Here is a 47912-nt window from a genome sequence, read left to right as displayed (position 1 = left end):
CCGGCATCGTATGTCCCGTGCAGATAACATCCATCGCCCCTTCGATCGTCAACGGAATACGCATCGCCCGACCAAAGTCATTCGTCGTTCCAACAGGTAATACACCAAGCTTTGGACGTTTGCTATAAGCTGCCATTCCACTGATCACTTCATTCAACGTACCATCGCCGCCTGCAGCAACGACAAGATCAAAGTCTGCTTCGCATGCTCGTGCTGCTTCATACGTTGCATCACCGACCGCTTTCGTCGAGTAGACAGATGTCTCATAACCCGCTGCTTCGAGTCGGTCGAGGATATACGGTAAGTTTCGTTTAACCATCTCTTTCCCGGAAGTCGGGTTATAAATCACGCGCGCTCTAGGTCTCATAAGATTTTCTCCTTTTTGACTCAACCGTTCATTTGATACATAACTGTTTTATTTTACATGAACTCTCGAGACATTACAAAGCCAAAAAAGACAGCGTCCGTTTCTTCACCTCAGCGAGGGAGAGACAGACGCCATCTTAAGTGCAACTTATTTCAGTTTTTCGAGCTCTTCGTAGAAGAGTTGATCAAGGAGAGCAGGGTTTGCCATTCCTTTTGTTTTCTTCATGATCTGACCGATGACGAAGCCTTTCTTCCGATCACGTCCACCGAGTAACTCCTCGACGACGGCTGGGTTCGCTTCGAACATCTCGACGATGAGACCACGCAACAATCCTTCATCCGAAATTTGTGCAAGACCGTTTGCTTCAACGTATGCACGCGGCTCGACACCTTCTTCGATGACTGCCGTGAAGACTGGTTTGGCGATTTTCGAAGAAATCGTGCCGCTTGCGATCAAGTCGATCATCTCTGCCAAACGCGCTGGTGTCATCTTGACTGTTTCGAACGTTTCCGTCGATTTATTCAAGTGACCTTGGATCTCACCGACTGTCCAGTTGGCTGCTGCTTTTGGCTCTGCACCAGCTGCAAGTGTCGCTTCGAAGTACTCTGCCATTTCACGCGTGACCGTCAATTGTTTCGCATCATACGCTGAAAGACCGAGTTCTTCTTGGTAACGAACACGGCGTGCGTCTGGAAGTTCCGGGATGCCGGCACGAATCGCTTCTTTCCAATCGTGATCCAATACGAGCTTGACGAGGTCAGGCTCTGGGAAGTAACGATAGTCCGACGCCCCTTCCTTGACACGCATGAGGACGGTTTGTTTTTTCGTCTCATCGAAACGGAGTGTTTCTTGACGCATCACACCACCAGCAAGCAGTAACTTGCGGTGACGATCTTCTTCAAACTCAAGACCCTTTAAGACATTTCCGAACGAGTTCAAGTTCTTGAGCTCTGTTTTCGTACCGAACTTCTCTTGTCCGTATGGACGCACCGAGATGTTACAGTCGCAACGGAGTGACCCCTCTTCCATCTTGACGTCTGAGACGCCTGCATATTGCAAGACTTCCTTGAGACGTTCGAGGTAGGCGACTGCGTCTTTCGGTGAACGCATATCCGCTTCACTGACGATCTCAATTAGCGGTGCGCCTGTCCGGTTGAAGTCGACGACCGAATGGTTGGCACCCGTGTGGTTCATCTTACCGGCATCTTCTTCCAGATGGACACGTTCGATTCGGAAGCGTTTCGTTTCGCCATCGACTTCCGCATCAATGTAGCCATCAAAGCCGATTGGTTGATCAAACTGCGAGATTTGATACGCTTTTGGCGTATCCGGATAGAAATAGTTCTTCCGGTCGAATTTTGTTTGATCAGCTACTTGGCAGTTGAGCGCCATCGCTGCACGAACGGCGAGTTCGACGGCTTTTTCGTTGATTTTCGGCAAGACGCCCGGGTGTCCAAGACAAATCGGACACGTTTTCGTATTCGTCTCTGCGCCATATTCCCGCGCACAACCACAGAACATCTTCGTGTTCGTGCTCAGTTCGGCGTGGACCTCGATCCCGATGATCGTTTCAAAGTTCATGATACATTCGCTCCTTATAACTTCGGAAGCGCGAATCCACCTGTCGCAAGCTCAAACGCATGCGCAGCGCGATAGATCGTCGCCTCATCGAAATGTTTTCCAATGATTTGTAAGCCGACCGGAAGACCGTCGACGAATCCAGCTGGAACCGAGATCGCTGGGACACCTGCTAAGTTAATCGGAATCGTCAAGATGTCATTCGCATACATCGTGACCGGGTCATCGAGCTGTGCACCGAGTTCGAATGCTGGTGTCGGTGCTGTTGGTCCGATGATGACGTCATAGTTCGCAAGGACATCGTCGAAATCCTTTTTGATCAACGTCCGAGCTTGTTGTGCTTTTTTATAGTAGGCATCGTAGTAACCAGAGCTGAGCGCATACGTTCCGAGCATGATCCGGCGTTTGACTTCGTCTCCGAATCCTTGTGAACGGGAATACTTGAAGACATCTTCAAGTGCGTCCGCTTCCGCGCGGACACCGTAACGAATACCGTCAAAGCGCGCAAGGTTTGATGATGCTTCTGATGAAGCGAGTAAGTAGTACGTCGCAAGCGCATATTTCGAGTTCGGGAGTGAGACTTCGTCAACCGTCGCACCGAGTGCTTCGAGTTTTTGGATCGCTTCACGGATGTTGGCTTTGACGCCTTCACTGACACCCTCGCCGAAGTATTCTTTCGGAACAGCGATCTTCAGACCTTTGATATCACCAGTCAACGCTTGTGTATAATCCGTTGCTGCAACGTTCGCAGACGTCGAATCCATCCCACAGTGTCCTGCGATCGCGCTCAAAAGATACGCGTTATCTTCGACTGTTCGGGTCAACGGACCAATTTGGTCAAGCGATGACGCGAACGCAACGAGACCAAAACGTGAGACGAGACCGTAAGTCGGTTTCAACCCAACGACACCACAATAGGCAGCCGGCTGACGAATCGAACCACCTGTATCCGAACCGAGGCTGAACAAGACTTCGCCTGCTGCGACAGCAGCTGCTGAACCACCCGAAGAACCGCCTGGAACGTGTTTCGTATTCCATGGATTGCGAACCGGTTTGTACGCTGAGTTCTCGTTTGAAGAACCCATCGCGAACTCATCCATGTTCAATTTCCCGATCGTGATTGCCCCTGCTTCATGCAGACGCTCGACGACCGTCGCATCATGTGCTGGTACGAAGTTCTCAAGGAATTTCGAACCACATGTCGTCGTCATTCCTTTCGTGACGATGTTATCCTTGACGCCGATTGGAAGACCAAACAGTGGGTTCGCTTCGTGTTTCGCGACATCATCCATTCGTTTCGCTTGCTCGAACGCTTCTTCATTCAATGAGAGAAACGCACCGATTTTTCCGTCGACGCGGTCGATTTGATCAAAGGATTCCTTGACGAGTTCAGAAGCTTTGACTTCGCCATCCTGAATGAGTGTGTGTAATGTTTTGACACCATGTTCAAAAAGTGACATCGGGTCATTTCCTCCTTATTCGAACACCGCTGGGACGCGGACTTGTCCGTCTTCCCAATCGGGTGCGAGTCGTTCTACTTCCGTACGCGGAAGTGATGGACGTACTTCGTCCTTACGTAGGACGTTCTTTAAATCGAGGACATGAGTCGTCGGTTCGACGCCTGTCGTATCGAGTTCATTTAATTGTTCAGCGAACCCAAGAATCTTCTCGAGTTGTCCTGTGAATTGTGCTACTTCTTCATCTGTCACGGCAAGGCGTGCCAAATGCGCCACGTGGCGGACTTGCTCCTCATTAATCTTTGCCATGTCATTCCACCTCCGGAACTTTTGCGATATATTTTACACTATTTCTAATCATAGCACTTTTCGTCCAGACAAAAAAGACGATGGTGCATCGGGGGGAGGTCCGCACCATCGTCCTTATAGGGGTAGCAAAGCTTCCGGGCGGAAAGCTTCTAGTTATGAAATACCCGGTTTAAATCAGACGAAACAAAAATACTGAATATTCATACTAAGACATCAACAAGCAGATAGACATTGAAGACGATGACGATCGAGACAATGATCCAGGACAACGCGTTCATGAACCGACTGTTCCGATGTTCTCCCATGTACCGCTCACTTGCTGTCGCCCGAATCAAGGGAATCAACGCAAACGGAATCCCGAACGATAAAGCAACCTGACTGAGGACAAGTGCCCGTGTCGGATCAAAACCGGAGAAAAGTAACAAAATCGCCGGTAACATCGTCACGGTCCGGCGAACGAACAGTGGCAGCTGGAGATGGAGGAAGCCGCGCATGATCGCGTCCCCCGACATCGTCCCGACGCTTGATGAAGCGAGACCTGATACGAGTAAGGCAATCGCAAACAGATACGGCGCGATGCCACCGAGCGTAACATGTAGTCCTTCATAAATTTCTTCAAGCGAACCGGCTTGATACTTCGTGTCGTAAAAGACGCTGGCCGCGATGACGAGCATCGCTCCGTTGACTGCTCCGGCAATCAACATCGCACCCCAAATATCGAAGCGTTGGATCCGTAGCAACGGCATCTTGTTCGCAACATGCCCCATCCGTCGTTTCGTTAAATCGGAATGGAGATAGATCGCATGCGGCATGACGGTCGCTCCAAGCATCCCGGCAGCAAGGACGATGCTCGACGTACCTTCGAATCCCGGTAACAACCCTGCCGATAAATCTCGGAACACCGGATGGACTTCAAATACTTCAATCGCAAAAGCCGCTGCGATGATTAAAACAAGAACGGCGATGACGGCTTCGAAATGACGGAGTCCCTTTTGCTCGAATCCGAGGATGACGAATGATAGGACTGCCGTCAACAATGCCGCCATCCGTAAATCGATCGCAAACAGTAAATGAAATCCGAGTGCGGCTCCGACGAACTCGGCGAGATCGGTCGCCATCGCGACGAGCTCCGCTTGTACCCAGTAGAAGAAGCGATAGACCGGCGACAACTCCTCCCGGATCACCTCCGCTAAACTGAGATTGCTGACGATTCCAAGTTTGGCTGATAGGAACTGAATGACGACCGCCATCAAGTTCGAGGCAACGATGACCCAGAGCAATAAGTAGCCATACTGGGCACCTGCCGTCATGTTCGTCGCGAAGTTTCCCGGATCAAGATACGCGACGGCAGCGACGAACGCCGGTCCGATATATGTCCGTTTTCTTGGTAAATCTTGTGTAAGTGGCTGTGTCGCCATCTCGTTCACCTCACTTTTTGTTTTCATTATACGCTTATTTTGCGCAAGTGCAACAAATATGTTTATGGTAAATAATAACGTATCAAGTAAATAAAAAAGGGGTGTCTCCTTTACTCAGGAAACACCCCTCTCCGTTATTTAGACGATTTTCCGCTCAGGCTCTGCACCTTTTAGCTGCGCTTGTACTTGATCGAACTCATCATAGATCGCTTGACTCGGTTCCTTCGTCACAAGACTACCGATGACGAGCGCAATCGTTGAAGCGATGAAAGCTGGAATCATCTCGTACATTTCCGAAATGTACGATGGTAATCCGGCGACGTTCTGATTGATGAGAATCCAAGCGATGACGACGACGGATCCCGTAATCATCGAAGCAAGTGCTCCGGTCTTGTTCATCCGCCGCCATAGTAGGCTGAACAGCACGACTGGACCGAACGCTGAACCAAAGCCAGCCCACGCATATCCGACGAGCGTCAGAATCGACTTCTCTGCACCAAACGATAAGAGAATCGCTAGAAGCGCCACGACGAGAACCATCAAGCGTCCCATGATCATCAATTCACGATCTGAAGCATCGCGTTTAAAGAAACGGTGATAGAAATCATTCGTTGCCGCACTTGAAGAAACGAGCAGCTGCGTCGAAATCGTCGACATGATCGCAGCAAGTAAGGCTGCAAGCAACAACCCTGTAATGAACCCTGGGAAAAGGTCACGTGATAATTGAATGAAGACATTCTCTGGATTTTTTAATCCTGCACTTTGTTGCGTGTAATAGGCATATCCGATCAAGCCCGTCACCATTGCACCAACGATCGAGAACGTCATCCAAATCATCCCGACACGACGCGCCGACTTCATCTCATGTAAGTTACGAATCGCCATGAAACGAACGATAATATGCGGCTGTCCAAAATATCCGAGTCCCCACGCGAGAAGCGAGATGATACCGATCGTCGTCGTCCCTTTGAACAGTTCCAGTTTCGAGCCGCCTGTCGACCGGATCGTCTCGAGTGTATCGTTGATCCCACCACTTAAAGTCAGCGCGACAGCTGGTACGATCAGCAATGCGATGACCATGATCATCCCTTGCACGACGTCCGTCCAACTGACGGCAAGGAAACCACCGAGGAAGACATACGCAATGACGACGCCTGCGAGAATCCAAAGACCTGTTGTATATTCAAGACCAAAGACAGCTTCGAATAAACGACCACCTGCGACAAAACCACTTGATGCGTACATTATAAAGAATATTAAAATAACTCCAGCTGAAACGGTACGCAAAACACCACTTTTATCGTGGAATCGTTTTTCAAAGTAATCGGGAATCGTGATTGCATCCCCTGCATGTGCCGTATACGCACGCAGACGAGGCGCGACGAGTAACCAGTTGGCATAAGCGCCAAGTAATAATCCGACGACAATCCATCCACTGGACAGACCAGTTGCATACATCGCACCCGGTAAACCCATCAACAGCCACCCACTCATGTCACTTGCTCCTGCAGAGAGCGCCGTGACGACGGGACCGATCGTACGTCCTCCAAGCATATAGTCATTCATGTTCTTCGTCCGATAATACGCAATGACGCCAAGTGCGACCATCAGGCCGAGATATAGCAAAATCGCGAACCACATTCCGTTCATCCTTGCTCCCCCTTTTTCCGTGATATAAGAAAAACGGGTGTGCAGGTCGCACACCCGTTTCGTCTATTAAACACCATTTCAGAACATTTCTGAAGTAGTTTTTGCTTGAAGATGTAAAGTCAAGTAATCCGGTCCGCCCGCTTTCGAATCCGTACCTGACATGTTGAACCCACCAAATGGTTGGTAGCCAACGATTGCGCCTGTGCAACCCCGGTTGAAGTAGAGGTTACCGACGTGGAAGTTCGCACGTGCGTACTCTTGATTCGTCCGGTCTTGCGTGATGACAGCACCTGTCAATCCGTATTCCGTGTTGTTTGCGATATCGATTGCTTCTTTGAAATCTTTCGCTTTCGTGAAGGCGACGACTGGTCCGAAGATTTCTTCTTGCATCAAACGATCCGTTGGTTGAACGTCCGCGACGACTGTCGGTGAGACGAAGAATCCTGTTGAATCGTCAGCCGTACCACCTGCGACGATGCGTCCTTCTTCTTTTGCAACGTCGAAGTACGACGTGATTTTCTTGAAGGCTGCTGCATCGATGACTGGTCCGACATTGTTTGAGACATCCGTCGGGTTACCGATGCTGAGTTTGTTTGTGTTCGCGACGACTTTTTCGAGCAACTCGTCATAGACAGAGTCGAGTGCGACGACACGTGAACAAGCTGAACATTTTTGACCTGAGAATCCGAATGCCGCTTTCGTGATCATGTCCGCTGCATAATCGAGGTCAGCCGACTCATCGATGACCATCGTATCTTTTCCGCCCATTTCTGCGATGACGCGTTTGAGCCAGATTTGACCTTCGTTCAGTTTTGATGCCCGCTCGTTGATGCGAAGACCGACATCACGTGATCCTGTGAAGCTGATGAAACGTGTTTTCGGGTGATCGACGAGATAGTCGCCGACTTCTGCACCTGAACCAGGTACGAAGTTCAAGACGCCTGCCGGAAGACCAGCTTGCTCCATGACTTCGACGAATTTCGCCGCGACGACCGGTGTCGTCGATGCGGGTTTCAAGAGGATCGGGTTCCCTGCTACGATCGCTGCGACTGCCGTTCCAGCCATGATCGCGAGCGGGAAGTTCCATGGTGAGATGATGACACCGACACCGAGTGGAATATAATCGTAACGGTTGTATTCGCCTGGACGACTCTCGACTTTTTTGCCGTCTTTTAAGACGAGCATCTGACGTGCGTAGTATTCGAGGAAATCGATTGCTTCTGCTGTATCCGCATCGGCTTCGTTCCATGGTTTCCCAGCTTCTTTGACGAGGTAGGCAGAGAACTCATGCTTCCGCTTACGGATGATGTTCGCTGCTTTGAATAGGACGTCCGCACGTACAGACGGATTGACGAATTTCCATGTTTCGAAGGCTGTGACTGCTGCTTGCATCGCTTCTTCTGCATGTTCCTGTGTCGCTTTTGAGACACGTCCGACGATCTCTTCTTTGTTGGCCGGATTGACGGAGACGATTTTATCTTCCGTCGTCACATGTTTTCCACCGATGACGAGCGGATAATCTTTGCCGAGTTCTTGCGTGACGAGTGCAAGTGCCTCTTCGAACGCTTTCTTGTTTGCTTCTTGTGAGAAGTCCGTGAATGGTTCGTGTTTGTACGGAATCATCTCTATTCCCCCTTTAATCTCTACTTTAAATCGCTTACATTCTCCATTGTACAGAAGCATGAGTCCGCTTACAATTATTCTAGTCAAAAAAATAAAGGAGCGACCGATTCGGTCTCTCCTCGTTCCTCTATCATTCCTTCGCTTGTGAAAAAACAATCTCTTCGTTTTCGATCGAGACTTTGACGTCTTGTCCTTGGAATAACCAGTAATCTTGGTCAGATACGACGAAATGAATACCGTCGACGACTTCCTCGACCGCTGCCCGTTCGACTTCTTCCATATGAACGCCGACGGAGAAACCTTGCGTTAAATCCGTTGATCCACCATATTTTGCGAAAAAGCGAATCGTATCGCCCGATTGTGCTTCCATCTCATTTTTAAAGTATTGCAATGCCTCGTCTGTAATATGAATTTTCATACCTATCACTCCCCTTTCGTTTAGTGTACCGATATCCTACTCAAAAAAGCGAATTTCCTGTATGGTAGAGACAAGATTAGCTATGAAATCATCACGGAACACCCATCTAGGAGGAATTCGAATGAAACGATCGCTCGTAGTGTTGCTTGCGACCAGTCTCGTACTCGTCGGTTGCGGAAACGATTCCCCGTCTTCTACAAATACCCAATCCCCGAAGACGACGGAAACGAAACAACAGAAGGCTGAACAAGCCGTTCTCGATATCTATCAAACCTATGAAAAAACGCTCGGTCAATCGGGACGAGCAGATGCGAAAGACCTCGCATCGATTGAATATACAGGTGACGCAAAACAACTTGAACCCCTCGCCGTTGGTGCGAAGAACTTGAACGTCATTCCCGGTAAAATCGTCAAGTCGTTCCAAAAGGGTGACGTCGCTTATATCATCCATGAATTCAAGGATGCGAAGGGATCCATTCTCCCGAACCGCGGATCGAAGCTGTTATTGAAGAAAGACGATGAATGGAAGATCGTTCTGACACCGACGACGTTCGACCCGGCCGTCTTCTCGACGCTTGGTGACCTATTCACTGGGTTTAACGCCGATGAGTATGGTGTCAATGCGAAAGCAGCAGACGAAATCGGGAAAACGGATGAAAAAGAACAGGATGCCGTCTTCTCTCGCGTCAATGCACAAACGGATTATATGGCGCTTGAGATGAACAGTAACATTCTGATGATTTACGGTGAGGCGCTGAAGAATGAAGGAAACCCAGAGACGCTCGTTGATTACTATCAAGACTATGCGGATTGGTATGAGGACGAACAGCCTCTCCTCATGAAGACGGCGAAAGCCGGTACGGATTATGAGAAGTACTTGATCGCACTCGATCCGTTAAAAGAAAGCCTTCAAAAGAAGCTTGAAAAATATGCGGATCAATTAAACATGGAATTAGGATAAGGAGGAATTTTTCATGCAAGCACCAACATTCACCCTTCCAAATGCACAAGGAGAACCAATCTCCCTTGAGGATTATCGTGGAAAAAAAGTCGTACTTTATTTCTATCCAAAGGATTCAACGCCGGGTTGTACGACCGAGGCATGTGATTTCCGAGATGCGACGCAAGCTTTTGAAGAGAACAACACCGTCATTCTCGGCGTCTCCGCCGATAGCCAGAAGCGTCATCAGAACTTTATCGCGAAATACGAATTACCGTTTCAATTATTATCAGATGTCGATCACGAAGTCTGTGAACAATATGGCGTCTGGCAATTAAAGAAGAACTACGGTAAGGAATATTATGGAATCGTACGCTCGACTTTCTTAATTGATGAATCCGGTGAAATCGTCAAGGAATGGCGTAGTGTGAAAGTAAAAGATCATGTCGCAGAAGCACTTCAATACGTACAAGAACGGAAATAATTCGAAGAACCAGTTGAATCATCCAACTGGTTCTTTTTGTATGTGCAGATTATTAATATTTCTAATTTTATCCTTACATAAAAATAATTTCATGTAAGAAAACGTTGGTATCACACACAAATTTAATGATTTTGAAATAATCTGAAAATATCCTATTGATTTTTCTGAATATTGTATTTATTATTGATAACAAGTTGATCCGGTGCTTTCCATAGCTTAAGAATAAAAGGCGATGACCCCTCTTATTTTTAGTCGGACACCGGATCGCTATCCTATCGGTTCTTATCGTTTCACCATATATATCTATTTCTTTTGGGAGGGATTTACTTTATGAAGAAGAAAAAGGCACTCGCACTCGTCGGAGCACTGACAATCGCTGGATCAAGTCTTGCGGCATGTTCGACGACAGATGAAGGTAAAAAAGAAGGCGGCTCGACGTCAGGCGACAAAACTTCAGACAAACAAGTCTTGAACTTAACGAGCGGTTCAGACATTCCGGCTCTTAGCCCGACAGTCGCAACGGACTCTGTATCCTTCACGGTATTGAACAACGTTCAAGAAGGTCTGTTCCGTCTTGACGAGAATCAAGAAGCGACACCAGGTGTTGCTGAGAGTGTGGATGTTTCGGAAGATGGACTTACATACACGTTCAAACTTCGTGATTCAAAATGGTCGGATGGCAGCGATGTCACAGCAAAAGACTTCGAATATGCGTGGAAACGCGTCCTCGATCCGAAGAGCGGTTCGCAATATGCGTATATCATGTATATCATCGACGGTGCGGAAGCGTACAACACGGGTAAAGGGAAAGCAGATGACGTTGCAGTTAAAGCGGTCGACGACAAAACACTCGAAGTCAAGTTGACGCAACCGGCTGAATACTTCAAATCATTGACTGGTTTTGGTTCATTCATGCCGCTCAAGCAAGAATTCGTCGAAAAACAAGGGAAAAACTTTGCGACGAAGCCGGATACATTCCTCTACAACGGACCATTCACTCTCTCGGATTGGAAGACGGAAGTCGGCTGGAGCTTTAAGAAGAACGACCAATACTGGGATAAAGACAACGTCAAGCTCGATGACATCAACTTCAAGATCGTTAAGGAAGTCTCAACGAGCGTCAACCTTTACGAAAAAGGTGATGTCGACCAAGTCGGTCTGACGAGTGAGTTCGTTGATCAGTACAAAGATAGCAAAGAGTTCGATACGCGTCTTGATGCATCAATGTACTACATCCAAATGAACTTCAAGAATGAACTCTTGAAAAACAAGGATATCCGTAAAGCGATCGATTCGGGATACGATAAAGCGCAGATGGCGAAAGTCCTCTTGAACAACGGTTCGATCCCTGCATACTACTACGTACCAAAAGACTTCGCAAAAGGTCCAGACGGTAAAGACTTCCGTGACGGAAACGAAGGCTTCGGTTCATACGACGCTTCTTCAGCCAAAGCATCGTTCGAAAAAGGTCTCAAAGAAGTCGGTAAGAAATCGGTGAAACTCGAGCTTCTTTCGTACGATGATGACAACTCGAAGAAAATCTCTGAGTACCTCAAAGGCGAGTGGGAGAAAAACCTTCCAGGTCTTGAAGTCACGATCAAACAACAACCGTTCAAAAACAAATTGGATCTTGAATCAAAAGGTGAGTTCGAACTATCCTTCGCAGGATGGGGACCTGACTACCAGGATCCGATGACGTTCCTCGATATGTGGGTAACGGGTGGGCCATACAACCGTGGTAAATACACAAGCGATAAGTATGATTCGCTCATCAAATCGGCTCAAAAAGAAGTCGATGCAGCGAAACGTTGGCAGTCACTGAAAGATGCTGAGAAAACACTCCTTGAAGATGATCAAGCCATCTCAGTCATGTACCAACGTGGAGCATCCTTCCTACGTAAACCGTATGTCAAAGGAATCGTCAACCACAAAGTTGGTGCCGATACTTCGTACAAATGGGCTTCCATTGAAGGAAAATAAGTTATACCCGAAGACCAGATTCGCTGACGAGCGTGTCTGGTCTTTTTTTCCATATGAGCCGTTTGTCCTATTTTTCTGAATAGAATTAAAATTTCGTGTCATTCTGTTTTCATTTCCATGACTTCCATTTATACTAAGCAAAGAATCCGATTCACTTTATTTACAATATTTTGCGGGAATTATTTATAGTTAATGGAAATGTACCGATATATCTAATACAGAGGACTTTTGCCTCAATATTACATCGAACTAGGAAGGAGGACTCACTCATGAAGCAACGTGTACTTACGAGTCAACAGAGTTATACAGAAGAGCAGCTTGAGATGATTGAAGCCATCCGTGCGGTCGGTGAACTCATCCAGGATCGTCCACGCCGCACTGTCTATCGCCGTTATGCTCTCGTGAATGACTGGCCTCAGCCAGAAAACATCATTCGTCAATTCGGTTCATGGCCAGAAGCCTTATCGGCTGCTGGATACGAGTGGAATGTCGATCAACAGCCGGAGGAACTCGAGCGGGCACCTAAATACACGAAAGACGAGATCTTAAAGTCATTCGAACGGTATGCACAAGACGTCGGCTCGACGATCACGCTTAAAAAGTATCAAATGTGGCGTAAATCCGTCCATCATGCCCCGAGTCACTATCACATCGTCAAGATGTTCGGTTCATGGCATGACGCCTGTACCGCAGCAGGACTCGAAGCAAGTGTCACCTATTCAAAAGCTGAACTTGCTGCTTCCCTGCGTCAAGCAATCGAAGAAGTTGGCTTCTCCCTCTCCTTTGAAGCATATCGAGAATGGGCAAAGCGAAACAACAAACCATCGACGAAAGCCTTACTTCATCGCTATGGGTCTTGGTCAGCCGCGATCCATGCGATCGAAAACGAGATTCGCCTTAGTAAACAACAAGCCCAATGAACTTATACCTTCTTCAATCCTTCTCGTTCATTTGAACTGGAAGGATTTTTTACATCAAAAAAGAAGGTGACGCATCCGCCACCTTCTATTCGCTTCTTTAAATGACCTTCTCTTTCCACTCCTGATACGATGCGACACGATCGCGTCCTTGGAACTTGGCACCGACGTACATCGCCCGGTCCGCATTTCGAATCAGACTCGCAAGATCCCCAAGTTCCTTTAACGTATCGATTCCGATACTTGCTGTGATTTGAAGGGTGTGACCTTCAACTAAAATAGGATGCGCATGTAACGTCTCACGAATCCGTTCTGCAACGATTTGTGCGGAATCAAGATCCGTATTTGGTAGCAAGATGACGAATTCCTCTCCCCCGTAACGCGCAACGAGATCCGTGATTCGTGTTGCTTGCATCAATAACTTCGCGACTTCAAATAAAACGACATCTCCGACTTCATGACCATACGTATCATTGATTTGTTTAAAGTGATCCAAATCAATCATCAATGCAGAGAACGGATACAGATCGCGTTGTTTAATACGACGATCGCCCCACTCTTGTAGCGCACGATAGTTTGGCAATTTTGTCATCGCATCTGTTCGACTATCCGTCAGTAACCGTTCTCGCTCGTGCGCTCGTTCAACGGCCCACGATAGAACACGTAAAGCACGGTATAACTCGTATCCGAAATCCTTCGTGAACTCTCCACTCGCATGGGACGCAAGGAATAAGGAGCAGTTAATCGTCTCCGTCGCCTCCGGTTGGATGAAGAGGACAGACTGTGTTTCTTCTGGCAGACAATCGTACAGACGAATATCCCATTCCTGTTGCATGCCGTAAAGAAGGACTTCTTCTTTTTCGATGATATCTTCAATGATTCGTCCTTCGACATGATCCGCTTTTAACTTTCGTCCATCCTTCAACGAATAGTAGACAGTCTGCTTGCCTTCTTCAAAATCAAACTTAATCCAAGCGATATCCGGTTTGACGAATTGGTTGAGCTGTCGCAGATATCGCTCGATGATGAACTGTGCATCGCCGTCCTTCCAAGCTGCTTCTTTCAATCGCTCGATTTGCTCCCAATGTTCGATACGATCAGACGCTTCGACCGAACTCCCGAGTGCTCGTTTGATGATGAACAATGCAAATGCTGCCATGACGAGTCCACTATTCCCATTCCCTTGGACGACGAGTGTACTGAAGATCCCATATAACAGTTCTGCCGTGATGACAACTGCTTCAAAGCGTAAGAGCTGGAACATGACGTCACTCGGAATGTTTTCTCCGAGAAGAAATCGAGATAACTGGTATTGTAACAAGAGTACGATCCAAAGGATCGCGACCATCGCTAGTAACGGAACGATGTTTTCTGTCAACAGGAATGCGTCTCCGTGTGTTCCACCTAGGGCATTATAGGCAAGACCTGCTGGCACGATCAGAAACAACTCGAGCGCGACATTGAACGGATAGTTGTGCAACATCCGACGACGTCCGATCGGCGTATGGATCGTCCGCAACTGATAGATGAGCATCGTCAGTTGACCGACGAAAATCGCTGATAACAAACCATATGATAAGAACGTGAAGAGAACAAATCCAAAATGAAAGGTAAAACTCATATGACGACGGCGGACAGGATCGATGACGAAAATCGTCGACAAGGCGGTAATCAATAAGAACGTAAACAAATCGATGCTGAGATTATAATCCTTTGACTTCGCAAAAAGATCGATGCCAATGACGATTACGAAAAAAACGACCCAGCTTCGGAGGAGATATTGTTGAAAACGACGCACAAAACATTCCCCTTCCTCTTAAGTATATATTTGTATATTAATGGAAATCGATATGTCCATTATTCTACTTTTCAAGCAAAATGTCGAACTTCGATAGTATGCTTTGATACAATTGATGTGAGGTGATATTTTTCATGACAAACACATTCACGCAACATGCATTTGATACATTTCAGATTGATGGATTAGAACCCCGGATGAAGGCGATTCGTGAACGGATTCAGCCTGTCTTCCGCGACATCGGTCAAGAAGTCGCACCTGACTTGACAGTCGCAACAGCAGAAGATGTCCATGTCCACATCGCGCAACATGCTCGGCGGAAGGTCAATCCTCCGAAAGATACATGGATGGCATTCTCACCCGATAAACGTGGATATAAAAAACATCCGCACTTCCAAGTCGGTCTATTTGATGATCACTTGTTCATTTGGCTCGCTTATATTTATGAGTTACCGAACAAACAATAATATGCATCAAAACTGTTACAGCATACGGAACTGCTGACGACTCTTCCGGATGATTTCGTCGTTTCTTATGACCATATGAAAAAAGACGCGGTTCCTGTTCACGCGACGGATCTTCAAAAAGGTTTACAACGTTTCCACGACGTCAAAAAAGCAGAGTTCCTTGTCGGTCGCCATATTCCGGCAGAACAAGTTCATCAACTGTCACGCGAAGAATTACTCGAAATAATTCGAAATACCTATTCACATCTCGTACCACTCTATAAAACGATTAAATAAAAAGGATGGCCGAATCGGTCATCCTTTTTCGTTAGTTATATTTTACTAGAATTGACATGACTTGTGTACGGTCGGAATTTAAATTTAGATAAATGTTGACCTGTTTCGAGGAAACAGTCATGACGTTGAATGTTTTATCGAGTTTCGCTGTCGGATATGCTTTTTTAGCTTCTTTGACCGTCACCGTCCGTTTGATTTGCTTTGGATCATAGACGATGGCGCTAACTTTAGCTTTTGTGTCCTTCACACCATACGTTGAACAGTAATGTAGGGAGCGATCTGCTGAAGCAAGACCATTTCCACTTTGACACCAATTGGAGTTCCTTTCCCCTTTGTACGCTTTATGTACTTGTGCAAGTGTCGTTTTTTCAAGTACGACTTTTCCATCGAGTGAGCGCGCTTGTTTCGCTTGTGTTTGAATTTCTTGAAGCCATTTGACGTCTGATTGTTTTGATGCCTCGACCGGTTGCTGTTTATATGAAGTTCCTGACACGATGCTGACAGTGAGAGCGGCAGTTAAGATGATTCCTAAAACTTGTTTCATGATGATGTCCTCCCCGGTGCCTGTAAAAAGGCGTTGATAATAAACTCATTCCCCTATTTCAAAAAATTATTCAGTTTTTACAGTTTTTTTTTGGGAACTTATATTTATTTTTATGAAGAGAAATAAAAAAAGAACCTAGTGCCCCTAGCACTAGGTCTTTCCTCATTTCTTATGCATCTTAAACTCTAAGAACAACTCATTGTAATGCGCGAGCATCTTCTTCCCGAGGTTCTCATAGACTTCAAGCGTATCAGTGACTTGTTTATCAGGATAGAATCGTTTATCCGTCCGAACCGACTTGTCGAGTAACTTTAAGCCTTCTTTGTTCGGTGTCGAATAACCGACGTAGTCCGCATTTTTCGCTGAAATATCTGGGCGTAACATGAAGTTGATGAACTGATGTGCTCCCTTGACGTTTTTAGCTGTCTTTGGAATGACGATATTATCGAACCAGACGTTTGAGCCTTCTTTTGGAATGACGTAGTCAAGTTTGTCGTTCTCACTCATGATCTCGTTCGCATCTCCAGACCAGACGACACCAAGTCCTGCTTCTTCGTTCGCAAGCAATAACTTGATTTCGTCCCCGACGATCGCTTTGACATTTGGCGTCAAACGCATCAGATTCGCCTTTGCTTCCTGTAGCTTCGACTCATCCGTCTCATTCAAGGAATAACCGAGACTGTTCAAACTCATACCTATCACTTCACGCGCACCATCGGCAAGTAGAATCTGGTTCTTCAGCTTCGGATCCCATAGATCCTTCCAGCTCGTCGGTTTTTTTCCGATCAAGTCTTTGTTGTAGACGATACCGACCGTTCCCCAAAAATACGGAATCGAATACTTATTTTTTGGATCAAAGGATAGATCCAAGAAACGTGAATCAATATTTTTGAGATTCGGGATTTTTTGATGATCAATCGGCAGGACGAGCTTCTCATCGATCATCTTTGCGATCGCATAGTCGGATGGGACGGCGATATCATACGTCGTTCCTCCCTGTTCGATTTTCGTCAACATCGCTTCATTCGAGTCGAATGTCTGATAGACGACCTTGATGCCGCTCTCTTTTTCGAACTGTTTGATCAGTGCCGGATCGATATAATCGCCCCAGTTATAAATGTTCAGGACATTCTTACCTGAATACCCTTGTGTCTCGTTTAACTGATTCAAGGTGAATAGGATGACACCCGAGATCAAGAAAATCGCGACGAATAATTGAATCAATTTTTTCAACGGTCATTTCACCTCCGGTCGCGAAAGCTTCGTAGCAGCTCGTTGGTTCAAGAAGTAGTAGCCGATGACGAGCAGGAATGTAAACAAGAAGATGACGGTCGACAACGCATTGATCTTCATCGAAATCCCTTGGCGGGCAAGTGAGTAGATTTCGACAGATAACGTCGTAAAGCCGTTTCCTGTCACGAAGAATGTCACCGCAAAATCGTCAAGTGAATACGTCAATGCCGTAAAGAATCCAGCAAAGATACCGGGTGTGATGTACGGCAAGACGACCTTCGTTAAGACATCCCAGCGACTCGCGCCTAAGTCACGCGCCGCATCGACGAGCGTTGGACTCATCTCCTGTAATTTCGGCAAGACGAGAATGACGACGATCGGTACCGAAAATGCGATATGAGAGAGTAAGACTGACGTAAAGCCAAGCTGGATTCCAAGCATCGTAAAGAAGATCAGAAACGATGCTCCGATGATGACATCAGGGCTGACGATCAAGATACTGTTGAGTGTCAACAACGACGTCTCGACACGTTTCTTGCGGACCGCCTGGATCCCGATCGCTCCGAATACTCCGAGAATCGTCGAGATTGCAGCTGACAACAACGCGATGACGAGTGTGTTCAAGACGATGATCAACAAGCGTGAATCTTGGAAGACTTCCTTGTACCAATCCCACGTGAACGAATCGAAGTTCGTCGTGTTATCAGCGCTGTTGAACGAATAGAATGCGAGATAGAAAATCGGAGCATACAAAATGATGAAGACACCGATCAAATAAAGATTTGCTAGTTTCAGACGTTTCATCAAGTCGTCGCTCCTTTCTTCCGTTTCGTACTTGTCAAGGCAAGGATGATTGCCATCGCGATGATGAGGAAGACGGCAATCGTAGCGCCCATGCCCCAGTTCTGTGTCACGAGGAATTGCTGTTCAATCGCCGTACCGAGCGTAATGACGCGGTTCCCGGCAATCAAACGCGTGATCATGAACAGTGACAATGCCGGAATGAAGACAAGCTGACAGCCTGATTTCACACCGTCAAGTGTCAACGGAAAGACGACACGACGGAATGTCGTGAAATTCGAAGCTCCGAGATCACGTGCCGCGAAGACGAGAGATGGGCTCAGTTTTTCTATCGCGTTAAAGATCGGTAGGATCATGAACGGAATGAAAATGTAAACCGAGACGAAGACAAAACTGAAATCGGTAAACAGGATTTGCTTCCGTCCGATTCCGATCGCTTCAAGCGTTTGATTTGCGAGACCATACGTACTGAACAATCCGATGAAGGCGTAGGTCTTCAACAATAAGTTGATCCACGTCGGCAAGATGACGAGCAACAGCCAAAGTTGTTTATGTTTCGTCTTCGTCAGCAAATAAGCCGTCGGATAACCGATCAAGAGTGAAAACAAGGTGATCAAAAAGGCATACCAGAACGAACTAAGCGTCATCGTTAGATACGTCGATGTGAAGAAGTTCCGGTAGTTCTCAAATGAGAAATTGCCATCAAGATCAAGGAATGAATAATAGACGACGAGCACAATTGGTGCGATGACGAATAAGGCGATCCAGAATAGATACGGGATGAGATACCAGTTACGTGATTTCTGCATCATAACACCCCGTCGTAGGATTCCAGACGCTTATCAAATTCTTCTTCCGTCTCGTTCAATCGCATGACGTGGATCGCTTCCGGATCAAACGTCAGACCGATTTGTTCACCAACCGTCGCTTTTTTCGTACTGTGGACGAGCCATTCGTTTCCGACTTCATCCATACAGGCGATTTCATAGTGCACCCCACGGAACAACTGTGAGTCGACCGTAACCTTTAGTTTTCCTTGTGTCACGTTCGTGATTTCAAGATCCTCGGGACGAATGACGATTTCGACCGGTTCGTTCAGCTCAAGACCGCGGTCAACACATTCGAATTCTTTTTCTGCGAACCAAACTCGATAATCTTCGATCATACGTCCAGGAATGATATTCGACTCGCCGATGAAGTCCGCGACGAAGCGGTTGATCGGTTCATCATAAATATCTGTCGGCGTTCCCGATTGTTGAATGACGCCGTGATTGAGAACGAAGATTTCATCTGACATCGCGAGTGCCTCTTCTTGGTCGTGTGTGACGAAGATGAACGTGATTCCAAGGCGACGTTGTAAGTCGCGGAGCTCATATTGCATCTCTGTCCGCAATTTCAAGTCGAGTGCCGAGAGCGGCTCATCAAGCAAGATGACTTCCGGTTCATTGACGATTGCCCGGGCAATCGCGACACGCTGCCGTTGTCCACCCGACATCTCGGTGATTTCCCGTTTCTCATAACCGGACAAGTTGACGAACTTCAATGCATCGGTCACACGTTGTGCGATTTCCGCTTCCTTCACCTTCTTGATCCGAAGACCAAAAGCAATGTTTTCGAAGACATTTAAGTGTGGGAACAGTGCGTAATCTTGGAAAACGGTATTAACTTGACGTTTGTTCGCCGGCACATCATTGATCCGTTTCCCGTCGAAGATAATGTCTCCCTCTGTCGCTTCCGAAAAACCGGCGATAAGTCGTAAGATCGTCGTTTTTCCGCACCCCGACGGTCCGAGTAACGTATAAAACTTTCCGCGTTCGATTTCAAAGCTGACTTGATCAAGAACGGTCTGATCGTCATAACGTTTCGTTACGTCCTTGAATTGAATGATCGTAGTATCTGCCAATCTAGTTCCTCCTTTATAGGTATGAGTCGGTTGCGGTCACGAGGACCTTTGTCTCTTGCATTGACTCATTGCGTAATTGATGAATTTCTGAAGCCTTATAGTAAAGTGTCTCCCCTTGCTTCGCTAAAAAAGACTGACGTCCGAGCATCAATGTGACGTTCCCCGCGAGCACATAGACAAATGTTTCCGCCCCCGACGGTTCATACGTCTTGAAGGCTCCCCCTGGCGCAAGTGTCAGCAGGACCGGTTCCATCTCTTTTTCATTCGATTCCGGAATGAGCCATGTGACATGATACCCTTGTTCTTCGTCCGCATATGTTGTGACATCTTCTTCTCCATAGACGACTTTTTGATTGAGTGCGTCCTCATCAAAGAAATCCTTCGGTGAGATGCCAAGGACTTCAAGGAGATGAAACAGTGTCTCGATCGATGGGGAACTGATTTCCCGTTCGAGTTGCGAGATGTACCCTTTACTCAGGTCTGTTCTTTCCCCGAGTTCCTCTTGCGTCAATCCCTTTTGAAGACGGAGGTTCTTGATTTTTTGTCCGATTGAGTACAATCGACGTCCTCCTCTCATCGGCTTAGTTTAGTATAAGATGACTAAAAGTTTACTAATCACGTACCGATTATAGCGTATTTCATTATTTAATCAACTAAAACGTTCGATATTTTTTAATGTTCATTTGACAGCGAGAGCGCTTACACCTACAATTATTATCAGGTACTAATTTTAGGAGGAACTTGTAATGCGGATTGCTTGGATCACTGATAGTACGACGATTTTACCGGATACGATCGCAAAGCGCGACGATCTCTCGGTTGTCCCTTTACTCGTCATGAAGGATGGCGAAAGTTTCATCGATGGGGTCGATGTAAATGCGGAAACCGTCTATAGCTGGATTGATGCAAAACATAAAGTGACGACGAGTCAACCTTCCATCGGTAGTTTTACCGAACACTACGAACGACTAAAAGAAGATTACGACATCGGTTTTGCTGTCCACCTGTCGAGTGAACTGAGTGGAACGTACAACGCTTCCGTCCAAGGCGCAGAAATTGCCGGCTTCCGCTTGATCGCGATTGATTCTCGTTGTGGGATTTATCCGGCTGGTCAGCTCTTAGCAGAGGCAATGGAGCTCGTCGAAGCGGGACACTCGATTGAATCCGTCGAACAGATCATTCTGGAGCGTCGCTTCGACCACCATATCGAATTCACTGTCGCGAACCTCGATCAATTGCAAGCCGGTGGACGGATCTCCTCGACGAAGGCATTCGTCGGTAACTTGTTGCAACTGCGTCCGTTGTTCCACTTCGAAGAAGGAAAGATCGTTCCATACCAAACCGTTCGGACGTTCAAAAAAGCCCATTCGAAGATTTTTGATCACCTTGTTTTGATTCTCGAGCGCGGTCAAGTGACGGACATCTCGTTGTTCCACGCGACAGCGTATGAACTGGCGCTCGATTGGAAAAATCGACTCGAAGCACAGTTCGACGTCCGGGTCCGAATCGATGATTTAACGCCGGTTCTCGGTTCACATACCGGAAACCCCGCCATCGGCATGTCCTTTTTGAACCCGACGCGTCGACCATGATGACTAATGAAAATGATTTTTGGGTAAACCTTCTTTAGAGAATAAAGGAGGTTTTTTGTTTGAAAAATAAATGGATTTGGCTTAACTGGGTCGGCTTCATCTTTACGATTGCTGTGAACGCCCTCGATGGTGGAAAGACAGGACGGATTTCTGACTCCATCTTTACGTTATTCAAACCGGCTGGTTATGCGTTCTCGATTTGGGGATTGATCTATACGATTTTACTCATTTGGTTGATTCTCCAAACGATCCCAAAATTCAAGGAACATGAACTGGCGAAAAAAATCGGACCATGGTTCCTGATCAGCTGTTTATTCAATGCTGGCTGGATTGTCTCATTCACCTTCGAATTGTTCGTCGTATCTGTCGTCGTCATCGTTGGTCTCTTGCTGTCATTAATCGTCATCTACTCGAAAATCGACCGCGAGACGAAAGGCTTACGCTTCAAGCTACCTTTCTCGCTTTATCTCGGCTGGGTATCGGTCGCAACGATCGCCGACATCTTCCTAACGATCAACGCAGAGGGCGTGACATCGTGGCTTGGAATCGGAGATGCCGGTTGGACGATGATTATGCTTGTCGTCGGTGTCATCGTCGCCCTTCTCTTCATGTTCGCAAACCGCGATCCGATTTATCCGCTCGTCTTCGTCTGGGCGTACATCGCAATCAATTTCGAGTCGGATAACGGTCTCGTCGATACGGCGGTTCTCGGTAGCGTCGTCTTATTGTTAGCCGGGTATATCTTCCTTCTTGTACGGATGCGCCGTCGAGTCAGCGTGAGCAAGTGACGTTCCTTTCTCATTCGAACGGCGTATACTAGAGAAAAGGAGTGAATGACCATGAACATCACATTTACACCATCTGCTCAGGAACGAATCAATCAATTACGCGGTGAAGTATCCGGTCAACTACACCTCTACTACGATACAGAAGGTTGCGGTTGCGGAAACTCTGGTATCTTCAGTATTCGTCTCGTCGATGAAGCGACCCCGGAAGACATGACGATCGACTCGAATGTCGGACCCGTTCTTGTCAAACGATGGTCGAGTCATTTCCTCGATCAAAACATGACGCTCGATTACAACGCGGAGAAAAAAGCGTTGATCCTTAAAAGCGATGGACAATACTTCAATACGAACGTGCTCGTTACGGATCAGACAGGCTGTGTCCTCACGGTTCGTTCATAAGCACAGACGAAAAAGGCAACTTCCGCAATGGAAGTTGCCTTTGTTTGTGTTCGAACAGACAGGTGCTACGTTAAAAGCTTGGATGGTCTGAGTATGATTGAATGTACTAGATGTCTGTCTGCGTCGTGCACAAGCTGGTGAGAAAATCCAGCGCTTTGCGTCCCCCCAGACGTCGCATGCATCATCCTCGCATGCTTATCTAGTATACGAACGAAAGTCGTGTTTGGATTGCTTTATCCGACATTTAGAACGGTCTCTTCAATCATCCGCTGATTCAGATCCTTCACATGCATCGGCTTACTGTAATAATAACCTTGTCCATAATCACAACCGAGACGTTTCAGGAAAAGATGCTGTTCGAGTGTCTCGACGCCTTCCGCGACGACTTCGATCCCGAGACTCTTCGCAAGCTGGATGATCATTTCCGTGATTGCCGTTCCGCGTTCGTCATGCGGGACTTCATCGATGAACGATTTATCGATCTTCAGGATATCAATCGGGAGATGCTTCAGGTGTGTCAATGATGATAGACCCGTTCCGAAATCATCAAGTGCGATCGTCAGACTGAGTTGTTTCAGTTCACCGAGCATCATCATTGCCCGGTCGAGGTTCTCCATGACGGATGTTTCCGTGATTTCAAGCTGTAGCTGTAGTTCGCTCCCATTCTTCAATGAATGGTGGACGATTTCCTTAATCATTAAGTTGTGTGACTCGGACCGGAAATGCATCGCTGATAAGTTCACCGAGACTTGGCGAATGAAATAATCTTCCTTCTTCCAAATCTCCATCTGGGCGACGGTTTCTTTGAGTACCCACTCAGTTAAACGGTGAATCAAACTGTATTTTTCTGCAAGCGGGATGAACTCCGCCGGTGAGATGAATCCAAACTTCGGATGATTCCAGCGGATCAAGACTTCCGCTTGATCAACTTTTCCCGTCGCAAGGGCGATCTTCGGTTGATAGACGAGGGTGAACTCCTTGAAATCCGTCATCGCCCGGCGTAAGGATCCGACAATCAATTGCTCTCTACGATCCGAGTGTAGTGAGTCATCATACACGATGAAGCGATCACGCCCCTCATTTTTGCCAGCCCGAAGCGCACTCTCCATCTGACCGATCCGCATCTCAAGTGATTCCTTCGCATTCGGGAGGATGACGCCCATCGTTGCTGTCAAATGAACCGGTTGATCTTCGAGATCAATCGGAAGACGTACATCGTCTAAAATTTGTTCGAAGACATCCGTCATGTCTTCTTGTGAGACACGTTTGATGAGGAAGAACTGCGTCCCGTTATAACGAATACACGCTTCATCTTCCTTCAACGTCTGTAACATCCGTTCTGCGAATTGGCGGATGACCGCATCTCCCTTATCGAATCCGAATGTGTCATTGACCCATTTGTATCCATCAAGATCAAGTAACGCCATCGCCATCTCCTGCTTAGCACGACCATACTGGGCATCGACTCTTGTCATGTGATGATCGAGCCATCGTCGGTTGTGTAATCCCGTCAGATGATCGGTATACGCCATCATCTGCAGTGCACGACGTTCGAGGTGAATGTAGAGACCTGCAATCAACACGAGAATCAAGAAGACCGGTATCGCGACTTCGTTCAAGATGTTCGACGTGATTGGAGCATCACCGATAAGTCCGGCATCTGAGGCTGGAATACAGAACGATGTGCCGAGCATTCCGACATAATGCATCGAAGAGATGGCAAACCCCATCACGACTGCGATGGGAATCAAGATTCGTTTCTTAGCGACATGTCTCAAGCGATGAAGCAGTAGCAAGGCGATATAGGCGACAGTGACTGCAATCAGGACGGATAAAAAAAATAAACTCTTCTCATACCGAACGGCTCCACCGAACTCCATCGCCATCATGCCAAGGTAATGCATCGTAGCGATTCCGCACCCCATCAGGGATCCTGCTAAAATGACCTTCTTTCGCGTAATCGTCGACGAGTACAACAAATGAAAGGCAATGAAAGCAGCCAAAATAGCGGGAATGACGGATAAGAACATTAAAAACCAATCATAGCGAACCGTGACGGACAGAGAGAATGCTCCCATCCCGACGAAATGCATTCCCCAGATCGATAACCCCATCGTCAACGACGAGAGGAACAAGGCACGCTTCTTTAAGGAAGTCGCTTTCGCTAGACGACGATTTAACTCCAGTGAACCATATGAGCCGAGGATGGCAACGAGCACCGATAACACGACCAATGTCACTTCGTAGTGTTTCGTTAAGATGATCCATTCATTCATTGTATGAGGTCTCTCCTTATGAAATGTCATTCTCCTAACTATCGTCTGCTCTGACTCTTTTTTTCAGTGAAATTTAGAAATTCGTTTGATTTCTTATCATTCCATCACTTTTTTACCTAATCCACTCGACATCTTACACAAAAACGGATCCGCTCGAGACGGATCCGTTAAACATCATTTTTAGAGTGCTACCGATGCGACGATTTCACCCGTCGGTTTTTCTAAATCCGGTTCGGGTTCGACCGTGATGGCGACGGCATCAACTTTTCCGTCTCCTTTAAGCGGGAAGACAGCTGCTGCCTCTCCATCTTTTTCGATGACACCGTTCGCAGTAGGTGTCTCTCCTTCGAGCGTCCACAATTGATAGAGCTGACCTTTTTGAAGCGGTGGTAAATCTTTCAGTTGAACGAGCATATACGATTTATCGTTTTGCGTGAAAATCATGCTCGATCCTTTAATGGACTCGGTACTTTCAAAGTTCCCCATCCCTTTGATCTCATCCATGGCTAACGTCTCTGGTGTATCTGTGCTCTCTTCCTGTGACAGGAAGTAGGCATTCGCACCAAGCGAGAGAATCAAGGCAGCGGCGATACTCATCAACCAACCGAGTGGCACACTCTTCTTCTTCGTTTGTTGCTGACGTGCTTTTTTAATGTCTACCGGAGTAGTCATCGGTGCTTCCTTCGGAGACGCTGCCTCTGCTGAACCAAGGACTTCTCCAAGAATTCGTGCTTTCATACCTGCAGGAACGGGTCGCTCCGGAAGCGATTCAGCGATGGGAAGCATGAGTTCTTCCATTTCTAAAAGCGCTTCACGACATTCTTCGCACGTCGAAAGATGCGCTTCGAACGCGTCGCGATCAGCTGCGGATAATGTTCCATTAAAATAATCGATTAAGTCATGACAACGTTCTTCCATCTCGTTCCCTCCCATCCATTCGTTTTCGTAATGCTTGAATCGCGCTCCTGATTCGCGTCTTGACCGTTCCAAGAGGTAAATCGAGCTGCTCTGAAATCTGTTGTTGCGTCATCCCCTGGAAGTAAACGAGTTCAATCAGCTCTTGCTGTTCTAGCTTCAATTCACTGACCGCGCCGCGTACTTCAGCAGCCGTTTCACGCTGCATGACCGTCCGCTCGACCGGCTCGTCGTATCCACCATCCCGCTCTTCGACTTCGATCGTCGGTTGTCGTTTTTCACGACGGAGACAATCGAGTGCCGCGTTACGTGTAATCGTTAAAATCCACGATGAAAACTTTCCTTTTTGTGTATCAAAATCAACACGACCGTTCCAAATCTTCATCCATACTTCCTGTATGACTTCTTCGGACAACCGGTCATTATTCGTAAAGCGATGGGCGAATGAAAACAATAACCTCTCGTACTTATCGTATAATGTCTCGAGAGCTTGCTCGTCACCGCTACGCATCAGATGATAAAGCGATTCATCGGATTGAGTGTGCATCCTTCTCCTCCTTCTGACGTCAGCCCTATCATATAGTATACGCAAGCTGACACCAAATCGTTTTCGATTTCACCCATTTTCTAAGTAAAAAACTTCACCACATCCATATTCCCTCATTCTATGAAAAGTATAGCTTAAAATTCTGCTGAATTGACAGCGATACCGTAATGGGCATAGCATAAAGATACTACATGACGTCAGGTCAACGGGAATCGGAGGAATAAAGATGGATTATGATCGGAAGATGAAAAACCGTGTTAGTCGGATTGAAGGACAGCTACGAGGTATTTTACGGATGATGGAAGAAGGGCAAGATTGCCGCGATGTCATCACCCAGCTCTCCGCTGCCCGTTCTGCGATTGACCGAACGATCGGCGTCGTCGTTAGCTCGAATTTGATCGATTGTGTCAAGGAAGCAGAACAAAATGGCGATGGACAAACAGAAGAACTCGTGAAGGAAGCGGTCAACCTATTGGTGAAAAGCCGCTGACGTCACGTTCATACCGATAGTCTGCTTTGGAAGCAGGCTATTTTTTAACGTTTCTTTTCCCAAAGTCGTTGCGAGTGTACACCTTGACTTAGGTTTGATTGCGTATCAAAACAGGTATACTAAATTGTTATTACTTGGACAGCATGTAGAGCCGTCCGCTTAGGAGGAAGAGTACTCATGACCGTTTCCCTATTCATTGATATCACCTGCAAGACAGGTGAATCCCCTGTTTACGACGCAAAAACAAAACGCTTTTATTTCGTCGATATTCCGAATCAACTGCTCTTTTCATATGATCTTGTTACAGAAGCACTTAAACCATATACGTTGCCAAGCGCTATTACATCGATTGCCTTGACGGACGCTCCGGACTTATTGCGTGTCACATCAGCACATGGCTTTGGCACGTTCGATCTCAAGGAAGGACATCTGTCTCTCGAACATCAATTGTCATTACCGGATTCTGATCGGATGAACGATGGCAAGCTCGATCCGACCGGACAATATGTCGCTGGTAGCATTAATGAAGAAGACGGTAAAACAGCTGGGCTGTTCCGTCTGCGTCATGACGGTTCCATCGATGTTTTACACGAAGACTTGACGAACTCCAATGGACTCGTCTGGTCAGAAGATGGCAAGACGCTCTATCATATCGATACACCAACGAAAAAAGTCTATGCCTTCGACTACGCTCCCGATGCCCCACTTTCGAATAAACGCGTCGCCGTTGATCTCGAAGAGGAAGAAGGATTCCCGGATGGTATGACGAAGGATGCTGAAGGTCATGCTTGGATCGCACATTACGCCGGATCATGTATTACACGTTGGAATCTCACGACGGGCGAAAAACTGGATCACGTCGACTTCCCTGTCTCGAATCCGACATGTCCGATTTTTTACGAAGATCGCTTACTCGTCACGACAGCTGCCAACGGAGATGATGCACCACATGCCGGTGCTGTCTTCGCGGTGACATTTGAATAATTAGCAAGGGAGGGATCATCTAGTAATAGATGGTGCCTCTTTTTACACATAATCCGTCTAGACGCCTATTCAAAAACAGACGATACTAAAGAAGAAGTCTATTTACTTTTTGAAGGAGTGAAGCCGATGCGTGTCACGATCATCGAACGTTTACACCAATTGCAGACGACCCCATTCTTTTTCCCGGTCAATTGCTACCTGTTTGAAGAAGCAGACAGTTTGACATTGATTGACGCCGGACTCGGAATCAACGCAAAGGCGCTTTATCACTATATTCGAAAGCAAGAAAAACCGCTCGGCGCAATTATCCTGACACACGCACATGCCGATCATGTCGGCTCGCTCGATTTCCTTGCGAATGCCTTTCCTCTCGCTCAAGTCTGCATCAGTTACCGTGATGCCGCATTGCTCAGTGGAGACGAGACGCTACGCGAAGGCGAAACGACCCCTTTAAAAGGCGGTATTCCGAAAAACATCAAAACACGTCCAGATCGATTGCTCGAAAGTGGTCAACAAGTCGGTAGCCTCAGCGTCATCGCTTCGCCAGGTCATACACCTGGTTCGATTTCTCTTTGGCATGAAGGTAGTCGGATGCTAATCGCCGGAGATGCCTTTCAGACACAAGGGGGACTCGCTGTCTCCGGTGACGTCCGTTGGCAATTTCCGTTCCCAGCACTTGCGACATGGGATCCGGACGTTGCTCTTCGCTCCGCTGATCAATTAACGGAACTGTCTCCGGATATTCTTGCCGTCGGACATGGTCCCCTCATCCTTGGACCAAGTTACGAGATGCGCCAAGCCGTCGATCGATTCACGCACGTCTTACAGACGAAAAAATCGTCACCTTTCAAATAACACATGAAATAACATCCGTACGCGTTCCTGACACGTCGCGGATGTTTTTTCGTCCAGTAGTTCAATTCTGTTCTGTAACAGCATATCGATATACACGTGCTTCATAAGGACGTAGTTCATCCGAGACATCTGGATAGTTCGACACAAGCAACTTATCTTGCGATAAAACGAAGGCAGTTTGCATCGGTTCGTCATGCACGTTGAGAACGATCCGCCACACTTCTCCCTCTAGTTCCCGCTCATAGATGTAGAGATACGGATCATGAAGAGCTAAGTCGCGATACGTACCATAGACCATGATTGGATGATCCTTTCGCATCTGAATCAATGCTCGGTAAAAGGCAAGGACGGATGATGGATCGGCTTCTGCTTGCGCGACATTGATGTCCGTGTAATTCGGATTGACCGCTAACCACGGTTTCCCACTCGTAAAGCCTGCCGCGTGCGTACCGTCCCACTGCATCGGCGTGCGGGAGTTATCGCGTGCGAGTAACTGCATTGACGAGAGTACGACCTCCGGATCCTCGCCGCCAGCGACGCGCTCCGCGTATCGATTTTGAAAGGCGACGTCTTGATAGAGCGACGGATCCGAGAAGCGAATCCCCGTCATCCCAATCTCTTCTCCTTGATACACGTATGGAATGCCAGGTAATGTATGCAACATCAAACCGAGTAGTTTCGCACTCTCGACTCGGTATCGTTCACTGCCGAAGCGGGTCACTTGTCGCGTATGATCGTGGTTGTTGAGAAACTGTGAATTGACACCTAATGGGTATAAGACGTCATACCATCGTTTCTGAATTTCCTTGAATCGTAAAAGGTCCATTGCCTCCATGTCGTCCGCGATTTCGAAGTGAAACAGCGTTCGAAGTTCTTCACGTTCTTCACTGACATATAACAGACCGTCTTCTGGACCGACGAACGGAATCTCACCGACCGTGAACAAATCTTTCCCGGCAAGGACGTTCGCATGCATTTCCTGAAGGAAGTCGTGCACACCTGGTTGATTCCCGAGATACGATAGATTAAACGGATTGACGACATCCTCAAGCGAACGTTTTTTGATCAAGTTGATGACGTCCATCCGGAAACCGTCAATCCCTTGAGCGATCCACCAGTTCATCATGTCGTAGATCGCTTGCCGGACAGCCGGTTGTTCCCAGTTTAAGTCCGGTTGTTCTTTCGCAAAGGAATGGAAATAATATTGTTCGCGCTCTTCACTCCACGTCCACGGGCTCGGCGCAAAGTAAGACCGCCAATTGTTCGGGGGCGTCTCTTTCGTTCCATCTTTCCAGATGTACCAATCATCCTTGTCGTGGATTCGGTCCCGCGACTGACGGAACCAGTCATGCTGGTCACTCGTATGATTGACGACCAAATCAAGAATTATCTTTAAGCCGCGTGCGTGAGCCGCTGTGATCAACTCTTGTAGATCGCCCATCGTTCCCGCCTTGTCCATGATCGTGTAATAATCGGCAATATCATAGCCATTATCGATGTCTGGAGAACGGTAACATGGATTTAACCAGACGATATCGACACCAAGCGATGCGATGTAATCTAGCTTGTCGATGACACCTCGCAAATCACCGATGCCGTCCCCATTCGAATCCTTAAAACTGCGCCAATAGACTTGATAGACGACTGCTTCTTTCCAGCTAGCTCGCTTCATCTCCTCACTCCTCTCCCTACTCTCTATTCCCGCTCCACATATCTGTACCTGTTTATTGGACGATTTTTTTGAATTTCAAAAAAGTTCTTTTCTTTTGACTGAATATTCGTTATCCTTGACGACAATACTACGAAGGAGGCACACATCCATGAAACATTTCGCTCCATCCATCGCCATCGATCGGCTTCCTGCTCCCGTTTTCGCTGAACTTGCGAACCGGATCGGTGCTGTGAAAGCTGCCGGGCATGATGTCATTACCCTTGGTCAAGGAACACCCGATCAAACGACGCCCGTACATATTCTCGACGCCTTGAAACAGGCGATCGATGAGCCAACAAACCTTCAATATCCACCATTTCGTGGACATGATTTTCTAAAGCAAGCCGTCGCGAGCTTTTATGCGAACGAATTCGGCGTCACGATCGATCCGGCAACCGAGGTCGCAATTCTTCTCGGTAGTAAAGCCGGAATCGTCGCCTTACCACAAACGATCGTCAATCCTGGAGAAGGTGTCATCGTCCCGGATCCGGGGTACCCGGATTACCTGTCTGGAGCAGCACTTGCTGGCGCTTACCCGATTACGCTTCCATTGCTTGAGAAAAATAACTTCCTGCCGGATTACGATTTACTTGATACGACAGATGTCGAGCGCGCCCGGATGTTGTTCCTCAATTACCCGAGTAATCCGACAGGTGCGACAGCGACAGCAGAAGCCTTCGAACAGACCGTTGCCTTCGCGGATGCCCATGATATTTGTGTCGTCCATGATTTAGCCTACGGCGGCATCAGCTTTGATGGTCCCACACGAAGCTTCTTGCAGACGGAAGGGGCGAAGGAGGTCGGAATCGAGTTGTTCTCACTCTCGAAACGCTTCAACATGTCTGGCTTCCGAATCGCTTTCGCGATCGGAAATCCGTCCGTCATCTCAAGCATCGAGACGTATCAGGAACATCTCTACGTCAGTGCCTTCACACCGATCCAACATGCAGCGACCGTCGCTCTGACGAGTGACCAGACATGTGTCCGCGAGTTAAGTAGTCTGTACGAAACACGACGCGATGCGTTGTTCGCGAAACTCGATGCGATTGGCTGGAGTGGACCACGTCCGGGCGGTTCCTTCTTCGTCTGGCTTCCTGTTCCTGAAGGTTACACGTCCCAAAGCTTCACCGATCACCTGCTTGACGAAGCACACGTCGCTGTAACCCCTGGATCCTTCTTCGGCGAATACGGTGAAGGCTACGTCCGGATCAGCTTGATTGCTGACGTCGAACGTCTAGAAGAAGCCGTCGATCGAATCGGAACGCTCAACCTGTTCCGGACACCTGTTGCAGAATAATTCTGAAAAAACATTTGACAGATGGGAATCATTTCCGTTAAAGTAAATCCCAACAGCATAACTACTTATCGAGAGCGACCGAGGGATTAGGCCCAACGACGTCCGGCAACCACCTATCAGGAACGGTGCCACATCCTACAGAATGGATTCATTCTGAGAGATAAGTTACGAAATCTTACACTTTCGTCGCTTTTTCTGGTTGCTCTGCTACTAGGAAAAAGCGACTTTTTTTGTATGAGGAGATGAGCAGATGATTGAATTCAAACAGATTACGAAACGGTTCGTCCGAGACCGGACCCCGATTTTTGCATTACGAGATGTCGATTTGACGATTCAAAAAGGAGAAATTTTTGGGATCATCGGTGAATCCGGTGCCGGTAAGAGTACGTTGCTTCGTCTGATCAACGGTCTCGAGCATCCGACACAAGGAACGGTAAAGGTCGACGGTGTCTCGCTCGGCGGGATGTCAAAAGCAGATTTGCGTCAACTTCGCTTGCGGACAGGAATGATCTTTCAGCATTTCCAATTGATCCAGTCGCGTAATGTCGCAGATAACATTGCTTTTGCACTGAAGGCTGCCGGCGTCAAACGAGCAGATTTTCCGGAACGGATCCGTGAACTCGTCTCGCTCGTCGGACTCGAAGGATTCGAGACGAACTTCCCGAGTCAGTTGAGCGGCGGACAGAAACAGCGCGTCGGGATTGCCCGGGCACTCGCGAATGATCCAACCGTCTTGTTATGTGACGAAGCGACCTCTGCCCTTGATCCGGTCACGACGCTGCAGATTTTAGATTTGTTGAAAGATTTGAATGAACGACTCGGATTGACGATCGTCCTCATCACGCATGAGATCGATGTCGTCAAACAGATTTGCCATCGTGTCGCGGTCATGTCGCAAGGGGAAGTCGTCGAAGTTGCCTCTACATACGATTTGTTCAGTCAAGCCAAACATCCGGTGACACAACATTACGTCGACACGGCACTCCAGATCGAGCTACCGGAACGCATCTTGCAAGCGACACCGGGAAAGATCATCCGCCTACAGTTCACGGGCGAGAAGACCGGTGAAAGTACGTTGTCGGAAGCCATCCGTCGATACGATATCTCGGTCAGCATCCTGCACGGAAAAGTCGATTACATCCAAGACGTCGCTTTTGGTGTCCTAATCGTCAGCTTGACGGGATCCTCCGATCAAATCGCACCTGCCCTCGACTGGCTCGCGACGGAACTTCATACACTCGAGGTGATTCAGGATGTGGCTTGATCGTATTCAAACGATGTTACCCGAGTTGTTGAAGGCGCTCGGTGAGACGGCGTGGATGGTCGGAATTTCACTTGCCTTCGCATTGGTCGTCGGGATTCCGCTCGGGATTCTCTTGTTCGTCACCGACCGCGGATTATTTTTTCAAAACCTTGCCGTCCGCCGTGTTCTTGACTTCGTCGTCAACATCGTCCGGTCTTTGCCGTTCATCATCTTGCTTGTTGCCCTCATTCCATTAACGAAATTTTTGCTTGATAATACGATTGGTCCGACAGCAGCATCCGTCAGCCTCAGTGTCGCAGCGATTCCGTTTCTCGCACGACTCGTCGAAACATCACTGCGTGAGATTCCACCTGGTTTGATCGAAGCAGCGGAAGCGTGCGGTGCGAAACCATTACGGATCATCGTCAGTATCCTTTTACCAGAAGCACTCCCTGGCATCATTCAGGGCATCACGCTAACGACGATCAGTTTGATCGGCTTCTCGGCAATGGCTGGGATCGTCGGCGGCGGAGGTGTCGGTGACCTCGCGATCCGCTTCGGCTATTATCGCTATGATAATCTCATCATGATCGTGACGATCGTCGTCCTCATCGTCATCGTCCAGAGCATTCAAGCACTTGGCAATCAACTGGCGCGAAAAACAGACAAGCGCTAATCATACATATAAAGGGAGAGTTGAATCATGAAAAAACGATATGCCTTTTTAGCTACAGCCTTACTTGGTGCAGGAATCCTCGCAGGATGCGGAGACAGCAGCGCTGATGAAAAAGACAAGACGATCAAGATTGGAGCGACAAGCGGACCTTATAGCGACATGGTCAAACAAGCGATTCAACCGCAACTCGAAAAGAAAGGCTATAAAGTCGAAATCGTCGAATTCAGCGATTATATCCAACCTAACATCGCACTCGGTAGCGGCAATATCGATGCTAACTTATTCCAACACTCGATTTACCTGAAGACGTTCTCTAAAGAAAAGAAGCTCGACCTTAAAGGACTCATCACTGTCCCGACGGCACCGATGGGACTGTATAGTAAAACGGCGAAGACACTTGACGACGTCAAGACGGGTGCTGAAGTCGCGACGCCGAATGATCCGACGAACCAAGCGCGGGCGTTGAACTTACTTGCGGAACAAGGCTGGATTGAACTGAAGCCAGATGTTGATCCACTGACTGTTTCAGAGAAAGATATCGTTAAGAATCCGAAGAAACTCGTCATTAAACCACTCGAGGCGGCTCAACTACCACGCGCCGTCGAAAGCGTCGATATCTCAGCCGTTCCAGGGAACTTCGCTTTGGCTGCGAAATTCGATTTACTCGATGCGTTAGCGCTCGAGACAATGGACGAGCAGTACCGGAACCTCGTCGCTGTCCAAACGAAAGATGCGGACTCACAAGTCGCAAAAGATTTGAAGGCAGCTGTCGAATCGGATGCGTTCAACACAGTCATCGAAAAATCATTCAAAGGCTTCAGCAAGCCTGAATGGGCAAACTGATAAAAAACAACCGGATTCCAAAGAGACAATCTCTTTGAAATCCGGTTGTTTTGTGTTAGAACCGATACCACATCAGCTCTTCATCATGATAGGTATCATCGACTTTCAGCGCCCGTGGTTCGATCGCGTATGATTCAAAACCAAGTGATCGATACAACGCTTTAGCAGCTTCATTCGTCCGGACGACCGAGAGATGGACTTGCTCGATCACAGGATGCTGCTTTAATGTACGTAATGCCTCTTCTACGAGTTGCCGTCCGACCTGTTGTTTTCGGGCGCGTGGTGTGACGTACATCGCGAATAAATTCGCTCGATGTCGCATCTTGACCGGATCGGAGCAGACAATCGTGACGACACCGACGAGCTCTCCTTCATGAAACGCACCGAACGTCGCTGCTTGTTCACTTTGAAAACGCATAGCGTACTGGTCGACCGGCCGATCTTTTTCTGCATCATAATCAGAACCGAATGCTTCCGGATGATTCTGTAATGCTTCTAATCGCAATGCTTTATAAATTACTGCATCTTCTGGATTCAATCGACGGATTTCCAATCGCCCCACCTCCTGCCTTTAGTATAAAACAAACAATCTCATGAAAAAGAGAACGACATCGTGAAATGTCATCCTCTTTTTTACATACTTAAGGTGTTCGGAAATTAATCGTGAAGTACGGTGCGTTGTCTCGGAATGCCACACCGACATCGGCTTGCTTGTACTCTTTTTTCAAGATATTTTCTCGGTGTCCTTGTGAATTCATTAGACCCCAATGCGCCGCAAAGACGTTCGGATACCCCATCGAGAGGTTTTCGCCAGCATAGCTGAACGTGATTCCTCCGCGTTTCATCCGGTCGAACGGATCACGACCTTGTGGATCTGTATGCGAGAAGAAATTATGTTTCGCCATGTTTTCGCTGTGACCACGGGTGACCGGCTTCAATGCTGTGTACGGTGCTAACGGACTCAACTTATAATCAACGCGTTCCCAGTTCATCAAGCGAAGCATCAGTTTCTCATCCGTCGTCCGTAGCGCTTTTGACGATGTACCGTAGAAGCCTTTTTTCTTCGCTTCGACGTCTTTCGGAATCGCAAGTGTCGCTTTGACTTTATTGCCGTCATGTTGATCGAAAAAGTACGTCACATAGTTGCCTTTCTTCTCATAAACGGCGGCATGGTCCAGATTCAGCATGTAGTTTGTGTTGCCTTTACGATAGGACTTCACTGCGGACCACCCCTTTTTCTTCAAGGAGGATTCCGTATCCTTATTCAATACTGCACCTTGTGTCGTCACACCGTTTTTGAAACGATACTTTCCGTAGTCTTTACCATCCTTCGTTAAGGCGACGAATTCTTCCGTTGAAGTCCGTCTGACTTCCCAGTCATATCCGGGATACTCACTGCTATATCGATCAATCAGCTTGCCGCCACTTTTCGGGTAATCGGCTTCTGCCTGTTCCATTGGAATGTTTTCGTAGCCGAAAAAGGCTACCGCTGCTACTCCGATGATCAAGCATTTTTTCATGTCGTCGTTTCGCCTCCTTTAATCTCATTACCTTTATTTTAAAAGAAATTGTTTCCCCCGAACAGTCATTGACTCTCATTTGTCTAAATCACATCTTCCGTCCACAAACCTGACACATTTCATGAGAACGCTCTTCCTTTAGTGAAATGCTTTCTTTTAAACGATTCTTGAAAACATTTAGTACAGAGACTAAAGTATATTCCCCTTTTCTTAAAATGTGTGAACATTCTTTTATTTCATTCTCAGCGAATTTTGGTTGCTCTCCGAATCTTGACTCGGTATCATTAAAATTCGTAAGCCAAACTTTCAATGCTTTTCCAAATAACATAATGATATGAAGGAGCTGACCTATGGTTTTACTGTATTTCATTTATGAATCCATTGCCTTTTTACCCATTCAACAATACTTATTCTCCGGCTGGATGATCCTTGTCGCCTTGACTGTATCCTTTAGCTTAGCCAATGCCCACGAAGATGTTCGTCTCAATCAACGACTTGGATTTGAAATACTCGTTCCAGGTTCCGGTATGTTGCTCTCAAAACAATTCATTCCTGGTCTCGCTATCATTCTATTATTGATCATCATTCACTTCACGTATATGTTCCGTGCCATCCCGTTACCCGTTGCCTTAATTTCCACACTCTCGATCAGTACACTCTCACTTCTTTTACTCTTTATCCCAGCACGCAAAAAAGCGGACCGCTAAGTCCGCTTTTTTTGATTTTATTGGTATTTCGTTGTTTCAGCTAGTTTGTATTTGTTCGACAATTCAAGCCAGATCGTTTTGCCTTTGATTGTCTTCACTTGAATATATGGACGCCCTTGAGACACGCGAAGTGCGAGCAATTCACCTTGTTGATCGGCGTGTGTTTCACTGGCTTTATCCCAGTTGCGACCCAATTTACGTTCAATGAAGATATGCTTCCCTTTTTGAACAGCACGCCAGATGCCGATTTCTGCTTTTCCTTTGACCGGTACTGCCGTTTGTGCACCTTGAATCGAGATGATCGCTGGATCGTGGTCACTCGCGCTACCGTCTGCTTCCATGTAATCCGAGTTGATGTTGACGATATCTGACGATGTATACGACTTCAAGTTATTCGAAATTAAGATATGGTCGAGCACTTGCGCATTTCCGTTGTAGACGTATGAGTAACGCTCAGATTTCGGAAGATCATCGACTGTATTCCAGAGATTTTTCCCTTTCAGGATGTCTAACGTTTCTGAGAACTGGAAGTCGTTCAAGTCACCAAGAACGACGACATTCGAATCTTTGACTTCCGTCTTCAATTCAGAGACGAAGTTTTGGACGATGTTCGCAATCGCATGACGCTGGACCTCACTCTTACGAACGACCGGTTGGTTTTTACCGAAGTCAGCTCCATCGCCACCTTTTGAGTTGAAGTGGTTGACGATGACATGATATGAATCACCATTGAAGAGGAATTCCGCGACGAGCGGTTTCCGCGAACTCGCGAAGTTCGGATCCGTCGGCTGAATGCGACCCGGGTTTTTCGTCAGCTTGCCATTTTCAACTGCCACGGCTTCCGTCGCTCCACCTTTTTCTCCTGGTGCGAGTGATACACGTGCTGGATTGTAGAGGAACCCGACACGGATGTTTCCGCCTGGTTGCCCGCCGTCCTTTTTATCTTCTGGTGCGATGTCCGTATACGCATACCGGACACCTGTTTTTGCTTCGATCGCTGCGATCAATGTCTCAAATGATTTCGAAGCGTCGACTGTGCCGCTATCCGTTGCGCCGTCGTTATCCTGCATCTCTGTCAAACCAACGATGTCTGGTGTCTTCAGGAATGTCGCGATGCCTTCCGAGACACGATCAACTTTTCCAGCATCCGCTGTCGACGCGAAGTTCTCGACATTGTATGAAGCGACAGTCAGGCGTGATTCACCCGTTTCGATGTTCGTCGGTTGACGTTCCACTTCGCTCGTAACGAGTTTCGGAAGGTCTGCTGCTTTTGCGAGTACTTTGTAAGCCGAATAGTTGTAGCTCATGACACCCTCAATCGTTCCATCGAATGTGTCTCCGGCTTTCGCACGATACGATGAACTTCCCATCTCGACGAACAAGCGCTCCGGATTGACGTTGTCCTTCGTCAGAATCGGTGTGCCACGTTTCGTATAGACCTTATTTGCGTCTGTTTGTGTACGAACTGGGATCGTCCGGTTCGCTTGTGGTCCTGTGACGATCGCGTTCGGTAAAGCAACACGCATGCCTTCTAAGCTTTCGTATAAATCGATCGCATCTTCTTCCGGGTCAAACTGAGCGAAGGAATCGTTATCGACGACTTGAGTCGGAATCAAGACGCCTTTATCACCAAGGACGATACTCGCTGGTAACCCTTCGTTGAGCGCACCCTTTACGAGATTGACCGTACTGATTTCCGTAACGGCTAGATCCGTATCGAATTTATCGCTGTATCCGCCAAGGATCCATTCCTTGACGTAACCTGTCGTCGCGACCTTTTGTCCAACGGCAGCACCGTGGTTTTTCGCGTAGACGAGAATACCTTCTGATGTCCGGCTGTCGTTATCCGGATTTGGATCCTGCATATAGAAGTTGTTCGCATCAACGACATACGTGACGACGCCCGTCGTCCGGACGAGTTGATCTGCGTATGGTGATGTGTGCGCGACGCCTTGGATACTGCTGATTTTAGTGATTGGTGGTGCGATGTAGTACTTGAATGTCGAGACAGCTGACGTTTTCCCATCCTTGACAGCAACCGCTTGAATCGTCACTTCGTCATTGATCGTAATCGGTGATGTGTAAACCGGACTGTCAACAGTCGGTGTCGTACCATCAACTGTATAATGAATCGTTCCTTCACCTGACAGTGTCACTTGGTCCCCACGCTCGACCTCACCAACTGGAGTAGCCGTTGGTGCAACGAGAATATCGCCGCCTTCCGTCTGATGGCTACCGAGATTCGTCAGTGTATCGACAGGAAAGCTCGTCCACTGTGATGGTTCATACGTCTTAACACCTGATGTAATACCTGATTTCCGAACAAGTGTTGTGTCTTTTGCGAAATCAACTGATGAACCGAGCGGTCCGATGATATCAAGAACGACGTCGCCCTTTTTTAATGCAACCGGATCATTTCCATTGAAGTTCAACGAACCCGTCGTCATTTGCGCTTTTGCTTTGATGTCTGCATTCGCACTTGCATTCGCGATAACGAATGTTTTACCTGGATCTACTTTCCCCGATAATGTGATTTTGGACTCAGATGGTCCACCGTTCGTGTATTGAACGAGTGTATAGTCTGCTAAATCAATGATTTGCCCCGATACATTGTATAGCTCGATTGCCTTGTTGTTACTTGTTCCTTCTATGTATTCAGACAAGATGACGCCTTCGCCTTCTGCCCCGACAAGACCCGCTTGTGGAAGGATTCCTGCAGTCAATACTCCGGCCAATGCCCACTTTCCAAACGTACTGCCGTATTTCATGATGTGACCCCCTATTGAATTTTCTGACACTTCTTTATAATATCAGATCATATTCAAAAGAGTGTATATTTTTCGTAAAAAAAGATACCATCCTTCGCAAATGAAAGAAATGGTACCGCTTACAATATTTTATTGTTCGTTTTTGTGACTTTCGTACCATTTTTCAGCTTGTGATGTCGCAATCGGAATAGCGCGTCCCTCTTCATACCCTTCTTCTAACAAAGCGTTCGCGATCTCAATCGCTTTTTTTCGAAGCGGTGGATCAAAGTTCTTGAATGAATCCGGATAGTTGTTCTCATTCCATGGCATGTCGTCACCCCCTTCTTTCCGCTTTACCCGAAAAAAGGCATAAAAAAAACGCCTCATCAGCGTGTCGTTGTTTTTGGTTGTCATGAGAATCGAGGATTACAGGTGATCAAAACACCTGAAACGACGAAAGCCCTACCTCTCTTTCGTTGTTACGGCTCCTTGGCCGCGCCAGCTGAATCAAGCATTTTAGCAAGAATCGTGATGCGTCTGCAACGGACGCATGATACTGGGATTTTTAGAAATAGCTCGGGAATGAGCGGAAAACTATCGATTGGAAGGTTTATCTTGCTGGGTCGACTTCTTCCCGTAGTATGAAGAAGGACAAAATAAAAGCGATGACTTATGTCTGACTCATTTGTCAGTAGCGGTCTAAAAATCCTGACCTGTCGATTTAATTGTATGATATGGATTGAAGATTCTCACATGAGTGATCATCCCCGATTCATGACTTATATTAATCTATCATACTTTCTTTTATAAAGTCAATCTTTCTTTTAGAAAATCGTTTTCCCTCGTCTTGGAATCAGAGTTGCACCTGCTACAAAAGCCGAGTATCGTGAAGAGGACTCATTACTATAGAAGAAACGAGGGAAATCCATCATGTCGAATCGACTTATCCATGAAACGAGTCCCTATCTATTGCAACATGCCCACCACCCTGTCGATTGGTATCCCTGGGGTGAGGATGCCTTCACTGCCGCGCGCGAGACTGGTAAGCCAATCTTTTTATCGATCGGGTATTCGACGTGTCACTGGTGCCATATGCTGTCTCGCGAAAGTTTCGAAGATGAAGAAACGGCACGACTCTTAAATGAACGCTATATCTCGATCAAAGTCGACCGAGAAGAACGTCCCGACATCGATCATTTGTACATGACGGCTGCTCAAGTCATGAATGGACAAGGCGGCTGGCCGCTGAGCGTCTTCATGACAGCGGACCAACAGCCATTTTATATCGGCACGTATTTTCCAAAAACGCCTCAGTTCAATCGTCCGAGTTTTCGTCAAGTGACACTCCAGCTCAGCGAACAATTCCGCCGTTCACCAGAGAAAATCGCACAAGTCGGTCAGAATATGTCGCAGACGCTTCGCGACGTATTGCAGCCTGCGACGTCTACCCGTACTTGGGATGAATCGATCATTCATGACACTTTCGATCAAGCGATGCGACGATTTGATCGTCAACATGGCGGATTCGGAGAGGCGCCGAAGTTCCCGTCGCCTGCCCTGCTCCGTTTCTTGCTCGATTATTATCAGTTCGCGGAAGACGAGACGGCACTTCATATGGTCATGCGATCGCTGATCGCGATGCGTGACGGCGGGATGACGGATCAAGTCGGCTACGGTCTATTCCGCTACACGGTCGATGCCAAGTGGGAAATTCCTCATTTCGAGAAGATGCTCTATGACAATGCCTGGTTTGCGACAGTATGCATCGAAACGTATCAAGCATCGGGTCAAATTCGCTTCCGTCGCTATGCAGAAGAAGTGCTGACGTTTGTAGAACAGGAGCTGACCGCACCGGACGGCACCTTTTATGCCGCACTGGATGCAGATAGCGAAGGGGGCGAAGGACATTTTTATACGTTCACGGAGCGTGAGCTGACCGACCTACTCGGGCCAGACGCGCTGTTCCCCCGCTTCTATCATGCTTCATCATCGGGAAACTTTGATGGACGGAACGTCTTTTACCGGACAGGACGAACACTCGAGGCATTCGCACGTTCTATTCACTTGTCGCTTGCTGAAACAGCGTCGCAACTCGAACACGAGCGCCAAATTCTTCTTCGTGCGCGAAATGAACGCATGCGACCGTTCCGTGATGATAAACGGTTGACATCGTGGAATGCGATGATGATCTCGACGTTCGCTAAAGCCGGCCGTGTCCTTGGCGAACCGCATTATACGCATGTCGCAACGCGTGCCATGACGTCCCTCGAACGATTCGTTCGTACCGAACAGCACCTTGCTGTCCATTACCGCGATGGCCAAGTGACCGGTCACGGTTTCCTCGATGACTATGCGTACATGATTGATGCACATCTTGAACTATTCCAGTCTACACACCATGCTCTCCATCTAAAGGAAGCTTTAGCTTTCGCAGATGTGCTGCAGGATCAATTCCAGACAGTAGATGGTTATTTTTATCTGACGTCGTCACGCTCCGACAAACTACTTGTTCGTCCACTCGATCTGTATGATGGCGTCACACCTGCCGGAAATAGCGTTGCCTTGAACGCCCTTTTCACGCTCAGTCGTCTTACTGGTCGTCTCGTTTATCAAGAGAGTGCTGAACGGGCTCTCGCAACCTTAATAGAGGAAGTTGAGCAACAACCGACCGGATTCGCCTCACTTGTCAGTACCTTCACCTACCGGCAGATGGAACCGAAGGAATTGATTATCTTGCTTCCGGAAGAAGTAGACATCCCGCTCGAAATCAAGCAACTGCAACAGTTACGCTTACCGGAAGTTGCTTTGTTGATCGGTACGAAGCGCGATCTTCTTCCGCACGTCCCACTCCTCGCGGATTATCCAGAACCAGACGAGCCAATGGCTTACCTCTGTCATGATTTTGCTTGTGAACGCCCGACGACGAATTTAACAGAAATCCTCGCACGTCTCAATATCTAACCATATTCCCTCTTGTTTAAAAAACAGGAGGGTTTTTCAAAAAACCAGTCCCCTTTTTTCAAAAATATCCAACATCTTATTCATAAAAATCCGATATTGTCGATAGTAAGGACAGGCAATAGATTTAACAACTTAGACTTAGACATCCTAGAAGCCGATTCCGTCCATCCAGACGAATATCTACTAGGAGGAAAGATACTTTGAACACGACATCATTCTCGAAGACCTTGAAGGTGTTCGCAAGCTTTCTCATCGTTTTCAGCATCGTTTTAACATCTTTACCCGTAGCTGAAGCAGCAACGACGAAAGCGACGACCTATCGTCTGTCTACCGATAGTTATCTGTACGATAAGACGGCATCTTCTCGGAAACGCTTGTTGACGATCAAGACCGGAACTGTCGTTTCATCCACGTATGCTTCTGGCTCGTTCAGAAGGGTCACATATGCTGGAAAAACGGGATATGTTGCGTCGAAATACCTCACGCTGTACGAAAAGAAACAATCCGTTTCAGGACAGCGCTACCTTGTCCTCAAAAAGACACCGATCAAAAAGACAGCAGTGGATACTGCAACGACGATCGGCACGTTGAACGAAGAGGATGTGTACTACACGTCACAACGTGTGACGAATCCATATGGCGAGACATGGTACCGCGTCAAATATGACGGCAAGACAGGCTATGTCATTGCTGGCGCAAAAGCGGTCGCCTATAAAAAGGTGACGAACACGACGTTAAAAACGATCGATGCTTACATCTTGCGTCAGTACGCCGGAACAGGTTATCCCAAAGTTCAGACCATTCCATCTGGAAAAGACGTCAAAGTCGTCGGCCGGATCGAAAAATGGGTCAGTATCCAGTACGACGGGGAGACAGGCTACATGCATCAAGATGCGTTCGCCTCTTCTGAAAAGCAAAATGTGACACTGATTCCACAAACACGGTATCAGACAAAAAGTGTGACACCACTTTACAGTCAAGCCGAGGCAAAACAAAGTCTAGCGAGTCTACCAAAAGGTACGGTCGTCACTTCGAATGCTAAGACGGCAATTTATCATCAAGTCACATATGCCGGAAAGACAGGGTATGTCTTATCCGCTACGTTGGCAGAGTACACAGAAAAAACAAAGCTTCCGTCTTCACGCTTCTTGTTGACATCACCACTCGTCATCAAAACGACACCTGCCGCGAATGCAAAAACACTTGCGACACTGAGTGCCGGAAACGTCTATTATACGAAAACACGTGTGACGAATCCGCTCGGCGAAACATGGCATCAAGTATCGAAGGAAGGCAAAATCGGATTCGTACCAGCCAATCAAGGGACAGCGATTGCTTACGAAACTGAATCAAACCTCTCTTTAAAAACGACGGCATCGACGGCGATTCGTTCCTATGCGGGTCCATCGTATGCAACAGTGCAAACGATCCCGAGCAATACCGTCATCAAAATTTCTGGACGAATCGGGAATTGGTACCGGGTCAGTTATAACGGTAAAACGGGATATGCCGCATCAAACACGTTTACGACACTTGCAACGAAGCAGAAAATTGCAGGTGCACGCTTTGAGCTTGAAAAAGCAGTTTCCATCAAATCTTCACCCGACGCACAAGCATCGACACTTGCAACACTGCAGAGCGGTGACATCTATTACACGACACAGCTCGTCACGTCAAACGGACAGCAATGGCATCGTGTAAGCAAAGATGGAAAGACGGGCTACATCCCAGTCAACCAAGGCAAGAGCGTGCAGTACCAATCGGACCGGATCGTCATGCAGACGACGGCTTCGACTCCACTTCGCTCGTATGCCGGAAACAATTACGCGACCGTTAAAACGATTCCTTCTGGCACAAGCATCACCGTCACTGGAATGATCGATGACTGGTATCGCGTGACTTACAGCGGGAAGACGGGTTATATCGCTTCACGTTACGCCAAGGAAAAAGTCATGACGCAATCGATTCCTTCTTCTTATTATCGCCTTGAACGTACCGTCGAAGTGAAAGCATCGCACCATGCGACAGCAGAAACCGTCGTTCGCCTTTCTTCTGGAGACGTCTACACGACGAATCAAGTCGTCACGAATGGTCATTCCGAGCAATGGCATCGCCTGACAGTCGATGGGAAGACCGGCTACGTTCAAATCAATCAAGGTTCACCGGTCACCTATGAGAGCGTTAATAATCACCGCTATCAAGCAACGACGGATACGACACTCCAGTCGGATGCCGGTTCTGCTTATGCGACAGTGGCTAAGCTGCCAAAAGCAGCCGTCGTTCAAGTAACAGGCAGTCTCGATCAGTGGTTAAAGATCAGCTACGCTGGGAAAAATGGCTATGTCTTAAAATCAACACTGACACCGTATACCGAAACGAAAAAGATCACAGGTGCACGCTTCCTGGCGAATGAATCGCTCGTCGTCAAACAAGCACCGGACGATCAAGCATCGAATGTCACGACACTCGCGTTCGGAAATGTCTATTACACTTCTGCTTTGATCACGTCGTACACGAACACGTCGTGGCATAAAGTAACGATCGACGGGAAAACGGGTTATATCCGTACCGGACAAAATACGTCATCGATCAAATATGAATCAAAGGACAAAATGTATGTACGGGCAACATCAGACGCTGCCTTACGGTCTTATGTCGGTAGCTCCTACAACGTCATCAAGACGATTCCGAAAAACCTCGTCGTTACTGTCTCCGGTCAAATCGGTGATTGGTATAAGATTTCGTATGATGGAAAAAGTGGGTACGCGTATAAGGGGGCGTTCGTGACGACTTCTTCGAAATTAAACGTCTATAATTCTGTCGCGACACCGTATACGTTCGATACCTTCATCAGCGCCCAGATGAAACTGAACCCACCACCACAAACGGATATCTATAAAGATAAATTGATGTATGTCAGTACGGGTTACGTCCGTCTCGGCGGCGCACTTGATCCAGTCAATGGAACCATTGCGACTGTCACAGCGACGACACCACTTAACATCCGCTCTGGTGCTTCGACGGCGAGTCACGTCTACGGTCAGTTCCAACCTGGTCGAATGATTCGCGTCTATCAATCAGTCAGTGGCTTCTATACGACAAAGCCACGTGTCTACACGAGTGCGACAAGTGGTTACTCAACGATCCAATGGTTGAATGCCCTCGAAACGGACGTCCGTGATGTTGCCGATCCACTGAAAGTCGACCGCAACTCTTCTGCCTTCTATCAGTTCCTCGATCTCTCGAAAACGACAGGAGCATCGGCTGCGACACTTGATAAGATGTTAGCGAACGTAACGAAAGGACTCGGGATCTTCAACAAGTGTAGCAACGGTAGTTGTGGACAAGCGTTCATCGATGCTGGTCAAAAATACAGCGTCAACGAAGCTTACTTGATCTCACACGCTTTACTTGAGACAGGCAATGGACAATCAAAACTGGCAATGGGTGTGACATGGAATGGACGTAAAGTCTATAACATGTATGGAATCGGTGCGTATGATTATGATGCGATCAACACCGGCGCTGCTTATGCCTATAAAATGGGCTGGTTTACACCAGAAGCGGCAATCGTCGGTGGTGCCGAATTCATCAGCACGAAGTACATCCATAATGAATACGGACAAAACACGCTCTACAAGATGCGTTGGAGTCCGATGCGTCCTGGTAGCCATCAATACGCAACAGACATGGGATGGGCCGTTAAGCAAACGTCTCGGATCTATTCACTCTATCAACAGATGGATAGCTACACAGCTGTCTTTGATATTCCAGTCTTCGCTCGTTAAGGAGACGATGAACCAACGTCTTTAAATCAATGAATGTGTTCCAACATCAAAAAAGGAAAGACCGTTCTGGTGATCCCACCGGAACGGTCTTTCCTTTTTCATTAGTAGCGAACGAGCAGGATCATCCTCAACTCCTGCAGGAAAAGAAAGCGCGCTCGACGCTTTCGACAGGGATAGGTAAGACCCGGTAGACGGTATGAAATGCGAGGATGTCGCAGCTTACCTCCCGCCTGCGGAAAGGGAGGATGACCAACTGACTCGTTCGTCTTATGAAACGATAGACTGATGATCTTGTGAAGAAAACCCCTGCATTTACGCGGAAGGGCTCCCCTAGCGTTCTAAGTCATCGGCGACGATTTGGATATCGATGCCGCGGACATGACGCATGATTTCATTAATGATCGATCCACGTCGGATTTCCTGCCAGCGGGTCCGCGCGGATTGACCGAGAACGATTTGCGTGATGCGATGATGTTTGGCAGCGGCGGTAATCGCTTGAGCAATCGAACGTTCGCCTTGAATCCGGATCAGCACTTTTGCTCCGAACAAGGCACCACTCTCCCGCACCATCGCAAGCACTTCCTTCTGTTTCGCATTCAATTGATTTTCCGCTGTCGGTAAAATCGTCAGAACATACAGTTCCGCCTTTAATCGACTTGCCATGCGAAATCCGCGATAGATCAACTTTCGCGCGTTATCATTAAGCTGGATGCAGACGAGAATCCGTTCTTGTAATGTCGCTGGGTCTTTTTCAATCAACAAACGTGATTGATAGACTTGATCGTCGACTTCGTCCGCGACTTGTCGTAACGATAACTCCCGTAAGCTAGCGAGATTCTGAAGCGAGAAGAACGAATTCAGACTCTGTTCAATCTTTTCTTTCTTGTAGATTTTCCCTTGCTCGAGTCTCTCCCGTAACGTTTGCGGCGTCACGTCGACGAGTAAGATCTCATCGGCCTCTCCGAGAAATGGATCCGGGATTCGCTCCCGGACCTCGACACCCGTCACTTCTTTGACTTTAAAGAGTAAGCTTTCGAAGTGCTGGATGTTGACGGCCGAGTAAACGTTGATCCCGGCGTCAAGGAGTGCCGCGACATCTTGATAGCGTTTTTTCCGTTCTGATCCGGGAGCATTCGTATGCGCCAGTTCATCGATCAAGACAATATCCGGGTGACGGGCAATGATCGCGTCCACGTTCACCTCAGGAAACACTTTCTCTTTATAGACGACTTCAAGTAACGGGACTTGTTCGAGCTGTCCGACCATCTCCGCCGTCTCTTTTCGACCGTGCGTCTCGATCAGACCGATGACGACATCCTTGCCTTCAAGCGTCAAGGTTCGTGCATCGGCAAGCATCTTATACGTCTTTCCGACACCAGGAGCTGAGCCGATATAAAGCTTCAGCTTTCC

41 protein-coding genes, 1 pseudogene and 1 riboswitch are annotated in these 47912 nt (G+C 47.5%); of the genes and pseudogenes, 18 read left to right on the top strand and 24 right to left on the bottom strand.

What is annotated here, in order from left to right:
- The 8 genes from B4F99_RS08400 to B4F99_RS08365 form a co-directional block, all read right to left on the bottom strand.
- On the bottom strand, positions 1 to 367 hold a 367-nt coding region (locus B4F99_RS08400; RefSeq protein WP_290756760.1), incomplete at its 3' end, for a diacylglycerol kinase family protein.
- A gap of 147 nt (positions 368 to 514) precedes the next feature.
- Entirely contained in the window at positions 515 to 1948 is a 1434-nt protein-coding gene (gene gatB / locus B4F99_RS08395) for an Asp-tRNA(Asn)/Glu-tRNA(Gln) amidotransferase subunit GatB (protein ID WP_290756758.1), read from the bottom strand.
- 14 nt (positions 1949 to 1962) lie between these two features.
- Positions 1963 to 3405: an Asp-tRNA(Asn)/Glu-tRNA(Gln) amidotransferase subunit GatA gene (gene gatA / locus B4F99_RS08390; RefSeq protein WP_214852385.1), complete on the bottom strand. Its 1443-nt coding sequence runs from the start codon at positions 3403 to 3405 to the stop codon at positions 1963 to 1965.
- 15 nt (positions 3406 to 3420) lie between these two features.
- Positions 3421 to 3711 carry an Asp-tRNA(Asn)/Glu-tRNA(Gln) amidotransferase subunit GatC gene (gene gatC, locus B4F99_RS08385; protein ID WP_023469336.1) on the bottom strand — a complete coding sequence of 97 codons (291 nt, stop codon included), beginning with the start codon at positions 3709 to 3711 and terminating at the stop codon, positions 3421 to 3423.
- Between the two features lie 200 nt (positions 3712 to 3911).
- Positions 3912 to 5156, bottom strand: a complete 1245-nt coding sequence (locus B4F99_RS08380; protein ID WP_290756756.1) for an Nramp family divalent metal transporter — start codon at positions 5154 to 5156, stop codon at positions 3912 to 3914.
- A gap of 111 nt (positions 5157 to 5267) precedes the next feature.
- Positions 5268 to 6779, bottom strand: coding sequence for a sodium/proline symporter PutP (putP, locus tag B4F99_RS08375; protein WP_285801382.1), 1512 nt, complete (start codon positions 6777 to 6779; stop codon positions 5268 to 5270).
- A 78-nt stretch (positions 6780 to 6857) separates the two neighbouring features.
- A complete protein-coding gene (gene pruA / locus B4F99_RS08370) occupies positions 6858 to 8402 on the bottom strand; it encodes an L-glutamate gamma-semialdehyde dehydrogenase (RefSeq protein WP_029342578.1) in 1545 nt (514 codons plus the stop codon).
- Positions 8403 to 8532: 130 nt separating this feature from the next.
- Positions 8533 to 8820 carry a HesB/YadR/YfhF family protein gene (locus B4F99_RS08365; protein WP_290756751.1) on the bottom strand — a complete coding sequence of 96 codons (288 nt, stop codon included), beginning with the start codon at positions 8818 to 8820 and terminating at the stop codon, positions 8533 to 8535.
- Between the two features lie 121 nt (positions 8821 to 8941).
- On the opposite strand from B4F99_RS08365, the gene B4F99_RS08360 reads away from it, so the two are divergent.
- From B4F99_RS08360 to B4F99_RS08345, 4 genes are all read left to right on the top strand, one after another.
- The gene (locus B4F99_RS08360) at positions 8942 to 9781 is read left to right on the top strand and encodes a hypothetical protein (RefSeq protein ID WP_290756748.1); all 840 of its coding nucleotides are present in this window, start codon (positions 8942 to 8944) and stop codon (positions 9779 to 9781) included.
- Between the two features lie 13 nt (positions 9782 to 9794).
- Positions 9795 to 10244 carry a thioredoxin-dependent thiol peroxidase gene (gene bcp, locus B4F99_RS08355; protein WP_056063163.1) on the top strand — a complete coding sequence of 150 codons (450 nt, stop codon included), beginning with the start codon at positions 9795 to 9797 and terminating at the stop codon, positions 10242 to 10244.
- A 330-nt stretch (positions 10245 to 10574) separates the two neighbouring features.
- Positions 10575 to 12224 carry a peptide ABC transporter substrate-binding protein gene (locus tag B4F99_RS08350; RefSeq protein ID WP_214852369.1) on the top strand — a complete coding sequence of 550 codons (1650 nt, stop codon included), beginning with the start codon at positions 10575 to 10577 and terminating at the stop codon, positions 12222 to 12224.
- A 269-nt stretch (positions 12225 to 12493) separates the two neighbouring features.
- Positions 12494 to 13144, top strand: coding sequence for a homing endonuclease associated repeat-containing protein (locus tag B4F99_RS08345; protein WP_035410251.1), 651 nt, complete (start codon positions 12494 to 12496; stop codon positions 13142 to 13144).
- Between the two features lie 97 nt (positions 13145 to 13241).
- Here the strand turns inward: B4F99_RS08345 and B4F99_RS08340 are convergent, their stop codons facing one another.
- A complete protein-coding gene (locus B4F99_RS08340) occupies positions 13242 to 14939 on the bottom strand; it encodes a GGDEF domain-containing protein (RefSeq protein WP_214852365.1) in 1698 nt (565 codons plus the stop codon).
- Positions 14940 to 15073: 134 nt separating this feature from the next.
- Here B4F99_RS08340 and B4F99_RS08335 point away from each other — a divergent pair.
- Positions 15074 to 15682, top strand: a pseudogene (locus tag B4F99_RS08335) (YktB family protein).
- Positions 15683 to 15713: 31 nt separating this feature from the next.
- Here the strand turns inward: B4F99_RS08335 and B4F99_RS08330 are convergent.
- The 6 genes from B4F99_RS08330 to B4F99_RS08305 all read right to left on the bottom strand — a co-directional run bounded on the left by B4F99_RS08330 (position 15714) and on the right by B4F99_RS08305 (position 20740).
- Positions 15714 to 16226, bottom strand: a complete 513-nt coding sequence (locus B4F99_RS08330; RefSeq protein WP_290756741.1) for a hypothetical protein — start codon at positions 16224 to 16226, stop codon at positions 15714 to 15716.
- A 162-nt stretch (positions 16227 to 16388) separates the two neighbouring features.
- The gene (locus B4F99_RS08325) at positions 16389 to 17459 is read right to left on the bottom strand and encodes an ABC transporter substrate-binding protein (protein ID WP_056063175.1); all 1071 of its coding nucleotides are present in this window, start codon (positions 17457 to 17459) and stop codon (positions 16389 to 16391) included.
- Positions 17460 to 17462: 3 nt separating this feature from the next.
- Positions 17463 to 18263 carry an ABC transporter permease gene (locus tag B4F99_RS08320; RefSeq protein WP_290756737.1) on the bottom strand — a complete coding sequence of 267 codons (801 nt, stop codon included), beginning with the start codon at positions 18261 to 18263 and terminating at the stop codon, positions 17463 to 17465.
- Positions 18263 to 19069 carry an ABC transporter permease gene (locus tag B4F99_RS08315; RefSeq protein WP_081780411.1) on the bottom strand — a complete coding sequence of 269 codons (807 nt, stop codon included), beginning with the start codon at positions 19067 to 19069 and terminating at the stop codon, positions 18263 to 18265. The genes B4F99_RS08320 and B4F99_RS08315 overlap by 1 nt, the downstream gene beginning before the upstream one ends.
- Positions 19069 to 20163 carry an ABC transporter ATP-binding protein gene (locus tag B4F99_RS08310; RefSeq protein WP_035410273.1) on the bottom strand — a complete coding sequence of 365 codons (1095 nt, stop codon included), beginning with the start codon at positions 20161 to 20163 and terminating at the stop codon, positions 19069 to 19071. Before B4F99_RS08310 ends, B4F99_RS08315 begins: the two co-directional genes overlap by 1 nt.
- Before the next feature lie 13 nt (positions 20164 to 20176).
- On the bottom strand, positions 20177 to 20740 hold the full coding sequence (locus B4F99_RS08305; protein ID WP_290756731.1) for a helix-turn-helix domain-containing protein: 564 nt from the start codon (positions 20738 to 20740) through the stop codon (positions 20177 to 20179).
- A 169-nt stretch (positions 20741 to 20909) separates the two neighbouring features.
- Here B4F99_RS08305 and B4F99_RS08300 point away from each other — a divergent pair, with 169 nt between their 5' ends.
- The 3 genes from B4F99_RS08300 to B4F99_RS08290 are packed head-to-tail and all read left to right on the top strand — an operon-like array spanning position 20910 to position 22942.
- A complete protein-coding gene (locus tag B4F99_RS08300; protein WP_290756728.1) occupies positions 20910 to 21755 on the top strand; it encodes a DegV family protein in 846 nt (281 codons plus the stop codon).
- 59 nt (positions 21756 to 21814) lie between these two features.
- The gene (locus B4F99_RS08295) at positions 21815 to 22543 is read left to right on the top strand and encodes a tryptophan-rich sensory protein (protein ID WP_214852355.1); all 729 of its coding nucleotides are present in this window, start codon (positions 21815 to 21817) and stop codon (positions 22541 to 22543) included.
- A gap of 51 nt (positions 22544 to 22594) precedes the next feature.
- Positions 22595 to 22942 carry an iron-sulfur cluster biosynthesis family protein gene (locus B4F99_RS08290; protein ID WP_290756725.1) on the top strand — a complete coding sequence of 116 codons (348 nt, stop codon included), beginning with the start codon at positions 22595 to 22597 and terminating at the stop codon, positions 22940 to 22942.
- Between the two features lie 233 nt (positions 22943 to 23175).
- On the opposite strand, the gene B4F99_RS08285 is transcribed toward B4F99_RS08290, so the two are convergent.
- From B4F99_RS08285 to B4F99_RS08275, 3 genes are all read right to left on the bottom strand, one after another.
- Complete coding sequence (locus B4F99_RS08285) at positions 23176 to 25218, bottom strand: bifunctional diguanylate cyclase/phosphodiesterase (RefSeq protein WP_290756722.1); 2043 nt, start codon at positions 25216 to 25218, stop codon at positions 23176 to 23178.
- 180 nt (positions 25219 to 25398) lie between these two features.
- Positions 25399 to 26136, bottom strand: coding sequence for an anti-sigma factor (locus B4F99_RS08280; RefSeq protein ID WP_290756719.1), 738 nt, complete (start codon positions 26134 to 26136; stop codon positions 25399 to 25401).
- Entirely contained in the window at positions 26117 to 26680 is a 564-nt protein-coding gene (locus B4F99_RS08275; RefSeq protein ID WP_214852347.1) for an RNA polymerase sigma factor, read from the bottom strand. The genes B4F99_RS08280 and B4F99_RS08275 overlap by 20 nt, the downstream gene beginning before the upstream one ends.
- Before the next feature lie 226 nt (positions 26681 to 26906).
- Here B4F99_RS08275 and B4F99_RS08270 point away from each other — a divergent pair, with 226 nt between their 5' ends.
- The 3 genes from B4F99_RS08270 to B4F99_RS08260 all read left to right on the top strand — a co-directional run bounded on the left by B4F99_RS08270 (position 26907) and on the right by B4F99_RS08260 (position 29009).
- Entirely contained in the window at positions 26907 to 27170 is a 264-nt protein-coding gene (locus B4F99_RS08270; protein ID WP_214852345.1) for a metal-sensitive transcriptional regulator, read from the top strand.
- A 177-nt stretch (positions 27171 to 27347) separates the two neighbouring features.
- Positions 27348 to 28154 carry an SMP-30/gluconolactonase/LRE family protein gene (locus B4F99_RS08265; RefSeq protein ID WP_056063188.1) on the top strand — a complete coding sequence of 269 codons (807 nt, stop codon included), beginning with the start codon at positions 27348 to 27350 and terminating at the stop codon, positions 28152 to 28154.
- 126 nt (positions 28155 to 28280) lie between these two features.
- Positions 28281 to 29009 carry an MBL fold metallo-hydrolase gene (locus B4F99_RS08260; protein WP_290756715.1) on the top strand — a complete coding sequence of 243 codons (729 nt, stop codon included), beginning with the start codon at positions 28281 to 28283 and terminating at the stop codon, positions 29007 to 29009.
- 61 nt (positions 29010 to 29070) lie between these two features.
- On the opposite strand, the gene B4F99_RS08255 is transcribed toward B4F99_RS08260, so the two are convergent.
- Entirely contained in the window at positions 29071 to 30681 is a 1611-nt protein-coding gene (locus tag B4F99_RS08255; protein WP_290756713.1) for an alpha-glucosidase, read from the bottom strand.
- A 148-nt stretch (positions 30682 to 30829) separates the two neighbouring features.
- Between B4F99_RS08255 and B4F99_RS08250 the strand changes: the two genes are divergently transcribed.
- From B4F99_RS08250 to B4F99_RS08235, 4 genes are all read left to right on the top strand, one after another.
- Entirely contained in the window at positions 30830 to 32017 is a 1188-nt protein-coding gene (locus tag B4F99_RS08250; RefSeq protein WP_290756710.1) for an aminotransferase class I/II-fold pyridoxal phosphate-dependent enzyme, read from the top strand.
- A gap of 62 nt (positions 32018 to 32079) precedes the next feature.
- A riboswitch (SAM riboswitch) is annotated at positions 32080 to 32184 on the top strand.
- 83 nt (positions 32185 to 32267) lie between these two features.
- Positions 32268 to 33281, top strand: a complete 1014-nt coding sequence (locus tag B4F99_RS08245; RefSeq protein WP_214852337.1) for a methionine ABC transporter ATP-binding protein — start codon at positions 32268 to 32270, stop codon at positions 33279 to 33281.
- Positions 33271 to 33936 (top strand): methionine ABC transporter permease, encoded by a 666-nt coding sequence (locus tag B4F99_RS08240; protein ID WP_214852335.1) that lies wholly within the window; start codon positions 33271 to 33273, stop codon positions 33934 to 33936. Before B4F99_RS08245 ends, B4F99_RS08240 begins: the two co-directional genes overlap by 11 nt.
- 27 nt (positions 33937 to 33963) lie before the next feature.
- Complete coding sequence (locus tag B4F99_RS08235; RefSeq protein ID WP_290756705.1) at positions 33964 to 34779, top strand: MetQ/NlpA family ABC transporter substrate-binding protein; 816 nt, start codon at positions 33964 to 33966, stop codon at positions 34777 to 34779.
- Positions 34780 to 34834: 55 nt separating this feature from the next.
- Here B4F99_RS08235 and B4F99_RS08230 read toward each other — a convergent pair whose 3' ends face one another.
- Entirely contained in the window at positions 34835 to 35332 is a 498-nt protein-coding gene (locus B4F99_RS08230) for a GNAT family N-acetyltransferase (protein ID WP_290756702.1), read from the bottom strand.
- A gap of 88 nt (positions 35333 to 35420) precedes the next feature.
- Positions 35421 to 36299: a CAP domain-containing protein gene (locus tag B4F99_RS08225; RefSeq protein WP_290756699.1), complete on the bottom strand. Its 879-nt coding sequence runs from the start codon at positions 36297 to 36299 to the stop codon at positions 35421 to 35423.
- Between the two features lie 350 nt (positions 36300 to 36649).
- Between B4F99_RS08225 and B4F99_RS08220 the strand changes: the two genes are divergently transcribed.
- Complete coding sequence (locus B4F99_RS08220) at positions 36650 to 37006, top strand: hypothetical protein (protein ID WP_035410328.1); 357 nt, start codon at positions 36650 to 36652, stop codon at positions 37004 to 37006.
- 17 nt (positions 37007 to 37023) lie between these two features.
- On the opposite strand, the gene B4F99_RS08215 is transcribed toward B4F99_RS08220, so the two are convergent.
- On the bottom strand, positions 37024 to 39774 hold the full coding sequence (locus B4F99_RS08215) for an FN3 associated domain-containing protein (RefSeq protein WP_290756696.1): 2751 nt from the start codon (positions 39772 to 39774) through the stop codon (positions 37024 to 37026).
- Positions 39775 to 39903: 129 nt separating this feature from the next.
- Complete coding sequence (locus B4F99_RS08210) at positions 39904 to 40083, bottom strand: hypothetical protein (RefSeq protein ID WP_214852320.1); 180 nt, start codon at positions 40081 to 40083, stop codon at positions 39904 to 39906.
- Between the two features lie 600 nt (positions 40084 to 40683).
- On the opposite strand from B4F99_RS08210, the gene B4F99_RS08205 reads away from it, so the two are divergent.
- Both B4F99_RS08205 and B4F99_RS08200 read left to right on the top strand, forming a co-directional pair.
- Complete coding sequence (locus B4F99_RS08205; RefSeq protein ID WP_290756692.1) at positions 40684 to 42714, top strand: thioredoxin domain-containing protein; 2031 nt, start codon at positions 40684 to 40686, stop codon at positions 42712 to 42714.
- Between the two features lie 200 nt (positions 42715 to 42914).
- The gene (locus tag B4F99_RS08200; RefSeq protein ID WP_290756690.1) at positions 42915 to 46502 is read left to right on the top strand and encodes an SH3 domain-containing protein; all 3588 of its coding nucleotides are present in this window, start codon (positions 42915 to 42917) and stop codon (positions 46500 to 46502) included.
- A gap of 330 nt (positions 46503 to 46832) precedes the next feature.
- On the opposite strand, the gene B4F99_RS08195 is transcribed toward B4F99_RS08200, so the two are convergent.
- Positions 46833 to 47912, bottom strand: a 1080-nt coding sequence (locus tag B4F99_RS08195; protein ID WP_290756687.1) for a universal stress protein, incomplete at its 5' end; no start/stop codon positions are given.

The sequence above is a fragment of the Exiguobacterium sp. UBA3491 genome, from assembly GCF_002377745.1.
Taxonomy (GTDB): domain Bacteria; phylum Bacillota; class Bacilli; order Exiguobacteriales; family Exiguobacteriaceae; genus Exiguobacterium_A.
The sequence above is the reverse complement of the archived record's forward strand: the minus strand, read 5'-3'. Positions and strand labels throughout refer to the sequence as shown.

What these genes read in the sequence shown, in the direction of transcription:
- gatB (WP_290756758.1), bottom strand. Translation starts at nt 1,948, where the DNA reads ATGAACTTTGAAACGATCATCGGGATCGAGGTCCACGCCGAACTGAGC.
- gatA (WP_214852385.1), bottom strand. Translation starts at nt 3,405, where the DNA reads ATGTCACTTTTTGAACATGGTGTCAAAACATTACACACACTCATTCAG.
- gatC (WP_023469336.1), bottom strand. Translation starts at nt 3,711, where the DNA reads ATGGCAAAGATTAATGAGGAGCAAGTCCGCCACGTGGCGCATTTGGCA.
- B4F99_RS08380 (WP_290756756.1), bottom strand. Translation starts at nt 5,156, where the DNA reads ATGAAAACAAAAAGTGAGGTGAACGAGATGGCGACACAGCCACTTACA.
- putP (WP_285801382.1), bottom strand. Translation starts at nt 6,779, where the DNA reads ATGAACGGAATGTGGTTCGCGATTTTGCTATATCTCGGCCTGATGGTC.
- pruA (WP_029342578.1), bottom strand. Translation starts at nt 8,402, where the DNA reads ATGATTCCGTACAAACACGAACCATTCACGGACTTCTCACAAGAAGCA.
- B4F99_RS08365 (WP_290756751.1), bottom strand. Translation starts at nt 8,820, where the DNA reads ATGAAAATTCATATTACAGACGAGGCATTGCAATACTTTAAAAATGAG.
- B4F99_RS08360 (WP_290756748.1), top strand. Translation starts at nt 8,942, where the DNA reads ATGAAACGATCGCTCGTAGTGTTGCTTGCGACCAGTCTCGTACTCGTC.
- bcp (WP_056063163.1), top strand. Translation starts at nt 9,795, where the DNA reads ATGCAAGCACCAACATTCACCCTTCCAAATGCACAAGGAGAACCAATC.
- B4F99_RS08350 (WP_214852369.1), top strand. Translation starts at nt 10,575, where the DNA reads ATGAAGAAGAAAAAGGCACTCGCACTCGTCGGAGCACTGACAATCGCT.
- B4F99_RS08345 (WP_035410251.1), top strand. Translation starts at nt 12,494, where the DNA reads ATGAAGCAACGTGTACTTACGAGTCAACAGAGTTATACAGAAGAGCAG.
- B4F99_RS08330 (WP_290756741.1), bottom strand. Translation starts at nt 16,226, where the DNA reads ATGAAACAAGTTTTAGGAATCATCTTAACTGCCGCTCTCACTGTCAGC.
- B4F99_RS08320 (WP_290756737.1), bottom strand. Translation starts at nt 18,263, where the DNA reads ATGAAACGTCTGAAACTAGCAAATCTTTATTTGATCGGTGTCTTCATC.
- B4F99_RS08315 (WP_081780411.1), bottom strand. Translation starts at nt 19,069, where the DNA reads ATGCAGAAATCACGTAACTGGTATCTCATCCCGTATCTATTCTGGATC.
- B4F99_RS08305 (WP_290756731.1), bottom strand. Translation starts at nt 20,740, where the DNA reads ATGAGAGGAGGACGTCGATTGTACTCAATCGGACAAAAAATCAAGAAC.
- B4F99_RS08300 (WP_290756728.1), top strand. Translation starts at nt 20,910, where the DNA reads ATGCGGATTGCTTGGATCACTGATAGTACGACGATTTTACCGGATACG.
- B4F99_RS08290 (WP_290756725.1), top strand. Translation starts at nt 22,595, where the DNA reads ATGAACATCACATTTACACCATCTGCTCAGGAACGAATCAATCAATTA.
- B4F99_RS08285 (WP_290756722.1), bottom strand. Translation starts at nt 25,218, where the DNA reads ATGAATGAATGGATCATCTTAACGAAACACTACGAAGTGACATTGGTC.
- B4F99_RS08280 (WP_290756719.1), bottom strand. Translation starts at nt 26,136, where the DNA reads ATGGAAGAACGTTGTCATGACTTAATCGATTATTTTAATGGAACATTA.
- B4F99_RS08275 (WP_214852347.1), bottom strand. Translation starts at nt 26,680, where the DNA reads ATGCACACTCAATCCGATGAATCGCTTTATCATCTGATGCGTAGCGGT.
- B4F99_RS08270 (WP_214852345.1), top strand. Translation starts at nt 26,907, where the DNA reads ATGGATTATGATCGGAAGATGAAAAACCGTGTTAGTCGGATTGAAGGA.
- B4F99_RS08265 (WP_056063188.1), top strand. Translation starts at nt 27,348, where the DNA reads ATGACCGTTTCCCTATTCATTGATATCACCTGCAAGACAGGTGAATCC.
- B4F99_RS08260 (WP_290756715.1), top strand. Translation starts at nt 28,281, where the DNA reads ATGCGTGTCACGATCATCGAACGTTTACACCAATTGCAGACGACCCCA.
- B4F99_RS08255 (WP_290756713.1), bottom strand. Translation starts at nt 30,681, where the DNA reads ATGAAGCGAGCTAGCTGGAAAGAAGCAGTCGTCTATCAAGTCTATTGG.
- B4F99_RS08250 (WP_290756710.1), top strand. Translation starts at nt 30,830, where the DNA reads ATGAAACATTTCGCTCCATCCATCGCCATCGATCGGCTTCCTGCTCCC.
- B4F99_RS08245 (WP_214852337.1), top strand. Translation starts at nt 32,268, where the DNA reads ATGATTGAATTCAAACAGATTACGAAACGGTTCGTCCGAGACCGGACC.
- B4F99_RS08240 (WP_214852335.1), top strand. Translation starts at nt 33,271, where the DNA reads ATGTGGCTTGATCGTATTCAAACGATGTTACCCGAGTTGTTGAAGGCG.
- B4F99_RS08235 (WP_290756705.1), top strand. Translation starts at nt 33,964, where the DNA reads ATGAAAAAACGATATGCCTTTTTAGCTACAGCCTTACTTGGTGCAGGA.
- B4F99_RS08225 (WP_290756699.1), bottom strand. Translation starts at nt 36,299, where the DNA reads ATGAAAAAATGCTTGATCATCGGAGTAGCAGCGGTAGCCTTTTTCGGC.
- B4F99_RS08220 (WP_035410328.1), top strand. Translation starts at nt 36,650, where the DNA reads ATGGTTTTACTGTATTTCATTTATGAATCCATTGCCTTTTTACCCATT.
- B4F99_RS08215 (WP_290756696.1), bottom strand. Translation starts at nt 39,774, where the DNA reads ATGAAATACGGCAGTACGTTTGGAAAGTGGGCATTGGCCGGAGTATTG.
- B4F99_RS08210 (WP_214852320.1), bottom strand. Translation starts at nt 40,083, where the DNA reads ATGCCATGGAATGAGAACAACTATCCGGATTCATTCAAGAACTTTGAT.
- B4F99_RS08205 (WP_290756692.1), top strand. Translation starts at nt 40,684, where the DNA reads ATGTCGAATCGACTTATCCATGAAACGAGTCCCTATCTATTGCAACAT.